At 40.9% G+C, this 57,671-nt stretch carries 55 protein-coding genes and 2 rRNA genes (1 of these 57 running past the window's edge); 17 read left to right on the top strand and 40 right to left on the bottom strand.

Annotated elements, in window-relative coordinates:
- On the top strand, positions 1–444 hold the 3' portion of the coding sequence (gene coaD, locus ATS75_RS17915) for a pantetheine-phosphate adenylyltransferase (RefSeq protein WP_058561790.1). Its footprint begins 39 nt before the window's first position; 444 of the gene's 483 nt are visible here — the last part of the coding sequence; the start codon falls outside the window, past its left edge; it ends in the stop codon at positions 442–444.
- Positions 441–1,841: a capsule assembly Wzi family protein gene (locus ATS75_RS17910; protein WP_058561789.1), complete on the top strand. Its 1,401-nt coding sequence runs from the start codon at positions 441–443 to the stop codon at positions 1,839–1,841. Before coaD ends, ATS75_RS17910 begins: the two co-directional genes overlap by 4 nt.
- Before the next feature lie 33 nt (positions 1,842–1,874).
- On the opposite strand, the gene ATS75_RS17905 is transcribed toward ATS75_RS17910, so the two are convergent.
- The 9 genes from ATS75_RS17905 to argC all read right to left on the bottom strand — a co-directional run bounded on the left by ATS75_RS17905 (position 1,875) and on the right by argC (position 9,776).
- Entirely contained in the window at positions 1,875–2,276 is a 402-nt protein-coding gene (locus ATS75_RS17905) for a hypothetical protein (protein ID WP_152996246.1), read from the bottom strand.
- A 122-nt stretch (positions 2,277–2,398) separates the two neighbouring features.
- Positions 2,399–2,860 carry a hypothetical protein gene (locus ATS75_RS17900; protein ID WP_152996245.1) on the bottom strand — a complete coding sequence of 154 codons (462 nt, stop codon included), beginning with the start codon at positions 2,858–2,860 and terminating at the stop codon, positions 2,399–2,401.
- A 66-nt stretch (positions 2,861–2,926) separates the two neighbouring features.
- On the bottom strand, positions 2,927–3,460 hold the full coding sequence (locus tag ATS75_RS17895) for a hypothetical protein (protein WP_058561786.1): 534 nt from the start codon (positions 3,458–3,460) through the stop codon (positions 2,927–2,929).
- A 14-nt stretch (positions 3,461–3,474) separates the two neighbouring features.
- On the bottom strand, positions 3,475–3,681 hold the full coding sequence (locus tag ATS75_RS17890) for a hypothetical protein (protein WP_058561785.1): 207 nt from the start codon (positions 3,679–3,681) through the stop codon (positions 3,475–3,477).
- A gap of 264 nt (positions 3,682–3,945) precedes the next feature.
- Positions 3,946–5,811, bottom strand: coding sequence for an argininosuccinate lyase (gene argH, locus ATS75_RS17885; RefSeq protein WP_058561784.1), 1,866 nt, complete (start codon positions 5,809–5,811; stop codon positions 3,946–3,948).
- Between the two features lie 50 nt (positions 5,812–5,861).
- On the bottom strand, positions 5,862–7,064 hold the full coding sequence (locus ATS75_RS17880; RefSeq protein ID WP_058561783.1) for an argininosuccinate synthase: 1,203 nt from the start codon (positions 7,062–7,064) through the stop codon (positions 5,862–5,864).
- Between the two features lie 10 nt (positions 7,065–7,074).
- Entirely contained in the window at positions 7,075–7,995 is a 921-nt protein-coding gene (locus ATS75_RS17875) for an ornithine carbamoyltransferase (RefSeq protein WP_058561782.1), read from the bottom strand.
- Between the two features lie 7 nt (positions 7,996–8,002).
- On the bottom strand, positions 8,003–8,764 hold the full coding sequence (gene argB, locus ATS75_RS17870; protein WP_058561781.1) for an acetylglutamate kinase: 762 nt from the start codon (positions 8,762–8,764) through the stop codon (positions 8,003–8,005).
- Positions 8,765–8,771: 7 nt separating this feature from the next.
- The gene (gene argC, locus ATS75_RS17865) at positions 8,772–9,776 is read right to left on the bottom strand and encodes an N-acetyl-gamma-glutamyl-phosphate reductase (RefSeq protein ID WP_058561780.1); all 1,005 of its coding nucleotides are present in this window, start codon (positions 9,774–9,776) and stop codon (positions 8,772–8,774) included.
- A gap of 207 nt (positions 9,777–9,983) precedes the next feature.
- On the opposite strand from argC, the gene argE reads away from it, so the two are divergent.
- Complete coding sequence (gene argE, locus ATS75_RS17860; RefSeq protein WP_058561779.1) at positions 9,984–11,132, top strand: acetylornithine deacetylase; 1,149 nt, start codon at positions 9,984–9,986, stop codon at positions 11,130–11,132.
- Between the two features lie 42 nt (positions 11,133–11,174).
- Here the strand turns inward: argE and panP are convergent, their stop codons facing one another.
- Positions 11,175–12,803: a pyridoxal-dependent aspartate 1-decarboxylase PanP gene (panP, locus tag ATS75_RS17855; RefSeq protein ID WP_058561778.1), complete on the bottom strand. Its 1,629-nt coding sequence runs from the start codon at positions 12,801–12,803 to the stop codon at positions 11,175–11,177.
- Positions 12,804–13,064: 261 nt separating this feature from the next.
- On the opposite strand from panP, the gene ATS75_RS17850 reads away from it, so the two are divergent.
- The gene (locus ATS75_RS17850; protein ID WP_058561777.1) at positions 13,065–15,002 is read left to right on the top strand and encodes an EAL domain-containing protein; all 1,938 of its coding nucleotides are present in this window, start codon (positions 13,065–13,067) and stop codon (positions 15,000–15,002) included.
- Here the strand turns inward: ATS75_RS17850 and trmB are convergent.
- Genes trmB through mpl form a run of 5 tightly spaced genes read right to left on the bottom strand, consistent with a single transcriptional unit; the run spans position 14,932 to position 19,286 of the window.
- Positions 14,932–15,600 carry a tRNA (guanine(46)-N(7))-methyltransferase TrmB gene (trmB, locus tag ATS75_RS17845; RefSeq protein WP_058561776.1) on the bottom strand — a complete coding sequence of 223 codons (669 nt, stop codon included), beginning with the start codon at positions 15,598–15,600 and terminating at the stop codon, positions 14,932–14,934. The genes ATS75_RS17850 and trmB overlap by 71 nt on opposite strands.
- Positions 15,600–16,367, bottom strand: a complete 768-nt coding sequence (locus ATS75_RS17840) for an ABC transporter permease (RefSeq protein WP_058561775.1) — start codon at positions 16,365–16,367, stop codon at positions 15,600–15,602. The genes trmB and ATS75_RS17840 overlap by 1 nt, the downstream gene beginning before the upstream one ends.
- Positions 16,368–17,297, bottom strand: a complete 930-nt coding sequence (locus ATS75_RS17835) for an ABC transporter ATP-binding protein (protein ID WP_058561774.1) — start codon at positions 17,295–17,297, stop codon at positions 16,368–16,370.
- Complete coding sequence (locus tag ATS75_RS17830) at positions 17,294–17,917, bottom strand: flavin prenyltransferase UbiX (protein ID WP_058561773.1); 624 nt, start codon at positions 17,915–17,917, stop codon at positions 17,294–17,296. The genes ATS75_RS17835 and ATS75_RS17830 overlap by 4 nt, the downstream gene beginning before the upstream one ends.
- Positions 17,918–17,936: 19 nt before the next feature.
- Complete coding sequence (gene mpl, locus ATS75_RS17825; protein WP_058561772.1) at positions 17,937–19,286, bottom strand: UDP-N-acetylmuramate:L-alanyl-gamma-D-glutamyl-meso-diaminopimelate ligase; 1,350 nt, start codon at positions 19,284–19,286, stop codon at positions 17,937–17,939.
- Positions 19,287–19,869: 583 nt separating this feature from the next.
- Here mpl and ATS75_RS17820 point away from each other — a divergent pair.
- Positions 19,870–22,773 (top strand): TonB-dependent receptor domain-containing protein, encoded by a 2,904-nt coding sequence (locus tag ATS75_RS17820; RefSeq protein ID WP_058561771.1) that lies wholly within the window; start codon positions 19,870–19,872, stop codon positions 22,771–22,773.
- Between the two features lie 77 nt (positions 22,774–22,850).
- Here ATS75_RS17820 and ATS75_RS17815 read toward each other — a convergent pair whose 3' ends face one another.
- Genes ATS75_RS17815 through folB form a run of 3 tightly spaced genes read right to left on the bottom strand, consistent with a single transcriptional unit; the run spans position 22,851 to position 24,497 of the window.
- On the bottom strand, positions 22,851–23,651 hold the full coding sequence (locus ATS75_RS17815; protein ID WP_058561770.1) for an undecaprenyl-diphosphate phosphatase: 801 nt from the start codon (positions 23,649–23,651) through the stop codon (positions 22,851–22,853).
- Complete coding sequence (gene folK, locus ATS75_RS17810) at positions 23,648–24,136, bottom strand: 2-amino-4-hydroxy-6-hydroxymethyldihydropteridine diphosphokinase (RefSeq protein ID WP_058561769.1); 489 nt, start codon at positions 24,134–24,136, stop codon at positions 23,648–23,650. Before folK ends, ATS75_RS17815 begins: the two co-directional genes overlap by 4 nt.
- Before the next feature lies 1 nt (position 24,137).
- The gene (gene folB, locus ATS75_RS17805; protein WP_058561768.1) at positions 24,138–24,497 is read right to left on the bottom strand and encodes a dihydroneopterin aldolase; all 360 of its coding nucleotides are present in this window, start codon (positions 24,495–24,497) and stop codon (positions 24,138–24,140) included.
- Positions 24,498–24,722: 225 nt separating this feature from the next.
- On the opposite strand from folB, the gene plsY reads away from it, so the two are divergent.
- A complete protein-coding gene (plsY, locus tag ATS75_RS17800) occupies positions 24,723–25,340 on the top strand; it encodes a glycerol-3-phosphate 1-O-acyltransferase PlsY (RefSeq protein WP_058561767.1) in 618 nt (205 codons plus the stop codon).
- On the opposite strand, the gene tsaD is transcribed toward plsY, so the two are convergent.
- From tsaD to ATS75_RS17785, 3 genes are read right to left on the bottom strand one after another with little or no spacing between them, the layout of a single operon-like run.
- On the bottom strand, positions 25,337–26,350 hold the full coding sequence (tsaD, locus tag ATS75_RS17795) for a tRNA (adenosine(37)-N6)-threonylcarbamoyltransferase complex transferase subunit TsaD (protein WP_058561766.1): 1,014 nt from the start codon (positions 26,348–26,350) through the stop codon (positions 25,337–25,339). The genes plsY and tsaD overlap by 4 nt on opposite strands.
- Before the next feature lie 34 nt (positions 26,351–26,384).
- Entirely contained in the window at positions 26,385–26,981 is a 597-nt protein-coding gene (locus tag ATS75_RS17790; protein ID WP_058561765.1) for a YjaG family protein, read from the bottom strand.
- Positions 26,974–27,300, bottom strand: a complete 327-nt coding sequence (locus tag ATS75_RS17785) for a DUF2007 domain-containing protein (RefSeq protein WP_058561764.1) — start codon at positions 27,298–27,300, stop codon at positions 26,974–26,976. Before ATS75_RS17785 ends, ATS75_RS17790 begins: the two co-directional genes overlap by 8 nt.
- Before the next feature lie 97 nt (positions 27,301–27,397).
- On the opposite strand from ATS75_RS17785, the gene ATS75_RS17780 reads away from it, so the two are divergent.
- The 4 genes from ATS75_RS17780 (at position 27,398) to ATS75_RS17765 (ending at position 31,126) form a co-directional block, all read left to right on the top strand.
- Positions 27,398–27,805, top strand: a complete 408-nt coding sequence (locus ATS75_RS17780) for a DUF2721 domain-containing protein (protein ID WP_058561829.1) — start codon at positions 27,398–27,400, stop codon at positions 27,803–27,805.
- Between the two features lie 51 nt (positions 27,806–27,856).
- Positions 27,857–29,380, top strand: a complete 1,524-nt coding sequence (locus ATS75_RS17775) for a DUF3369 domain-containing protein (RefSeq protein ID WP_058561763.1) — start codon at positions 27,857–27,859, stop codon at positions 29,378–29,380.
- 120 nt (positions 29,381–29,500) lie between these two features.
- Positions 29,501–30,388, top strand: a complete 888-nt coding sequence (locus ATS75_RS17770) for a LysR family transcriptional regulator (protein WP_058561762.1) — start codon at positions 29,501–29,503, stop codon at positions 30,386–30,388.
- 117 nt (positions 30,389–30,505) lie between these two features.
- Positions 30,506–31,126 carry a 2OG-Fe(II) oxygenase gene (locus ATS75_RS17765; protein WP_058561761.1) on the top strand — a complete coding sequence of 207 codons (621 nt, stop codon included), beginning with the start codon at positions 30,506–30,508 and terminating at the stop codon, positions 31,124–31,126.
- Between the two features lie 10 nt (positions 31,127–31,136).
- Here the strand turns inward: ATS75_RS17765 and ubiA are convergent, their stop codons facing one another.
- Positions 31,137–32,015, bottom strand: a complete 879-nt coding sequence (ubiA, locus tag ATS75_RS17760; RefSeq protein WP_058561760.1) for a 4-hydroxybenzoate octaprenyltransferase — start codon at positions 32,013–32,015, stop codon at positions 31,137–31,139.
- Positions 32,012–32,557 carry a chorismate--pyruvate lyase family protein gene (locus tag ATS75_RS17755; protein WP_058561759.1) on the bottom strand — a complete coding sequence of 182 codons (546 nt, stop codon included), beginning with the start codon at positions 32,555–32,557 and terminating at the stop codon, positions 32,012–32,014. The genes ubiA and ATS75_RS17755 overlap by 4 nt, the downstream gene beginning before the upstream one ends.
- A gap of 154 nt (positions 32,558–32,711) precedes the next feature.
- Between ATS75_RS17755 and ATS75_RS17750 the strand changes: the two genes are divergently transcribed.
- Complete coding sequence (locus ATS75_RS17750) at positions 32,712–33,119, top strand: flagellar basal body-associated protein FliL (RefSeq protein ID WP_058561758.1); 408 nt, start codon at positions 32,712–32,714, stop codon at positions 33,117–33,119.
- Here ATS75_RS17750 and glpG read toward each other — a convergent pair.
- From glpG to ATS75_RS17720, 6 genes are all read right to left on the bottom strand, one after another.
- A complete protein-coding gene (glpG, locus tag ATS75_RS17745) occupies positions 33,100–33,936 on the bottom strand; it encodes a rhomboid family intramembrane serine protease GlpG (protein ID WP_058561757.1) in 837 nt (278 codons plus the stop codon). The genes ATS75_RS17750 and glpG overlap by 20 nt on opposite strands.
- Entirely contained in the window at positions 33,933–34,250 is a 318-nt protein-coding gene (glpE, locus tag ATS75_RS17740; RefSeq protein ID WP_058561756.1) for a thiosulfate sulfurtransferase GlpE, read from the bottom strand. The genes glpG and glpE overlap by 4 nt, the downstream gene beginning before the upstream one ends.
- 69 nt (positions 34,251–34,319) lie before the next feature.
- Complete coding sequence (tdh, locus tag ATS75_RS17735; protein ID WP_058561755.1) at positions 34,320–35,345, bottom strand: L-threonine 3-dehydrogenase; 1,026 nt, start codon at positions 35,343–35,345, stop codon at positions 34,320–34,322.
- A 53-nt stretch (positions 35,346–35,398) separates the two neighbouring features.
- A complete protein-coding gene (locus ATS75_RS17730) occupies positions 35,399–36,595 on the bottom strand; it encodes a glycine C-acetyltransferase (RefSeq protein WP_058561754.1) in 1,197 nt (398 codons plus the stop codon).
- 160 nt (positions 36,596–36,755) lie between these two features.
- Positions 36,756–37,304, bottom strand: coding sequence for a D-glycero-beta-D-manno-heptose 1,7-bisphosphate 7-phosphatase (gmhB, locus tag ATS75_RS17725; protein WP_058561753.1), 549 nt, complete (start codon positions 37,302–37,304; stop codon positions 36,756–36,758).
- Positions 37,304–38,380 carry a glycosyltransferase family 9 protein gene (locus ATS75_RS17720; RefSeq protein WP_058561828.1) on the bottom strand — a complete coding sequence of 359 codons (1,077 nt, stop codon included), beginning with the start codon at positions 38,378–38,380 and terminating at the stop codon, positions 37,304–37,306. Before ATS75_RS17720 ends, gmhB begins: the two co-directional genes overlap by 1 nt.
- 125 nt (positions 38,381–38,505) lie before the next feature.
- Between ATS75_RS17720 and ATS75_RS17715 the strand changes: the two genes are divergently transcribed.
- Positions 38,506–39,234, top strand: coding sequence for a 3-deoxy-D-manno-octulosonic acid kinase (locus ATS75_RS17715; protein ID WP_058561752.1), 729 nt, complete (start codon positions 38,506–38,508; stop codon positions 39,232–39,234).
- Here ATS75_RS17715 and hldE read toward each other — a convergent pair.
- From hldE to ATS75_RS17700, 3 genes are read right to left on the bottom strand one after another with little or no spacing between them, the layout of a single operon-like run.
- Complete coding sequence (gene hldE / locus ATS75_RS17710; RefSeq protein ID WP_058561751.1) at positions 39,224–40,663, bottom strand: bifunctional D-glycero-beta-D-manno-heptose-7-phosphate kinase/D-glycero-beta-D-manno-heptose 1-phosphate adenylyltransferase HldE; 1,440 nt, start codon at positions 40,661–40,663, stop codon at positions 39,224–39,226. The two genes, ATS75_RS17715 and hldE, sit on opposite strands and share 11 nt — an antisense overlap.
- Complete coding sequence (locus ATS75_RS17705) at positions 40,663–41,253, bottom strand: SIS domain-containing protein (protein WP_058561750.1); 591 nt, start codon at positions 41,251–41,253, stop codon at positions 40,663–40,665. Before ATS75_RS17705 ends, hldE begins: the two co-directional genes overlap by 1 nt.
- 33 nt (positions 41,254–41,286) lie before the next feature.
- Complete coding sequence (locus ATS75_RS17700; RefSeq protein WP_082665518.1) at positions 41,287–42,741, bottom strand: capsule assembly Wzi family protein; 1,455 nt, start codon at positions 42,739–42,741, stop codon at positions 41,287–41,289.
- Positions 42,742–42,894: 153 nt separating this feature from the next.
- On the opposite strand from ATS75_RS17700, the gene waaA reads away from it, so the two are divergent.
- The gene (gene waaA, locus ATS75_RS17695) at positions 42,895–44,157 is read left to right on the top strand and encodes a lipid IV(A) 3-deoxy-D-manno-octulosonic acid transferase (RefSeq protein WP_058561749.1); all 1,263 of its coding nucleotides are present in this window, start codon (positions 42,895–42,897) and stop codon (positions 44,155–44,157) included.
- Positions 44,154–44,714, top strand: a complete 561-nt coding sequence (locus ATS75_RS17690) for a DUF1415 domain-containing protein (protein ID WP_058561748.1) — start codon at positions 44,154–44,156, stop codon at positions 44,712–44,714. The genes waaA and ATS75_RS17690 overlap by 4 nt, the downstream gene beginning before the upstream one ends.
- A gap of 36 nt (positions 44,715–44,750) precedes the next feature.
- On the opposite strand, the gene ATS75_RS17685 is transcribed toward ATS75_RS17690, so the two are convergent.
- The 4 genes from ATS75_RS17685 to purL all read right to left on the bottom strand — a co-directional run bounded on the left by ATS75_RS17685 (position 44,751) and on the right by purL (position 51,700).
- Complete coding sequence (locus ATS75_RS17685; protein WP_058561747.1) at positions 44,751–45,086, bottom strand: YdbL family protein; 336 nt, start codon at positions 45,084–45,086, stop codon at positions 44,751–44,753.
- Positions 45,087–45,095: 9 nt separating this feature from the next.
- Entirely contained in the window at positions 45,096–45,278 is a 183-nt protein-coding gene (locus ATS75_RS17680) for a YnbE family lipoprotein (RefSeq protein ID WP_058561746.1), read from the bottom strand.
- Positions 45,271–47,712, bottom strand: coding sequence for a YdbH domain-containing protein (locus ATS75_RS17675; protein ID WP_058561745.1), 2,442 nt, complete (start codon positions 47,710–47,712; stop codon positions 45,271–45,273). The genes ATS75_RS17680 and ATS75_RS17675 overlap by 8 nt, the downstream gene beginning before the upstream one ends.
- Positions 47,713–47,815: 103 nt before the next feature.
- On the bottom strand, positions 47,816–51,700 hold the full coding sequence (gene purL, locus ATS75_RS17670) for a phosphoribosylformylglycinamidine synthase (protein ID WP_058561744.1): 3,885 nt from the start codon (positions 51,698–51,700) through the stop codon (positions 47,816–47,818).
- Between the two features lie 218 nt (positions 51,701–51,918).
- Between purL and mltF the strand changes: the two genes are divergently transcribed.
- A complete protein-coding gene (gene mltF, locus ATS75_RS17665; protein WP_058561743.1) occupies positions 51,919–53,355 on the top strand; it encodes a membrane-bound lytic murein transglycosylase MltF in 1,437 nt (478 codons plus the stop codon).
- A 104-nt stretch (positions 53,356–53,459) separates the two neighbouring features.
- Entirely contained in the window at positions 53,460–53,630 is a 171-nt protein-coding gene (locus ATS75_RS20525; protein WP_201020978.1) for a hypothetical protein, read from the top strand.
- Here ATS75_RS20525 and tadA read toward each other — a convergent pair.
- The gene (gene tadA / locus ATS75_RS17660) at positions 53,620–54,129 is read right to left on the bottom strand and encodes a tRNA adenosine(34) deaminase TadA (protein WP_058561826.1); all 510 of its coding nucleotides are present in this window, start codon (positions 54,127–54,129) and stop codon (positions 53,620–53,622) included. The two genes, ATS75_RS20525 and tadA, sit on opposite strands and share 11 nt — an antisense overlap.
- Positions 54,130–54,309: 180 nt before the next feature.
- Between tadA and ATS75_RS17655 the strand changes: the two genes are divergently transcribed.
- On the top strand, positions 54,310–55,614 hold the full coding sequence (locus tag ATS75_RS17655) for an inosine/guanosine kinase (RefSeq protein WP_058561742.1): 1,305 nt from the start codon (positions 54,310–54,312) through the stop codon (positions 55,612–55,614).
- 15 nt (positions 55,615–55,629) lie between these two features.
- Here ATS75_RS17655 and glsB read toward each other — a convergent pair whose 3' ends face one another.
- The 3 genes from glsB to ATS75_RS17640 all read right to left on the bottom strand — a co-directional run.
- A complete protein-coding gene (glsB, locus tag ATS75_RS17650) occupies positions 55,630–56,553 on the bottom strand; it encodes a glutaminase B (RefSeq protein ID WP_152996244.1) in 924 nt (307 codons plus the stop codon).
- A 561-nt stretch (positions 56,554–57,114) separates the two neighbouring features.
- Positions 57,115–57,229, bottom strand: a 5S ribosomal RNA gene (gene rrf / locus ATS75_RS17645).
- A gap of 133 nt (positions 57,230–57,362) precedes the next feature.
- Positions 57,363–57,671 (bottom strand): 23S ribosomal RNA (locus ATS75_RS17640); the annotation flags it as partial.

The raw sequence follows: 57,671 nt of genomic DNA, 5'->3' as shown, positions 1-57,671 counted from the left end.
CTCACTAATGGTCACACAGATTTAATTCAACGTGCAGCAAAAATGTTTGACACCGTCATTGTTGCTATTGCACACAACCCAAGTAAAAAGCCTTGCTTCAGTTTAGAAGAGCGCGTTGCCTTGGCTAATAGCCTATTAAATCATATCGACAATGTGAGTGTTATTGGCTTTTCAGGTTTACTTGCTGATCTTGCTCGCGATCACAAAGCGAATGTATTGATACGCGGTATTCGAGCTGTATCTGATTTTGATTATGAATTTCAATTAGCGAATATGAATAGGCGTCTAAATCCTGATTTAGAAAGTGTCTTTTTAACTCCCGCAGAAAAGAACTCCTTTATTTCTTCAACGCTCGTTAAAGAAGTTGCACGCCACAAAGGTGATGTAAGTGAATTCGTTAGCCCTTCGGTTGCGATTGCATTAAAGGAAAAGTTACACGGATGAGATTACTTACGCTTGCAGGTTTGACTGCATTGTTATCCTTTTCAGCCTCAAGCATCGCAAGCCCATGGATTGAAAGTGATGATCCTTTGTTACGAGCATCAATTGAGGCGCTATTTAACCAAGGTGTTATTAAACAACCCGTTAATAGTTACCCACTCATGTGGCAAGGAATTGCAAGAGACTTACATCAATTAGATATATCAACACTGCCTATCCAAAGCTTGTTTGCTTATCAACATGTAAAGCAAGCCCTAGCAAACGCACAACAGCAATCGAGTTCAGGTATAAGGGTTAATTACAACAATGCCCCCCTTTTACAGCAAAGCTTTGGCAGTCGTGACCAGCAAAAAAGTGGTATAAACAGCTATGGTTCTATTACGGGCAATAGAGTCAGCGCTAAAGTCAGCGTAAATTATGCAGATGAAGCGCTTGATGATAAATACACAAACAATCAGGGGAGCTATTTAGCTGTGCTCGTTGCTGACTGGTCAATTAGCGCCGAACAAATAAGCCACTGGTGGGGCCCAAGTAATGATAACGCCCTACTGCTTTCAAATAATGCAGCCCCGATGAAAGGCATAAGAGTCAATCGAGCAAATACCCACTATGATGGACCGCACTTTTTCTCATTTATTGGCAACTGGCAACTCACAGGGATATTAGCAAAACAAAAGCCGACCTTGTCTAATAACGATGAAGGTGACTTTTGGGCCATGCGTTTTGCGAGCACACCTTTACCAGGCTTGGAAATTGCTTTTAGCACTTCAGGCTCTGAGTTTTTAACCAGTACATATTCAGCGCCCAATACGTTAGAGCCCAAGACTAAAAAACAACAACTGACGAGCCTAGACGCTAAATATTCAACTCACTTATCGGGATTTCCTATTGGTTTTTACTTTGAGGTAATGGGTAAAAATGACAGTGGTTTTGCACCAAGTAACCCTTTTTATACTCTCGGCGTAGAAAGCTTTTTCGGTAATGATAAGCAACTTATCAAAACATATGTTGAATACACGAATACACAAAAAGAATGTTTACCGGCCACTGATTGTCACTACGGCAACGATACCCTAATAAACACAAGTGCGGGGTATAACCATAACGATCGTTTAATTGGTAGCTCCACACCATTGAACAGCCAATCAGCGGTATTGGGGGCTTATTACCACACTATGAACGGATACGCGGGTTTTACAAAATTAAGTTGGTTTGAGGGTAATGAGATCAGTCAAACATCTTACGCTGATAAAGTGAAGCGAATACAATTAGAGTTGGGTTACCAACAAGCCCTATTCGAAGGACTTTTTAAAGTCAGTGGGGCGGTTTACCAAGATACTTTTAACAATGATTCAAACACAGACACGGCATTAAAAACAAGCTGGGAATATCGTTTTTAATACCAGCCAAAGAATACACTGAGATCAAACACGCTATTTGGTCTCAAACATTGCCCTATACCCCTTCAATAAGCCTAAAAAATCTTTATTGGTTAGCAGCGCAATAATCATCATCACATCCATGATATTGACAGTGAACGAGTAAAATGTCCAAAACCACCAAGGCTCGTAGTTCATAAAAACGTTAATATCTATATGCATACTAAAAAACAACAGCATGTTCACCGTTAAGCCAACAATAACGTAGAGCTTAGCGGGAAGTTTGCTAAGGCTTGCACCACGGGTTAGACGTAGGATAACCAACAGGCAAACTAAATCAAAGGAACACCAAAATATATAAGTCGCATTGCTATGAAGTATATCGAAACCAAAAACTGTAATAATAAGCGGGTCTGAAAATAAATAGGACAAAAATATAGTTAATGATATAGACATTAAAGCTGTATCCCCATTGGGGGATGCTGATTTTTTAACCAAATTAAATAGAAATACCATCAGAAAGCTCCACATAATGAATGAAGCTACATAAAGCCCAAAGTAATACTCAATAGAGCCCATCAGTTATCCAAAGGGTACTTTTGGATATTATACGAATGCCTTGAGCCAAATCTATTTAAAACCTTTCTTAAAAGAAAAAAATCCTTTTCTGTTGCAAGTGCCGTTATCATTAATAAATCAATGATGTTTACGCCATAAGAATAGACTGTCCATAGGAACCAATGCTCATTATTATGGCGAACATAAATATCGTAATGCGTTGTAATCATGAGTAAAGCATTAAGGCTTAAGCCAATTAATATATAAACAAGCGTAATGAAGCGCCGCTTTTTCACATATAGAAACCATAGAGCAATAACACCGATGGTTATTAAATCGTAGATAAACCAATTTAGATAGGTTGAATATGAGAAGCTAAATGTGCCACTTAACAAGTAAGAAAAAGCCATGATAAAGCTTAACTGAACAGCCGACTTATCGGGGTTATTGAGGCGAGATACTAGCTTGAATAGAAAAGCCATTAGAAAACCCCACTCGATAAATACACCGATATAAGGGCCTATTACATCATTGATATACATTTAGCTTTAAAGTGAATGGCTAGTTTTACGCGCTGAAAATATAGCTTTAATTCCATTTTTAAGCTTAATAAGCCCAAGAATATCACGATCGACAATTAAGGCTACAATCATTGTGAAATCGACAATATTAACTCCAAAAGAGTAAATATCCCAGAGAATCCAAGGGGTGGTATTACCATAAATATACAAATCTAAATACATTACCAAAAAGAGCAATGTATTTATTAAGAGACCAGAAATTAGGTAAATAAATGAAGCAGAAGTTTTTTTAAGGAGGATATACGTGAAACCTAAGAGAAGAAGAGTGGCTATATCATATAGTGCCCAATCTAAATAAGTGGCAGGGGTAGGTGATAACCATGTAAAAAAGTAATCACCTACAAAATAAGATACTGCCATAATGAACGAACTGAGCAACAAAGTCGTGCCCTGCTTTATTCCTAAAGAATAAACAAACACATTGAAAAAAAATGCCATCAAAAACCCCCAAACTGCAAGGGCTGACAAGGAAAACACTCCAAATAACTCAGTCAAAAACATTCAAAGCCTATATATTAGCTGGGTTTTTTAGGGTTAGGGAATACTGCCCCACCACCGCGTTGAATTTCAGCACCACCGGCTGCCGCTAGTGCTTCTTGTGATATAGACACTGTATCAGATTGTAGGGTTTTATTGCTAGCGCTTTGTTCTAAAGCAGGCTTAGATTGTTGCATCGTGTTGTACGCTTGCATTTGTAGTTGGCTGTTACCAGTAACTTGCATGGGATTGTTCCTTTCGTTAAATATTGAAATTACTTAAGCAATTTAAGTTGTGATTACTATACGCTCTATTTATTTTGGCGTTTTTAGCAAAATGAACTCTCACTGAGCCATTCAATAAATACTAAGCAATTAACGATCCAACTTTTATTAACGGATCTCTTTTTGATCTTTTTAAACAATCAAGTTCAAAGTGGTCAAACCAGTCGATTTTAGATATAAAAAAACGCACAGGGGTAACCGTACGTTTTTTATATCCAGGGATTTTTAAGCCACGTTTTTACACGGGATCGCCGTATTAATACTCGACTTCAAAATAAATTCCATTGCGACTTCATCGCAATTATCTTTGCGTAAACACAGTTCACAATCTTTCATTACCTTTTCAGGCAGGCTATCTTTTGAGCAAAATGAAAAACCTTGTTTTTCAAAAAAATCTGGGACTCGCGTCAATACTATAATACGATTAAGTGCCAATTTTTTGGCTTTAGTAAGTAAATGCTCGACTAATTGACGACCTTGACCCGTTACACCTGTTTCAGGGTCGATGCCCAAAGAGCGTATCTCAGCAAGGCCGGTATCGTAGATATACAAAGAGGCACACCCTGCAACAGCTGAATTAACCTCAGTGACTGCAAACTCATTAATTGAGTGAACCATATCGCTTTTTGCACGAGGTAAATTCTCACCCACTGTAGCCCAATGTTGAATTAGTTTAGCAATAGACTCAACATCATCTAAGTTGGCATCACGTACCGTTATTTGCTGTTTTTTTTTGGCATCTCTAACAGCGATAGAGACTTGTTCTAACGACGTGCCGCCCAGAGCTTGGCGGGCTTTGATACACGCGTCGATTTCTAGCACAGGATAAACATCTTGCTCAAACACACTGTGCACTGATTTAAATTGCTCTAAACTTAAATCCTCTAAGTTTTTGCCATGGCCAATAGCCATTTGAACCAGCACACCTACAATGTGATGCCCTTCTCTAAATGGAATACCTTTAGCGACCAGATAGTCTGCAAGCTCTGTGGCATTTGAATGCCCTCCTTTTGCTGCTGCTAATGTACGCTCGCCATTTACTTTCACACCTTTGATACAAGCTTGCGCCATATGTATACATGCAAGCCATGTTGGCATTGCATCAAATAAACCTTCTTTGTCTTCTTGCATATCTTTATTATAAGCAAGTGGTAATGCTTTAAGTGTCATCATCATGGCGCTAAATGAGCCAAACACACGACCCGTTTTGCCGCGAATAAGTTCAAGTGCATCAGGGTTTTTCTTCTGTGGCATCAGTGAAGAACCAGAGGTCACATTATCGGCCAACTCAATAAAGCCAGCCTCACCAGAATTATAAAATATTAAATCCTCGGCCATACGCGATAAATGAATCATAGAAATAGAGGCACAACTTAAAAGCTCTAAAACAAAGTCACGATCGGAAACTGCATCTAAGCTATTTTTTGTGGCAGCGGTAAAGCCTAGCCCTGCGGCAAGTGTTTGCCTATCTATTGGGTACGCAGTACCCGCCAGTGCCCCACTTCCCAATGGACAATAATTCATCCGCGCTTTGGCGTCATTTAAACGGCTTTCATCACGTTCGAGCATTTCAACATATGCCATACACCAATGACTAAATAACAATGGTTGTGCGCGCTGCAAGTGAGTATAACCTGGTAAAATAGTACCCAGCTCACGCTCAGCCAGTGCAATAAACTCACCTTTTAACTGCCCTAACGCGTCAAGTAAGTGATCGGCAGTATCACGGCACCATAATCTAAAGTCGGTAGCAACTTGGTCATTACGACTACGCCCGGTGTGTAATTTTTTAGCTAAATCGCCTACTTTTTCGATTAACGCCGCTTCGACGTGTGAGTGAATATCCTCAGCGCCCGATGTTGCCACAGCCTGAGGATTGGCTTTAACCTCATCGAGCAACTCATATAATGCAGCGACTAACGATTGATGTTCGTTAACAGTGAGTACATCAACTTGCTTAAGAGCGCCCGCCCATGCTACAGAACCAATAATATCTTGCTCTGCGAGTTGATAATCGAAGGGAAGTGAATCGTTAAATTGTTTAAACGCTTCATCTGGACCCGTAGAAAAACGTCCGCCCCATAGTGCCATGAAATATCTCCAAACCCTGAAATTGCCCCACATCTGCGGGGCGTATTAAATTACTTCTTCGCGAGTGCTGAAATTCTGCTTGAAAGCGAGAATAAGCGAATAAACCCTTCGGCGTGTGACTGGTCGTACACGTCATCTTCACCAAAGGTCGCAAAGTCTTCACTGTATAAACTATTTGGCGACTTTTTCTGAACGGCTGTAACGTGACCTTTATAAAGCTTTAACACGACTTCACCTGTTGCCAATGTTGATAAAGCTTCTGCGCCCGCTAGAATTGAATCTTTTAATGGTGTAAACCAGCGACCGTCATACACTAGGTGAGAAAATTCGCCGCCTAAAACTTCTTTCCATTTACGACTAGATTTATCAAGCACGAGTTCATCAATTGCTTGCAGCGCTGCCATTATCACCGTGCCGCCAGGCGTTTCATAACACCCACGAGATTTCATCCCCACTAAGCGGTTTTCAACAATATCAACACGACCCACCCCATGTGGTGATGCGATATCATTCAACTTTACTAAGCAGTCATACGGCTTAAGTGGTTCACCATTAACCGCAACCACTTCACCTTCTACCACGTTTAATGTGACAAACTCAGGTTCATTTGGCGCTTGTTCAGGCGAGTTTGTCCAGGTCCAAACTTGCTCACTAGGTTGACACCACGGATCTTCAAGTTCACCACCTTCATGAGAAATATGCCATGCATTTGCATCACGGCTATATATCTTAGTAGCAGAGGCAGAACATGGAATATCACGCTCAGCTAAATAATCTAACAATGACTCGCGACTTGATAAGTCCCATTCACGCCATGGCGCAATGACTTTTAACTCAGGCGCAAGTGCTGCAAAGCATGCCTCAAAACGAACCTGATCATTTCCTTTACCAGTACAACCATGCGACAGTGCATCTGCGCCGACTTTACGCGCAATTTCAACTTGCGCCTTTGCGATAATAGGGCGCGCCATTGATGTACCTAGTAAATAAGTACCTTCATAAATTGAGCCTGTTTTTAGCGTTGGATAAATGTAATCACTGACCATTTCATCTTTTAAGTCAACCACATAACACTCAGATGCACCGGATGCAATGGCTTTAGCTTCAACACCCTCTAGTTCTTCAGCACCTTGGCCCACATCAGCCACAAATGCGATAACTTCGCAGCCATAATTCTCTTTTAACCATGGCACGATAGCCGACGTATCTAAACCACCAGAATAGGCTAATACGACTTTTTTAATTGAACTCATTGATAGTACCTTAAACAAAATTTGGGTTTAATAATGTAACAAGCAACGCGTTTTGCGCATGCATACGATTTTCTGCTTGTTGTATAATTTTTGACGCTGGGCCATCCATTACCTCTGAAGTAATTTCAAACTCACGGTGCGCTGGCTGGCAATGTAATACTGTGTCTGCCCCTGTTTTCTCTAGTAGTGCGGCATTTAACTGATACGGCATATACTTTTCTTTAACTTGCTCAAGGGGAGTATCATCACCCATCGATACCCACGTATCGGCATACACGACATTCGCACCTACAGCAGCCTCGACACGATCGCTCACCATAACTGATGCGCCATTCATCGCGGCTATTTGCTCAGCTTGTTTTAAAATTTGCGAATCAGGTGAGCTGCCTTTTGGACAAACTGCAACAAAGTCAGTACCCAGTGTAGCGGCTAATAGCATCAGAGAATGCGTTACATTATTCCCCTCACCTAAATAGGCTAGTTTTAACTGACTCACATCGCCATACACTTCTTGTAGTGTTAAAAAGTCAGCCAAGGCTTGGCATGGGTGATACAAGTCACACAAACTATTCACAACGGGTACACTGGAAAACTCAGCTAGCGTTGCTAAGGTTTGATGCTGATTAACACGAGCCACAATACCATCCGCCCAACTGGCTATATTTAAAGCAAAGTCTTTAACTGATTCACGTGCACCCATAGCGCCATTTTGCGAATCAAGGTATACCGCGTGCCCACCTAGTTTATTAATACCGATATCAAATGATAAACGTGTACGCAAACTGGGTTTTTCAAACAATGTGACAACTGACTTACCCGCCAGTGCTTGATTAAAGTCAGCCGGATTAGCCTTAATGTGTTGCGCAAGTTTAAGTAACTTTAATGCGCCTTTTTGATCTAATTCTAGACCCGATAAAAAATGATTAAACATGGTAAACCTATGGTGTAATTTTTGTTCCGACGTGCTCGCCGTTAAGCAAAGCAATTAAGTTATCTGGCTTTTTCCAGCTCGAAATATAGACACCTCGTCGTAAATGTTGGGCAGCGTGAAGACTGGTCTTAACTTTGACCTCCATCCCGCCCACAATTACTCCCTCTGCAATTAAAGTATTGATCTGATTTGTGTCAAGTTGATGTAGCGGCTGTTTATTTGCATCAAGTACCGCTTCAACATCGGTCATAAAAATAATTTCTGCGTCGAGCTCTTTCGCTATGGCTGCTGCAGCTTCATCTGCATTCACGTTATACCAAAAGCCGTCTTCACCGAAGCCAATCGAGCTCACTAATGGAAGGCGACCGAGTTTTAATAATGCTGGTAATACACTTTGTTCACCACTATGGCACTGACCCACCTGCCCCAAAGCTTTGAGTTTTTGCGTTGAAATAATGCCAGCTTCGTACAAGCTCAGCCCTACAGGCTTGTGACCAGCAATGATTGCTTGACTCATCAATTGTTTGTTAGCACACCCAGCCAATGCACCGACAATATAAGGCATTTGCTCTTTTGGGCTAATACGTAAACCTTCATGCTTCGCCGTTGCAAAACCTGCCTCTTTAAGCCAACTATCAACAAGTGCACCACCACCGTGGACAATCACATATTGCGCTTGAGTCTGTGATGCTAATGCAGCAAATAATTCTTTTGCTGCATTAGCAGTATTAAGTACTGCACCACCTAATTTAATAATCCATGTTTGCATGACTTAACTACCCTTTTAAACCGGTGCTATGGGGTAAATCCATAACTAAATTAATACATTGCAATGCTTGGCCAGCCGCCCCTTTTAATAAGTTATCAATCGCTGCCATCACGATTAGTTGGCTACCTTGCTGTTGCCATGCAATATCAACATATGGTTGTTTAGCCACACCTTTGATTGAAGGAATTTTATCTCCAAGCAATCTTATTAATGGTTCATCAGCAAGCACTTGATAAGCTCTATTGACCTGTTCTGGCGTCACATCGGGGTTTAATTGCACATAAATGGTTTCTAAAATACCCCGAGGAAAATTACCCAAATGCGGTGTGAATAAAACGTTATGGCCTAAGTACTGCTCAATTTCAGGGCTGTGTCTATGGTTAAATAGCCCATAAGGCGCAAGCGATACTTCACAAAAATGAGTGCCAACACTGGCTTTACGCCCAGCCCCCGTTACTCCTGATACTGCATTTATAATAATGGGCTGATCAGCTAATAAACCCGCCTGTTGTAATGGTTTTAAAGCATTGAGTGCAGCCGTTGGATAACACCCTGCCACAGCCACCAATGAGGCATTCTTAATGTTTTCGCTATTCCATTCAGCCAACCCGTATGCAGCTTGCGCTAATAAGTCGATGTGTTGGTGTTCAAATCCATAAAAAGTTTGATAATCTTCATTACTGCTTAAGCGGAAGCCACCTGATAAATCGAATACCTTTTTGCCCATAGCTAAAAAGCGAGGTGCCAAATCAACGCTAACCTTGTGATCTGTACATAAACACACAAAATCAGCATTGCTATCAATATCGTTATAAGCGCTTTGAGTAAGCGGCAATAAAGGGATATCCAGTAAACCTAAATGCTCAGGATATAAATCACTCAGTAACTTTCCTTTGTCTAAGCTTTGCTCAGATACATAACAGCCCGATAAAGTGAGCTTTGGGTGCTTAACGATTAAACTGGCGAGTTCTGCACCGCTATAACCACTTGCGCCAATAATTACTACGTTCATTCTTTGCTCTTTCTTGTGTTAATAATGTTAAACATATAGATTTAAAGTGCGTTGAAAGCACTATTTTAGGAATGAAACTAGGTTATCGTCGTTTAATAATCATGGCTCTACTTTGGTATAATTATGCTTAAAAAGTGAATTGATATTCATCATAAATACTTTTATATTGTTATGCAATTAGATTGAATAAATATTTTGGAATTTTTTATGTCACTCCCCTCTTTTATGTCTATGTATCAGCAATTAATTGCTGCACCTTCGATTAGCTCAATGGATGAATCTTTGTCTATGAGTAACAAGGGTGTCATCGATTTACTCACACACTGGTGCCAGGAATTGGGTTTTGAGTGTGAAGTAACAGAACTTTCAGGTGTAAAAGGGCGCTTTAACTTACTCGCAAAGCGCGGTGTGGGTGATGGCGGTTTAATGCTCGCAGGCCACACAGACACAGTGCCTTTTGATGATAGCCGTTGGAATTTTGATCCCTTTAAATTGAACGAATCTGACAATAAATTGTATGGCTTAGGTAGTATTGATATGAAAGGTTTTTTTGCTTTTGTATTGCAAGCAATTAGTGAGCTTGATAAAGCGAATCAGACCCAACCAATTTTGATTTTAGCCACTGCTGATGAAGAAACAACCATGGCGGGCGCTCAGCAAATTTGTCAGCATCCAAACTTAAAACCTGCACGCTGTATAATCGGTGAACCTACCGATATGACCCCTGTATTTACACATAAAGGGCATATGAGTACTGCTATTAGGGTGGTAGGGCGTTCTGGTCACAGCTCAGACCCAGAGCGCGGTCTAAATGCAATTGAAGTAATGCATCACGTTATATCAAAACTATTAACTTTAAAACACGAATTAAAGAATAAATATTCAGTTGAGCACTTTGTTATACCTTACCCAACGCTGAACTTAGGCCACATACATGGCGGAGACAATGCAAATCGTATTTGTGGTTGCTGCGAAATGCATATTGATATGCGCCCACTGCCAGGGCTAAGTGTCCAAGAACTGCAAGCAATGTTATTAAAGATAGCGGCAGATATTAATAATCAATACCCTAATACCGTCAGTGTTATTGATATGCATGAACCTATTCCCGCATTTACAGGAAGCACTGACTCAGCACTTGTAAAGTTAGCAGAAAAAATATCGGGAGAAAAAGCGGTCGCAGTCAATTACTGTACTGAGGCGCCTTTTATTCAACAGCTTGGTTGTGAAACCATTGTGATGGGACCCGGCTCAATAAATCAAGCCCACCAGCCGGATGAATTTTTAGCGATAGAAAAAATAAAACCGTCTCAGAAAATGATCACTGAAATGATTCAAGCCAGTTGTTTTAATTAGTGTGTATTTTAAATTAGGGGGCTGACAACATCCCCCCCTAATTTAATCCATATACTTGGATAAAAACTTTTTGAAGACTGGATCTGTTTTTGCGAGCTCTTTTTGTTCAGCTAAAATATCTTTTAAGATGACTTCTGAGGTCAGCGGGTTTGCCAGCACAACACGAAATACCACGGTTGGTTGATGGTCATACTTAGCAGGCGTTAAACGCGTACGTGATACAAAAGATCGTCCTGCTTCACGTTGGCGCTTTTGCATACTCGCTGTGAAGCGATTTAATGAAGCAAATATGTCTAATCGAGTTTGCTCATCAGCATTCGCTATCTTCTGCTGAATTTGTTTTGGCACATAACGGTAAGTCAGCAAACATAACTCAGGCTCAGAGATTAATTCAAAATCTTCATCTGCCTTCACCAAATCAGCAAAATAACGCGCTTTTTCTATGCCTTTATCAATTAGTATTTCATACCCTTTGCGGCCAATAACTCGCAAACACGCATGTACAAGCATGGCCATACCAGGGCGACTACCTTCAAGTGTATGACTGCCTAGATCTTTTGAGCCTTTACGTAAAATGTATTCAGCGTGATGCTCTATCGCATCAGTAGCGGCAGGGTCTTTAAATAAAACCAGCCCTGCGCCCATTGGCACATACATTTGTTTATGCGCGTCAATCGTTATTGAATCTGCGCGTTCAATGCCTTTGAGTAAAGGTCTGTATGTCTGTGAGAGCAGTGTCGCGCCGCCCCAAGCGGCATCTACATGAAAATGACAGCCTAATTCATGGCTCAAATCAGCCATATCATCAAGAGGATCAATATTACCTGTTTCAGTTGTGCCTGCTACGCCCACAATCGCCATAACCTTAATGCCTTGGGATTGAAGCGCGTGCGCTTTGTCACGCATAGCTGCAATGTCTACTTTATTATCGTTTGCTGTTTTTATCGCAATAAAGTTATCACGACCAATTCCCAGCAAATCAGCGGACTTACCCAGTGAATAGTGTCCTCGCTCAGACACTAATACAGCTAGACCTTTGTAGCCATAATGCAGCATTGCACTAATTAAACCTTGTGAGCCAATTCCTTTAAACTCACCATCGGCTTTTAACAAACGATTTCGTGCAATCCACAATGCAGTGATGTTAGCGACAGTACCGCCTGAACAAAACGCGCCCAGCGATGTTTTTGCACTGTGCATCCACTTGCTATAAAAGGCATCATTTTGCCCATATGCAAGATGATGAATCATACCAAGCACTTGACGCTCCAGAGGAGTAAATGCTTTCGATGTTTCAATTTTGACTAAGTTTTGATTTAGTCCCACCATGAGCTTTGATAATGGCAATACAAAATGCGGCAATGCTGACGTCATGTGACCAATAAAGCTAGGTGCTGCGGTATGCACTGAATGTGCAACCAATTGCTCCATAATATCTTGCGCATAAGCAGAAACAAATGTCGGATCTTCTGGTATCACCGCCGACTGAAAATCTTTTTCAATTTCATGCAGTGGCTTTTCTATGGCCGCAATGTTCTCATTTAAGAAACCAGCCAAATTGCTAGAAATCTCAAGTTCGATTTTACTCAATGTTGAGTCCGGTGCTTCAGGCACGGTAAATATACGCATCAGAGTTTCTTTAGAGGCGACGGCACAACGCTTTTGATCCATCTTAATACCCAGTAAGTGCAGTTTTTCATAATCAAAGTACCTACGATATATGGCTTTTTGAATAATAAACTAAACCGCATTGTTTCTACGAAATGCGCTAACTTTACTGCAATAGCGTATAAATGTCTCGTTTAAAGCCATAAAAGCCGACAATTGCATGACAAATTAATGATAAATTAGTTAATAATCCAAGAAAGATTTAATTATAGGCAGCAGTTTCTTTTTTTGTATAATGTCCCAGCAATCAAAAAAGGGACAAGCATGGTTAATACGAGTTTAAGGACAAACTGGATCGTCGCAGGTTTTTTAATCTTTTTAGTGAGTTTATTCAGCTACGTTTACTATACATATCACACTGCCCGTGAAGAGATTATGCAGCAAATCGATACGCGATTATTAAATGCTGCGGTGAGCGTAAAACATATATTAGGCAATGATTACCACACAACTATAAACTCAGGAAAAACGATACCACACTTTTTATACCAACAAAGAAGCCGTCAACTGTCAGAGTTCGCTCGCGCACTTGATGTTGAGTATGTTTATGCCATGGTATTAAAGAATAACAACGTTCACTTCACCGCCTCTAGCTATACTCAAGAGGATCAAAACTCCGGCAAAGTAACCCAATTTTTTGATCTTTACCCTGAAGCCACTAAAGCCAATATGAGTGCGTTTTACTCTACTGAACCTGTTTTTGAAATATCAAAAGATCAATGGGGGCATTTTAAAAGTATCTTTGTGCCTTATATCGATAGCAAGGGAAATACCTATCTCACGGGTGCAGACATTAAAATGTATGATCTTAATGAGCACCTTAATAAAAGCGTGTCAAAAGCGGCTGCGCTTGCGAGCTTTTTCTTCTTTATCGCTTTATTAGTGGCAAGTATTTACATTTACCTTTTAAAGCGTGCTCTTTCGACGGATAGCAGCAGCGGTTTTGCAAATCATATTGCGCTTGAATATTACATGAGTAAGTCGCCCAATCTTCATTTGCAGGTTGCTGTTGTATGGGTCAATGAAATTGAAGATATTAATAGTTTTTATGGCACCAAAGTCGGCGACAAAGTAATGAAAAGCTTACTCGAATACTTTGCTAAACGACGCCCAACAGGAAGCGACGTTTTTCGTTTAGCGACGAATAAGGTTGTCTTAATCGCCCCTTTTAATGAACAACACACTGGGTTCAGTGACTTAATTCAAGGGTATAATTTCAGTTCACCTCTACTGAAAGAGCCCTTCATCTATATAACATTGTGTGCAGGTGTTGCCTATGGAAACAAAGCAATGCTACTTGAAAATGCGCACATTGCGGCCCTGCAAGCAAAACAAGGTCGATTTAGCGTGATTAATTATTCTAACGCATTACATGACGTCAAAAATCAATATCAATACAATGTAGAAATGGCTAAAGAAGTCCGCGAGGCGTTTGATAACAACCGAATCGTTGCCTACTTCCAACCTGTTTATGATTATAGCTGCGATATGATCATACAATACGAGTGTTTAGCACGTATGATCACCGCTCATGGCGATATATTACTCCCCGACTCATTTTTAGATGTGGTGAATCGTTCGCGTATGGATGGAACGCTGACTCGCACAATGCTCACTCAATGTTTTGAGCGCTTTAGGCGAACAAGCCTTTGCTGGAGCATTAATATTACTGCGCATGATATGCTAGACCCTAGCCTCACTGAATACCTTGAGCAAGAGCTCAATCGTTATCCCCAGCCGAGTAATATTACGTTAGAGCTTTTAGAAACCGAAGCGATAGCAAACTTTGCTGAAGTGAAAGCATTTATCGCATTGGTAAAGCAGCGTGGTGTAAAAGTAATAATCGATGACTTTGGCACAGGTTACTCAAACATCTCTAACGTGTTAAAGCTGGATGTAGATGGCATCAAGCTTGATGGTTCACTGATAAAACAAATTATCCATGACACTGACATTTATCTTTATATTGAGCACATTGCGAGCTTTGCAAAGCAGTTAAACCTAAAACTTATTGCAGAGTGTGTTGAAAATAAACCGACCGTCAACACACTCTTAAAAGCAAATATACACTTAATGCAAGGCAATTACTTTGCACCACCTGCGCCACAAATAAACCCGCATATGAAAACGTTTAACTTAACTCAATCACTAAACGGTGACTCTGTTGACCACTCGCCCAATATTTTCGCTCAAATGGAGTGATCGCAGTGTCACTTTTATAATGTTCAACATCGCAATTATGCCCTGTTAAATGAAGTGCTCGGGCAAATTCTTTCACATAAATATCCCAGTTACTTCGTACTTCTAATCGCCCACCTAACTTAACAATAAAAGGAAAAATAGCAGCTCCGTGCCAACGTCGCTGAATATGCTTCGCTTTAGGCCATGGGTTTGGATAGAGCAAATAATGATGCGTAGGCTGCCAACCTGCTAATACAGCCAAACGCCAAAAGTCATTTAAATCTGCTTGCACCAAAATATATTGGCCTGAGTCTGTTTGTTTATATTCCACATCATGCTTTTCTAAGCGATGTGATGACTTGTCTATACCAATCACTAACGCATCAGGATGGCGCTTCGCTAAATTAGCCGTGCTCTCACCGACACCACAACATGAATCAAGGATCAATGGCCCATTAAACGCTTGTACTTTTTCGTTCACCTCATCAAACGCTGACTGCGTATGCGCAGCAATAGGCTTTTTAAACTCTGCTTTTAAATGTTTAGTGACAATCTCATCAAGCTTTTCATTTAAACCCTCTTGGTTTGATACAATACTTCGTGAATTTGCATCGCTCATCAGTGTCTAAGCCCCACGCCTTTCTTAATTAGCGTTAACGCTAAAGTAAATAAAGCTGTAATAAATAATAACAACACACCAAATGCGACCGATAAATCAACATCTGATACACCTAAAAATCCAAACCTAAATGCATTAACCATGTAAATGATCGGGTTGATCTGTGACACACCCTGCCAAAAATCAGGTAACAGGGTTATCGAATAAAACACACCGCCCAAATAGGTTAATGGCGTTAAGATAAACGTAGGAATAATACTGATGTCGTCAAAACTATTTGCATAAATCGCATTAATTAAACCACCTAATGCAAACACAGCTGACGTTAAAACAACTGTGGCAAAAATAACAAACACATTATGAATTTGAATATCCACAAACAGTAAAGATACACAGGTAACGATTAAGCCAACCAACATACCGCGGGTCATCCCTCCTCCCATATAACCCAGTACAATAATGTAGTTAGGCACAGGCGCAACTAACAGCTCTTCTATACTTTTTTGGAACTTAGTGGAGTAAAAACTCGATGCAACATTAGAATAGGAATTAGTAATAACCGACATCATAATTAAGCCTGGAACAATAAACTCCATGTAGCTAAAACCGCCCATTTCACCAATTCGAGAGCCAATTAAGTTACCAAAAATAACAAAGTATAAACTCATCGTAATTGCTGGCGGTACTAATGTTTGCACCCAAATACGTAGAAAACGAATGCACTCTTTCATCCATAAACTTTTTAAGGCTACGCCATATTTAAACATTTACTTATCCCGCCCTTGCTCTAATAAACCGACAAACAATTCTTCTAGCCTATTTGCCTTGTTACGCATGCTTAGCACCGTATTCCCCTGCTCTGTTAACGCACTAAACACAGCATTGAGTCCTTGCGACTTAGCCACTTCAACTTCAATTGTATGGTCATCAACCATCGAGAACTGATAGCCATTGAGTAACACAGGCTGCACTGGTTGCTTTAAGTCCAAAATAAAGGTTTCTTTATCAAGCTTTGCCAGAAGTGCTTTTATTGTGGTGTTTTCGACGATAATACCCGAATCGATAATGGCAATGTTTTTACAAAGCAGCTCAGCTTCTTCAAGATAGTGCGTGGTAAGAATAATTGTCACACCTTGTTCGTTAATCTGCCTTAAGAAATCCCACATAGAACGACGTAGCTCAATATCAACACCCGCTGTAGGCTCATCAAGAATGAGTAATTTTGGTTCATGCATGAGCGCACGAGCAATCATCAAGCGACGCTTCATTCCGCCTGATAAGGTACGTGCCTGTTTATCTTTTTTCTCAAGTAAGCCAAGTTGCGCAAGGTATTTATCTGCTCGCTGATGGGCTACTTTACGCGGTACACCATAATAACCAGCTTGGTTCACTAATATTTGGGTCAATGTTTCAAACTGACTAAAGTTAAACTCCTGCGGTACTAAACCCAACTCCGATTTAGCGGCCTCCAAATGAGTATCAATATTATGACCAAATACCTCAACCTGACCGGCCGTTTTATTCACAAGCGACGATATAACGCCTATCGTCGTAGATTTACCTGCTCCATTTGGACCCAGTAGTGCAAAAAAATCACCTTTTTGCACCTGTAGGTCAATATTCTTAACTGCTTCAACGCCATTTTTATAAACTTTTCTGAGGCCCTGAATTTTTAAGGCTGTTGTTTGTTCGCTCACTTTTTACCTTCCCCATATCCCCATCGCTTAGTTAGGGTATGTTCAATGTTTAAATGATCTAAAATTCGTGCCACCATAAAATCAACCAAATCACTGATTGATTCAGGTTGATGATAAAAGCCCGGTGCAGCCGGCATAATGGTGACGCCCAATCGAGCAAGTTTTAGCATGTTTTCTAAGTGAATCTCGCTAAATGGCGTCTCCCTTGGCACTAAAATAAGCTGCCCACGCTCTTTGATGACGACATCTGCTGCTCGCTCAAGTAAATTATCAGATGCCCCAATAGCAATAGCAGATACAGATCCAGCACTGCATGGGCATACGATCATCTTTTTAGGAGCTGCAGAGCCTGAAGCGACAGGGCTAAACCAATTATCTTTACCAAATACTTGTAGTTGCTGTGGTGCGGCATTAAAAAGCGCGCATAACTGCTGTGTGGCTTTATCTTCATTTGCTGAAAGCTTGATATTTGATTCTGTATCCAATACAACGCGTGCTGCACTGGAGATCAACACATACACTTTAAACTGTTGTGCGAGTAACACTTCGAGTAATCGTAAGCCATAGGGAGCACCCGATGCCCCGCTAAATGCTAATGTGATCGTTTCTTTATATTGCACTTAAGCTCTCACTTTTGAGTTAATTAAACTTCGTTTCTATCGCGCTAATTAATTGGTCATGCAGACCATTAAAGCCGCCATTACTCATGATTAAAATATGTTGGTGTGGCTGTAAATTACTCGTAACGTGGTTAATTATTTCGTGAGTATGAGTAAAGCAATTCATACCAGCTTGCTCAGCTTGCTCACTCAAAGACCAATTAAGGTTATCTGGTTCAAATAAATAAACATCATCCGCATCAATCAGTGAAGCTAAAAGTGTATGTTGATGAACGCCCATTTTCATGGTGTTTGAACGCGGCTCTAAAATCGCAATTATTTTTTCATTGCCAACCTTAGCCCTGAGCCCTGACAATGTCGTTTTAATGGCTGTTGGGTGATGGGCAAAATCATCATACACTTTGATATTTGCGATATCGGCCTTAAGCTCCATACGCCTTTTTGGGCTAATAAACTCGGCTAACGCATTAATACTGTGCTCAATCGCAATACCAACATGGCGAGCCGCTGCAATGGCCATTATGGCGTTTTTAACATTGTGCTCACCGATTGCTTGCCATTTAACTGTGCCAACCACTTCATTGTGAAGTGAGACAGTAAACTCACTACCATCATTTTTCAGTAGGTTATAACCCCAATCATCGCCTAATGTTTCGCTCTCACTCCAGCAGCCTTGATGGATAACCTCAGCCAATGCATGTTCATCATTTGGCCAAATTACTTTGCCACTACCGGGTAATGTACGCATCAAATGGTGAAATTGTTTTTTGATTGCATTTAAATCATCAAAAATATCCGCATGATCAAACTCTAAATTATTTAAGATAAGCGTTCGAGGTAAGTAATGTACAAACTTACTGCGTTTATCAAAAAATGCGGTGTCATATTCATCCGCTTCAATTACAAAGAAGGGACTTTGCCCCACACGTGCTGAAACGCCAAAGTTTTGTACGATGCCACCTATTAAAAATCCCGGTTTTAAGCCTGCATATTCAAGTATCCACGCCAACATACTTGCGGTCGTGGTTTTACCATGTGTACCTGCAACCGCTAATACCCATGAGTTTTGCAATAAATTGTGCTTCAACCATTCAGGTCCTGAAGTATAGGGCAGGCCTTTATCTAAAACGTATTCAACGCACGCATTACCACGGCTCATTGCATTACCAATAACCACCATATCTGGTGCTGGGTCAAGTTGCGCAATATCATAACCTTGAGTGAGCTTTATACCGAGCGATTCAAGTTGAGTGCTCATTGGTGGATAGACGTTTTGATCTGACCCCGTTACAGTGTGGCCAAGAGATTTAGCGATTGCGGCAATACCACCCATAAATGTACCGCAAATACCCAAAATATGAATATGCATCTGTGTTCCTTTGCTGCATTTCTAGGTGCGCAGCGCAATTAATAATAGCGATTGTAGGCCCAATATAATGCCAAATTTAGTGCCTAGTTACCATTGTCATCTCGCATAACACTTTTGCAAAAAGTCACTTAATCGCAGCAATTTCACAAAAGTTCATTGCAAGCAGTTTAAATGCGCAAAATTCAAACGTCATTTTTTATACAAAACTGATATTAAAGCTCATTTTATAAACTAAAACATTTATAAATAATTTAATTTTAGTTAATAAACAAAATTTTATCGCCTCCAAAAAACAACGCAAAAATAAAACGTAAACTCATGATTACATAATAAAAACTTAAATATCATCGCCATACCAAGAAATACCCATTATAAAAACAAAGTACACATTTACGAAACAATTGATACATTCCCTTATTTCAAGACTCAATTTGGGTACTGTGATAAAACATCTGCAAATTACATTTACTTACATTTTCTGATGTTTATTTGGTGTCAGCCAAAACTAGCTCAGTAGTGAAAGTAAATAAGTTCCATCAAGTTTTAAATCGGTCTTTAAAACTTGTCGAAATTAAAAGGTGTTATGTTGAAAAAATTAAATCTTATCGCTGCCGCGGTTAATACTGTACTTGTAACAGGTGCTTTTGGCGTATCAAGTGTATTTGCACAATCAACAACGGATGCTAAGCCTGTTGAACGCATTCAAGTGACGGGTTCAAAAATCAAACGCTTTAACCTAACGTCACCAACGCCTGTTACTGTGATCAGCGGTGTTGAGATGGAAAACCAAGGTATAAGTAACGTTAATGATTTGCTTGCACAGATGCCACAAGCCACTGTTGGGCTGTCACCAGAAACGACAACCAATACAATTTACGCGTCTGGCCTTAATACGACCGACCTTCGTGGTTTAGGATCGGAGCGCACATTAGTGCTTGTCAATGGCCGCCGCTTCGTACCTGGCTCTATCGGAGACACGGCGGTTGATTTAAATAATATTCCAACCACTATGATTGAACGCATTGAGATTGCAACCGGGGGGGCTGCTGCAGTATACGGTGCCGACGCTGTTGCAGGTGTGGTCAATATCATCACTAAAAAGTCAATGGACGGTATTGAACTTGATGTCTCTACCATTCGACCAGAGCAAAGTGGCGGCGAGCAAAACAACTTCTCAATTACCGGTGGTATGGAAGGTGATAAACTTTCTTTCATTGCCTCATTTAATTACACAGAAAACAAAAGCTATGGCAAGCTAAGCCGTGACTTCTACCGCAATCCTGTGAACTCATTCGCAAACCCTGCAAACACAAGTGGTGATGATGGTATCCCTGCACGTGTTGTTTTAGGTCAACCCACTGGCCTTGCTTATTATTCACAAGGCGGTGACTTTTTTACTAAAGATGCCTTTGTTGATAACGGCTATGCTAACCACCATTACACTTTTGATGCTAACGGTAACGTACGTGCTTTCGATTATGGCTTAGGTCGTATTCCGAATCCTGGTGTTGGCCGTGATGCAACAAGTTATTTTCAAGATAGTCAAAACCAAGGTGACGGTGTATTTGGCCACGGTTATAAAAGTTATTTTCAAACGCCACTAGAGCGCGTCATTGCCTCAGCGTATGGTACTTATGAACTAAACGAGGACCACACGCTCACGTTTGACTTTACCTACTCAAATACAGAGGCAACCACAGAAAGTTCACCCGCTTTCTTTAGGCATACAATTCGTCGTGATAACGCGTTCATCAAGAACGATATGGCTACGCTTATGGATGACAACGAACTTACATCAGTCACGCTTCGCCAAGCCAATGAACATCTATGGGGCGATCGTGCATACAATCAAGAGCGTGAAGTATTTCGCACCTCGATTGGCGCTGAAGGTGTTTTAAGTGATGAATGGGGCTACTCGACATACGCACAATTTGGCCGCATTGAACAAGACACATTATGGACTGGTGAAGTACTCACGCAAAACTTAGCAAACGCTATTGATGCGGTTGAATACCAAGGAAACGTTGTATGTGCCAAGCGCAATGCTAACGCAGATGTAATTGGTGCAATCGAAGGGTGTACGCCTTTTAATACGATGGGAGCAACATCAGCGACTCAGGCTCAATTGGATTATATTGGCACGACGGCAACACGTTTTGCTAAGCACGACCAAGTTGTATTTGCATTGACTGTTGACGGTTCTTTGTTTGAGTTACCTGCCGGTTATGTTGCTGCCGCATTTACTGCAGAACACCGCCGTGAATCAGCCGTCATAACACCTTCTGAAAATATGCAAAAGGGCTTAATCTTTGGTAATTCAAGCTTGCCTATGGATGGAGAAATTGATGTCAATGAGCTGTCTGCTGAAGTTTCAATTCCATTATTAGAAGATGCCTTTTTCGCAACTGACTTAACACTTGAAACAGCATTTCGCTACATGGATTACTCAGTAACAGGTGAAGATAATGCTTGGAAACTAGCGCTTAACTGGGGCGTAACTGACGAACTGCGTGTACGTTTGAACCGCTCAAAATCAGTACGTGCACCAAACTTAGGTGACTTATTTACGCCAAACTCAAAGACATTTAGTTCAGGCCGTGCTGACGTATGTAGAGCGGATTCAATTACAGAATCAGGCAGTAAATATAAAGATAATGTGATTAAAAACTGTCAAGCAGCAGGGCTTACTGAGGGTTGGATGCCTTCAAAAGAATGGTTAGCCGGTGGTAGCTTACCAGGCTATATTCAAGGCAACCAAAACCTTGAAAATGAAACATCAAACGATTATACAGTTGGTTTAATTTACACGCCTGAGCTTGTGGAAGGATTAGACTTAACACTTGATTACTGGTCTTTTGAAGTTGAAGGTGCGATTGAATACTTTGGCCGAAACAGTGTTGAGCTCTGTTATGAGTCATCATCTCTAGATAATCCTTTTTGCAGTAACGTTGTCCGTAACGAACAAACCGGCGAGATTGAGAACTTCTTCACTCGTCCAATAAACGCCGCTGTGATCAATAAAAAAGGGGTGGATGTAGAATCGGCATACCGTACTGAGTTGTTCTCTGGCGACTTAGCACTAAAATTAACGGCAACGTACCTGATTGATGATAATAGTAATTCAACAGGCCGCGCCGAAGATTTCCGTAATGATGTTGGTGAAACAGCCTCTCCTCGCTGGAAAGGTCGTTTTAACGTTGTTTACTCACACGATGATTCTGCTTATGTACTCACCATGAACTACCGCCATGCAACAGTGAATGATAATGATTGGACCATCGAAGCAAACAACTATAACAACATCCCGTCTTATACTACGTTTGACTTTATGTACAAAACGTACCTAATGGATGAATTGCAATTACGTGTTGGTGTTAATAACATTTTAGACCGTGAGCCACCGCGCAATCCGTTTACGTATGATGATGGTGAGTTCTTTGATGTAAAAGGCCGCCGCTTATCATTAGGCGCTAAATACACATTCTAATTAAAGATTGTATTTAATTGCTAAAAAACGCCTTAGTTCAGTGAACTAAGGCGTTTTTATTTGTATTGCATAATTGCCTAAATCATTAAAAATGCAATTAAACCAATACCGAGTAATAAACGATAAATAACAAAAGGCATCATGCCCATGCGTTCAATGATTTTTAAGAACAAGAAAATACATGCGTACGCTGAAATGAAAGATAAACCCGCTCCTAAAATCAACGTAGTCCAATCAACAACCTCATCACCCAAAGCTAACTCAGCTGTATAATACAGCCCCATCATCGAAATAACAGGTATAGCCAATAAGAACGAAAAACGTGCTGCGCTTTGTTTGTTCATCCCCAACATTAAGCCCGCCGTCATGGTAATACCTGAACGAGATGTGCCTGGGATCATAGCCATAGCTTGTGCCATGCCTATCATCAGGGCTGATTTCCAGTTTAATTGGTAAATTGTTTTTGTTTGTTTGCCTTTCACATCGGCATACCAAAGTAATAAGCCAAACACAATTGTTGTCACTGCAATGACCCATGCACTGCGCAAATATAATTCAATCAAATCTTTAAATACTAAGCCCAAAACAGCCGCAGGAATTGTTCCAATGATTATCCACCAGCCAAGCTTACTGTCATCCGAAGCCCCTTGCTGACCAAATGATTTAAACCAAGCGCCGAGTATATCCACGACTTCTTTACGAAAGTAAATAACAACGGCCACTAACGTCCCCACATGCACAGCAACATCAAAGGCTAGACCTTGGTCTTCCCACCCTAATATTTGCGAAGGGAGAATTAAGTGTGCAGAACTTGAAATAGGTAAAAATTCTGTCAACCCTTGGATCAGGGCTAAAACGATAATTTCAATAATACTCATGGGTTAGTAAACTCCACCTTCCATAGTTTTTGATTGGGATTGTTGTAATCACGCCATAGTTTAGCGATCGTTTGCTTAACAACAGGGTGGTAAAAATGTGGGGCAATTTCAGCCAGCGGCTGCAGCACAAATGCATTCTTGGTTATTTCATCTCGAGGCAATTGCGCCGGTGCATTACAAATAACATCATCATAAAATAATAAATCGAGATCTAACGTCCGTGGGCTAAACTTTTTGTCGTTGGCTGTTCGACCATTATCTCGCTCAATTTTTTTTAATAATTGGCATACTTGGTCGAGCGGCATGTCAGTATTTGCGCCCACTACAGAGTTATAAAAGTTTCTGCCTGTAAAGCCTACGGCTTCACTTTCAAATACATTTGAGTGTTCAAGATCTGGGAAAAAAAACTTTAACGTTATTAGAGCCTGGCGAATATAGTGCTCTTTATTTACATTTGAGCCAAGGCTAATATAAATCTGAGCCATATTAACTGGTTGCCTTTTGGCGGGTAATTTCAACACCGACCGTTTGTGCTTGTGCAACCGCAGCGGGTTTACTCACTTTAATCATCACCTGTGAAGTATTAAATTCAGCTAGAATAATAGCGGCAAGTTGCTCTACCAATGTCTCTAAAAGTTCAACTGGCTTGGCCCTTGTGTGTTCAATGACACGTTCACTCACTGTTGCATAATCTAATGCTAAATTTATATCATCAGTTGTTGCAGCTGGCTTTATGTCGCACAACATTTCTATATCAAAATATAAACTCTGTTCAGTTTCTTTTTCAAAATCATAAACACCTATGATAGTGTCAACATGTAGTTGTGATATAAAAACCTTATCCATAACAGCTCCAACTGGAAAATTTAAACTCTCTAAACGAGTTTTCACACGCTATAATTTATATTTATATCATTTATATACTTTTAGTGTGTTTAACTATAAGAAATTTAACAATACAATACGTCATAGGTACAAAGGAATAACCTAAATATTGAACGCAAGTGTATGTGATGTTAATTTTGTCGCCAATGATAGCCGAAAAAGCATGATTAAAAAATAAGGAACCGCGTGATAGCTGTATTAATGTTAGTTTTAGCCTATTTACTGGGGTCGATTTCATCGGCTATTCTAGTGTCTCGGCTTTTTAAACTACCTGATCCACGCTTACATGGCTCAAATAACCCTGGTGCAACTAATGTATTTCGTTTAGGAGGTGCCCTGCCTGCCTGCCTTGTTTTGGTGTTTGATATTCTCAAAGGAACAATCCCTGTTTGGGGAGCTTACTTTTTAAAGCTCGATCCTTTGATACTTGGCCTTATCGGTGTGGCAGCCTGTCTTGGCCATATGTTTCCTATTTTCTTCAACTTCAAAGGAGGAAAAGCGGTTGCTACCGCCTTTGGTACACTACTACCTATCGGTTTGACGCTAGGCGGGTTATTAATTTCAACATGGGTTGCGGTGGTTGCGCTTACTCGTTACTCATCTCTAGGTGCGCTTGTTGCTGTTGCATTAGCACCTTTGTATACCTGGTGGATAAAACCCTTGTATACATTGCCCGTTACATTTTTAACGGTGCTGATTATTATCCGCCATCACGGTAATATTAAACGTTTATTCAGCGGTGAAGAACCCAAAGTTGGCGACAAAAAAAAGCCGCCAACACAGGATAGTAATAGCGCTAATTAAATCGCCTCTAAACTATCTATTGGCCAACGTGGTTTTGTTTTCATATCAAGACTAGCAAATTGTCCAGCCTTCAAACGTTGCATTCCCGCATACGCTATCATTGCACCATTATCAGTACAAAACTCAGTTCTTGGGTAATACACCTGCCCTTTCATGCCTTGCATAACCCGTTCAAGCTGCTCACGAAGTTGCACATTTGCACTCACACCGCCAGCAATCACTAATCGCTTAATACTCGTTTGCTTTAGAGCGCGTTTACATTTTATAACCAATGTATCAATGACTGCCGTTTGAAACGCGTGGGCAATATCTGCCTTGGTTTGCTCATCATCACTATTTTCACGAATGGTAATTGCGGCTGCTGTTTTTAAACCACTAAAACTAAAATCAAGCCCAGGCTTATCTGTCATTGGTCGTGGAAAGATAAAGCGCTTAGGCTCTCCCTGCTCTGCAAGTTTTGCCAAACGAGGACCTCCTGGATAATCTAAGCCAAGCAGTTTAGCGGTTTTATCAAACGCCTCTCCTGCAGCATCGTCGACAGACTCACCCAGCACTTCATATTGACCAATTCCCTCAACTTTAACCATCATGGTGTGGCCACCCGATACAAGTAAGGCAATAAAAGGGAACTCAGGTACATTTTCTTCAAGCATAGGCGCAAGTAAGTGACCTTCCATATGGTGAACCGCAACAGCCGGGATATTCCAACCATACGCCAAAGAGCGACCAATAGAAGTTCCAACTAATAAGGCACCAACTAGACCCGGCCCCGCAGTATAAGCGATACCATCAAGATCTTCTGGACCACACCCTGCCTGTGCAAATGCAGCATCAATAAGCGGTAACGTTTTACGTACGTGATCACGAGACGCAAGTTCAGGCACAACGCCACCATAATCAGCATGCACTTTTACTTGACTATAAAGTTGATGCGCAAGCAACCCTTGTTCATCATCATAAATAGCAATACCGGTTTCATCACACGATGATTCAATGCCTAAAATTCGCACTGCACTTTTCTCCCAACGAATAAATTTACTTAAATTAGTTTTGTAACGTTAAACCAATATTTGTCTGTCCATCAGCAATAGCATGCTGTTTTAGTGATTTAACACTTTGCGCGTTGACTCGCCCCATTTGCTCTACAAAATCAATCATTTCACCAAGCACCTCAATTTCATATTGCATAAGTGGATGCTCTCGTACTGTTTTGTTATCAGCGATTTCACCTTCCACTGTTAATTGGTACTCAATAAAACGTGCGACTGTTGCTTGTGATATTTTACTTATGCTAACGAACTCGCTTTCATCTTGTGCAATTAAGCCATGCATTAACCCAAGCAACGCTGTTGCGGCATCAATTGCTGGGTAGGTACCAAACATGTCAAAATCAGCCAATTCAGGTACGTTTGGCTCAATTTTTTCAATTTGCTTTTCTAAATCAATTTTACTTTTGGGTAACAGAATTTTTTCCCAACATACATTAAGTGCACTGCGTAGCGTTGTTTCATCACCAAACCCTGTTGCTTCACTAAATAAACCATAATTTGGTAGCATACGCTCAATAAGTGCTGCGGCTAGCACCGCTTGTTGTAAATAGTTAAGCTCTCGAATTCGCTGAAAGTTATTCGCTTTAGTCATTCTTTAACGTCCTACAGGACCAACACATTTCAAATGTTGACCCATTATGCTCATTACAGTTGGGACATACCCAATCAGGAGCGGATTGTTGATCTTGTGTATAGTTTATCAATATTTCTCGTGCCTGGCGCTCTTTAATCGCATAAACCTGAACACGGACCTCTGTTTGTGCAATTGGTATTTCCCCAACCGCACTTTGTAATGACTCGCCTAACAATTGACAATTAACATCATTTGCTAAAAGTAAGCCTTTAATAATATTAGCTTCCACAGCATCTGCTGCGCTATAAATAGTGAGCCAGTGAAATGGACTGTTCATTGCTTACTTTCCTATTGTTAGATAAACGAACTCTTTTACTTTCATTAACATGATTGCTAGGCTACCTAAAGAAAACCGTTTATTAACTGGACCAATCATGACCCTCACAACCCCTGGCTTGCTTTTTCCTGCAATATCACTGTTACTGCTTGCTTACACAAATCGCTTTTTGGTATTGGCCCAATTGATTAGAGAGTTAAATGCCCGTGAAGGTGAAACGATTCGCCCCCTTGTAGTTGAGCAAATAGCAAACTTAAGAAAGCGTATTAAACTTATAAGAACCATGCAAGTTTATGGTGTAGCATCATTTTTAATGTGTACTATTTCAATGTTTGCATTATTTATTGAGTTTAAAACAGTGGGCGTTATCCTCTTTGGTATTAGCTTAGGGTGTTTAGCTTTATCGCTGCTAACATCTTTATATGAAATTCATATTTCCTGTGACGCTATCGAAATCGAATTAAAGAATATTGAAAAAAAACCACGTAGCAAACAGGCAGACTAAAAATCAGACACTATACTCTATAAGTTAATAATAAAACTTAAAGGTATCCATTTGAGTGACTTTTTATTTTCAAATGAGGTAATTCAAGAGTCAGTAACTCATAGCGAGCCTGATTTCTGGGATGTATTAGTTGTTGATGATGAAGATGATATCCATCAAGTAACAAAATTGGTTTTATCCGGCTTTAAGTTTGAGGACAAAGCCCTCCGATTCCATCACGCCTATTCCGCACAAGAAGCTAAACAAATGCTTAAGCAGCACCCCGATTTTTCTGTCGGTTTAATTGATGTTGTAATGGAGACCAACCATGCGGGCCTTGAGCTGATAAAATTCATTCGCGAGGACATTAATAACCATGATATTCGTTTAATACTCAGAACAGGTCAACCCGGTGAAGCGCCAGAAGAGGCCGTGATCCGCGATTATGATATTAACGACTATAAAAACAAAACAGAACTTACCGCCATTAAAATGAAGACGTTGCTTTACTCTGCACTTCGCGCTCACAGAGATATTCAAATAATTGAACGTCACAAAAAAGGCTTAGAAAGAATTATTAATGCATCCAGCTCATTTTTAATGTGTGACAGTGTTAATGAATTTGCATCAACAATCCTAACCCATGTAAAAAATGTATTGGGCTTAGATGGAACAGAGATATATTGCGCCGCCGCAGTCAACGAGCAAGCCTCTCCTGCAACAGATTTTAAATTGCTTGCTGCTTCAGGTGTACAATCACAACCACTAAACAGTGACATTCCTGATAATGTAAAAACATTATTTATTGATGCGCATAACCGTAAGTCATCATATAAAACAAAACATGATTATGTTGGCTATTTCACTACTCAAGCAGGTCTTGAGGCCATGCTATATATACACAAAGGCTCTCAACTTGAAGTTACCGAGCATCAACTTTTAGAATACTTTGCTAATAACATTGCCCTTGCTTACGATAACTTAAAGCTACGTGAAATGGTCAAGGACTCACAAAAGGAATTATCGTATATTTTAGGCGAAGCCGTTGAAAAACGTTCGAAAGAAACCGGCTCTCATGTGAAGCGTGTTGCCTTATACAGTGAGCTTTTAGGCAAACTTTACGGGTTAAACACCTTTGAATGTGAAGTGATAAAACTGGCCTCACCACTTCATGATATAGGTAAAATTAGTATTCCTGATAGAATATTGAATAAGCCCGGAAAACTGGATGCTGAGGAATGGAAAATCATGCAGACCCATGCTCAAATTGGGTATGAGATTCTTAATAAATCCAGTAACGAGATTCTGAAATGCGGCTCACTTATCGCCTACCTCCATCATGAAAAGTGGGATGGTACAGGTTACCCAAACCAATTAAAGGGCGAAGAAATTAATATTGCAGGGCGAATAACTGCACTCGCCGACGTATTTGATGCACTTGGGAGCGAGCGATGCTACAAAAAAGCCTGGCAAATAGATGATGTTGTTGCACTAATTAAAGAGCAAAGAGGCAAGCAGTTTGAGCCTAAGCTAGTTGATTTATTCATTGAAAACTTAGCACTTTTTCTTCAGATAAATAAACAATATCCAGACTAAAGGTTGTAACATTTGTGTAAAATAGCCTTTTCAAATTAGGTACAATGCATTAGTATCTATTAGGTTTATTTCAACTATGTTCGCCTTCGTGTGGCTTACTTATTACAAAGGACTATAAAAGTGAGATTTGAACAATTAGAACAATTTGTAGCATTGGGTCAGCTTAGACACTTTCGTCAAGCCGCTGAATCAACAAGAATTAGTACATCAGCTTTAACGCGAAGTATCCAAACGCTTGAAGATGAAATGGGTTACGAGCTGGTTAAGCGCTCAACTCGCTCTGTTAAACTAACCACTGAAGGTGAGTTGTTTTTAACCTATGCGCAGGCAACGCTGGATGAGCTTGAAACAACGAAAAAACGCCTTTATCAATCTGTAAACGGTTGTTCTGATGAAAAACTTGTTATTGGATACACCACTAAGGCGAGTGCAATTGTGCCAGTTTCTTGCGGACAGTTTTTAGCACAATACCCCCATGTAAAAATCGAAATGCAACTTCAAGAGCCAAGTGAATTAACCCGCAAATTGCAACTGGGTGAGATTGATATTAGTGTATGCTCCCAAGCAATCAACAGTATTGGTACCGATATTCACTTGCCTGATCAGCTTATTTTATTTGTTTCCAAAAATCACCCTCTGGCGAATAAAAGTGACATTAGTAAACAAGACCTAACCGACTTCGCTATGTATGGCTGTTTTTCACAATCGAAACAGGTTCAAGCTATGCTAAATGAGGCCATTGAGGGGTTGAATAAAACATCTTCAATTAAAGTTGGCAGCATAGAACAAGTTATGGACGGTTTATGTAAGTCTCATCACTTTGCGATTGCAAGCATTGAACATGCAAACACTGTGGCAGAGCATCCAGATTTAGTCCAATTAAAGACAAACAAAGATTTATTACAAGAACAACTGATTGTTAAGACAAGTCACCATGTTCCTCAAGGTGACCACATCAATCAGCTGCTTTCCCTGATAAAAAAGACAGCGTTGTCGATTAGCGAGTAATTAAATAACCCAAAGCCTGACCCAATTCAGGCTTTTTACTTTCTCCACTCCAATAAAAGTTCGCTTGAAACTATTTATAGGATAGACTGACCCACCCTCTTATCATTAGTATGTAAAATGATTCCCCATTTCATTTCTGAAATATATTTAGATGATATCGAAAACCATGGTTATACAATCATTCACAATGCGATACCAAGTAAACTGATTGCGCAACTGATGCTTGATTGCTACAGAATAAATCCTAATTTTAGCAACGCAGGAATTGGCCGGAAAAATGATTTACATGTTGATCAAACAATACGCAAAGATAAGACATTTTGGTTTGATGGCAGCAGTGATGCCCAAATACATTATTTGGCATTAATGGAAGAAATGCGAGTAGTGTTAAACCGCTGTTTCTTTTTAGGCTTATTCGATTATGAATGCCATTATGCAAAATACCTTCATGGTGACTTTTATAAAAAGCATTTCGATGCATTTAAAGGTCGATCTAACCGCATTTTTACTACCGTACTGTATTTAAATAGCCCGGATTCCGGCGGCGAGTTAGTCATCTACAAACCTAAAAGTAAACAAGTTGAAGTCAGTATCAAACCTAAAGCTGGTACACTCATTATGTTTGAAAGTGAACGCTTTATGCATGAGGTTCTCCCTGCTGTTGATGACCGCTATTCAATCGCAGGTTGGTTCAGAATGAACACGTCTATTAGTGGTATTATTGACCCTCCTCGTTAGTACTAAACCGTTAGTTATTCAGTAGCAAGGATGCTGCTAATCCCAAAAACACCATTAAACCAACATAATGGTTATTCAAAAACGCTTTAAAGCACTGCTCCCTTTGACGCTTATGAATGAGCCATTGTTGGTAAATTAAAAAACAGCACGCCACACTTAATCCAAGCCAATAAAAGTGGTTTAGCTGATATATAATACCCACACCAACAAGCAATCCAACAAAGCAGAAGTTGAGTAAAAATATAATCACCCGTTCAGCAGAGCCAAACAAAATAGCTGTTGATTTTACCCCAATTTTTAAGTCGTCATCTCTATCTACCATTGCATACATAGTGTCATAAGCAACCGTCCAAATAACATTAGCAGCAAACAATAACCATGCAGCAATAGGTACATGTCCGCTACTTGCCATGTAGGCCATGGGTATCGCCCAACTAAAGGCTGCGCCAAGCAACACTTGTGGTAAATGGGTAAAGCGCTTCATAAACGGGTAACTGAACGCCAATATCAGCGCACCAATTGACAGTAAAACAGTGTGCCAACTAAGTAACAATACAAGCCCAAAGGCAATAACAATTAACATTAAAAATAAACTTAATGCCTCCCCACTACTCACAAGCCCAGATGCCAGAGGCCGCTGAGCTGTCCGCTTCACTGAGCCATCTATTTTGCGATCAGCAAAATCATTGATCACGCACCCTGCACTGCGCATCACAAACACACCTAAAGTAAACACAACGAAATTAACTAAGCTGGGGGTACCTTGACTTGCAAGCCAAAGAGCCCAATACGTTGGCCAAAGTAACAACAAAGTGCCAATGGGTTTATCCGTACGCATTAGTTGCTTGTAATAGGGAATATGTGCCATTTTTAGTGAAGCTAGTTTCATTGGTAAATAAAGGCCTCTGGTAAAAATATTTCTGCAACTAAAAAACGATTTTGTGCTAAAGAGAATACGCTTCGACGCCCCCAAAGTGATTGCAGGTGTAGCGCCGGCTGCTCAATAACCTGCTGAACGGGGTGGTTTTCATCAAAACGCGCTATTTCAATTTCAGTACGTCTTAAATTAGGATCATGAAAAATCACATCACCTAACGGCTTATTACCAAGGGCTAATAACGCTTGCTGTTGCATGCCTTTAGTGACTGGCAACCAACTTTGTGCATAGACCATTGGCTGATCATTGCACCAAAGCAAAACTTCACGGTTTATACACTTTTTAAACTGGCCATCTAATAAGTATTGTTGCTCAACATCCAACGTGAACTCTTGTTCGCTGAGAACTTGCACTTTAAAATCACGACCATAGTGTTTTAGTTTAGCCGTTAATGAATTTGGCTCCAGCAACCAGTCTTTCTCATGTTGAGTCAGCTCAGTAACAGTGGCACCACGCTGCCAATTAGCGTTCAATGGAAGGGGGAATGTAATCACGATAGCTCTATTTAATAACAATCGAACAAATGATACCACTCACGGCTGTTATGAAAAAGTGATGATTAATGAATATAATAGCTTCATCAGCCTGTATATTAATTGGTATTACGTATAAACTGTAAATCATCGAATATGAATTATTTTACTCAATATGAAAAAAACGCTCTATACAAGCATTTTACTCTCTACATTGATGTTTAGTTTTCTAACCAGCTTTACTAGCCGCGCAGAGTCAAACGTCGGTTATTTTGGTTTTGAGCCTGATATCATTGCAAATTACATTGCTCAGAATAATAAAAAGTTAGGCTACGTACGTGTGACTGTAGATCTGATGCTCAGTGATATGTCGAATATTGCTGTTGTGGAGCATCACACCCCATTATTACGTGATGCGATTGTCGAGATATTATCAAAAGAGCCTGAGGAAAATATAAAGTCACTTACTGGTCGTGAAGAAATTCGTAAGCGCTGTGTTGAAAGATTAAAAACCCTGCTCAAACAAGAAACAGGGCAAGAAATCATTCGCGAAGTGTTATTTACTAAATATCTTTATCACTAGGTTTCTCGGTTTTAAATAATTGGGCGGTGAATGCGTAAGCCATGCCGCTAAGCAAGCCTCCTAAATGTGCCCAATTAGCCATACCCACAGGCAACATTTCAGCGAAACCTAATATAAGCCAAATAAGCATGAAGCCAATAATTGCATTGCTCACCAATGGCGGTTGTTTAGGATTCAGTGCACGGTAAATCCAGCTATAGCCTAATAAACCATAAACTACACCACTCAAACCACCAAAGTTAGGGCCAACCGTTAAGAACTCCCCCCAATGACTAAATAGCGCAGTTACCAAAAAAAGCCCAACTAATGTACTTTTGCCAGTAAGCTTTTCAATGCCATTGCCCAATGAAATCCACCATATAATGTTAAAAATTAAATGAACAGCACTGAAATGAACAATTGCAGGTGTAAGCCAAGTTAATGGTTGGTTTGGGTTAAACTGTAACACGCCATAAATCGCCTCAAACCCACCAAGCAAAAAAGCGATATATACCCCAACACAGACGAGTGTCACTGTTTGATTAAGCCAACTGAGCGCTTTAAAACGCTCTTTAAGCTTAAGTGACTGGCCTTGGTAGGTTAAAGGTGACTCTGTACTTCCCACTTGCCATGATGCATCTTGGTAACGTGGATGATTTGGATTTACGACAAATTCTTGCCACAAAGGGTGAGCTTGATGAAAATGCTCAGAGGTAATACAAATAATCACGGTGTGCCCATCACTGGAGCGCAACTCACCATGTAGGCCTTGGCTTTTTATGTAATCGATAAAGCCTTGTGCTGCACGCGGGTTATTTATACTGCCCAGCTCTATCATTTCTCAACCGACTCAGGTAGTTGCAATTCCCATTGAGTGAAACCACCGTCCATACTGTAAACATCTTCAAAGCCTTGCTCCGATAAATAGTTTGCAGCACCTTGTGAACTCATCCCGTGATAACACACTATGATGATTGGCTGATCAAATTCTTTGTTCATCATAAACTCGCCAATATTTGCGTTAGATAAATGCTCTGAACCAGGGATATGTCCTGCTTGATAAGAATTTGGATCGCGTATATCTGCGATCACCACCTCTTCATTATTTAATAGCTCATGAGTTTGGGCGATCGAAATATGTTTAAATGCCATTGCTGCCTCTTAATATATGCAATAAAACAAAAAGGCGGCATTTAGGCCGCCTTTTATCTCTTTAGGGTATTAATCCCAATTCAAAATCACTTTTCCTGATTGGCCTGAAATCATCATATCAAAGCCAGCTTGGAAATCATCTATCGGATATTGGTGAGTGATGATTGGACTTAAGTCCAATCCAGACTGAATCAAGCTGGCCATTTTATACCAGGTTTCAAACATTTCACGGCCATAAATGCCTTTAATCACAAAGCCTTTAAAAATAACTTGGTTCCAATCAACCGCCATATCAGATGGTGGAATACCTAACATCGCCACTTTTCCGCCGTGGTTCATGTTGTTTAACATACTATTAAATGCTGATGGCACACCCGACATTTCAAGGCCAATATCAAAGCCTTCTGTCATACCTAGCTCTGTCATCACATCTTCAAGCTTTTCATTTGCAACATTGACCGCTCGGGTTGCGCCCATTTTACGTGCTAAATCTAAGCGATACTCATTGACATCGGTAATAACAACATAACGAGCACCCACATGTTTAGCAACGGCCGCAGCCATAATTCCAATCGGCCCTGCGCCTGTAATGAGCACATCTTCTCCGACTAAATCAAATGACAAAGCCGTGTGCACTGCGTTACCAAATGGGTCAAAAATTGATGCCAGCTCATCACTGATATTATCAGGGATTTTAAATGCATTAAAAGCAGGGATCACTAAATACTCTGCGAACGAACCTTCGCGGTTAACACCCACACCCGTTGTATTTCGACATAAGTGTACACGCCCAGCACGACAGTTACGACAATGCCCACATGTTATATGACCTTCACCAGAAACTCGGTCACCCACATTGAAGCCACGTACCTCTTGGCCCATATCGACAACTTCACCGACGTACTCATGACCCACAACCATTGGAGTTGGAATGGTGTTTTGCGCCCACTCATCCCATTTATAGATGTGAACATCAGTACCACAAATGGCGGTTTTACGTATTTTGATTAATAGATCGTTATGGCCAACTTCAGGTTTTGGCGCATCTGTCATCCAAATACCTGGTTCTGCTTTTAATTTAGATAATGCTTTCATGAATCACACGCTCAATAAAAAGCCACGAACATTGCGCGGCTTAAAATAATAAATTAGATAACGCCCATTTCTTTACCGATACGGGTAAAGGCATCAATTGCGATATCAAGTTGTTCAGTACTATGCGCAGCTGATATTTGCGTTCGGATACGTGCTTGCCCTTTTGGTACGACTGGAAACGAGAACCCAGTAACATAAATACCTTCAGCAAGCAGTTTGTCAGCCATAGCAGATGCCACTTTAGCATCCCCTAACATAACAGGAATAATCGCGTGATCTTTACCTGCGCAGGTAAAGCCTACCGCTTCCATTTGCTCACGGAAGTACTTAGCATTTGACCACAACTTAGCACGCAGCTCGCTGCCATCAGCTAGCATTTCAAGCACTTTAATTGAGGCAGTTACAATTGATGGAGCAAGTGAGTTCGAGAATAAGTAAGGGCGTGAACGTTGACGTAGCCATTCAACGATTTCTTTTTTACCTGAGGTATAACCACCTGATGCGCCACCCAATGCTTTACCTAACGTACCTGTAATAATATCAACGCGATCTAATACACCACAATACTCTGGTGTACCCTTGCCATTTTCTCCGACAAAACCCACAGCGTGAGAATCATCAACCATAACGAGTGCGTCATATTTATCAGCTAAATCACACACAGCTTCTAGATTACAAATAACGCCATCCATAGAGAAAACACCATCTGTTGCAATAAGCTTAGTCTTAGCACCTGCTTCATCTGCTGCAATCAGCTGCTTTTCTAGATCTGCCATGTCGTTATTTGCATAGCGGAAACGTTTTGCTTTACACAAACGCACACCATCAATAATCGAAGCGTGATTCAAAGAGTCTGAAATGATGGCATCATCAGGGCCTAGGATTGTTTCAAACAAACCCGCGTTTGCATCAAAGCATGATGAATATAGAATAGTATCTTCCGTCTCTAAAAACTCGCTAACTTTTTGCTCTAGCGTTTTATGGATATCTTGAGTACCACAAATAAAGCGCACTGAAGCGACACCAAAGCCATGCGCATCAAGACCCTGTTGAGCTGCAGCAATTAACTCAGGGCTGTTTGCTAACCCGAGGTAATTATTTGCACAAAAGTTAATAACTTTATCACCTGAAGCGACTTGAATTTGCGCTTGTTGTTGCGAGGTGATCACTCGCTCACTCTTATATAGACCTTCGGCTTTTACTTCATCAATTTGCTGCTGAAGCTGGCTAAAAAACGCAGATGCTCTCATCTGTAATCTCCAAATAATTGAACGGGCAATCAAGCGTAAATTTAAGCGCTGATCACGAATTATGTCTATTGTAAAAGTTTAGCCAACTAAATGCACTGTTTGTAGTTCATCGCATAAATAGATACTGACAACATATGCTGCCACTTTACATTCAGCGATTTTATAAAAGTAAGGCTGGTACATCGGCTAATGAGTCACACACATAGTCAGCTGCATCTAAAGCACTTGCATCAAACGCTTGTCCTGAACGAACTAATACGCGGGTAGCAATATTGGCTTTACTAGCAGCTTGCATATCACTGAGTTTATCGCCCACCATTATACTCTGTGAAGGGTCAATGTGGTGTTCTGTTATGCCTTGTAATAGCATCCCCGGTGCAGGTTTGCGGCACATACACTCTTTTAAGTACTCAGGTAATGCATTTTTAGGGTGGTGTGGGCAAAAGTAAACCCCCTCAATGTCCACGTTATGCGTTTTAAATTGCGCTATAATCCAATCAGTTAATACATGAAAATCGGATTCTGTGTAATAACCTCGCCCTATTCCTGATTGGTTGGTAACAATAATGAGTTTATAGCCTGCATTAACAAACGCTTGGCATGCTTCAAATACACCTGCTACAAATTCAAATTTTTCAGGTTGATATACATACCCATGGTCAACATTAACAACACCATCACGGTCTAAAAAAAGTGCTTTATATTGCATTAAAGCCCCCGTTCTAAGAGTAATGATTCTTTTCTGACGACCCGATCAAACATCGCTATCACAGCCTCCACAGCAATTTCATCCATTAAATCACTGCCTTTTACTCGCGTACCCCATGGTAGCTGTTCTGCAGTTTTACCTGTCTGTTGAAATAACGTTTGGTGGTACACCTCCACCACATAATCCTGATATGAATACGGCCCTGTTCGCTTTGGGTTTGAATGCGCATAAAGACCAATGACAGGAGTGCCGACGGTGACAGCCATATGAGCAGGGCCGGTATCGGGCGCAAGTACCAGTGAGGCGCGCTTAAGCACACACAGTAATTCTTTTAATTTAGTTTTACCGACTAAATTTAAAATTGGTACTTGAGTAGCTGCTATAATTTGTTTGCTAAGTTCTTCTTCTAATGGTGTCGGGCCGCCTGTTAGGACAACATCAAAACCTAAGCCATGTGCATGTTCAGCAAGAGCTGCATAACGTTCTGGCAACCAGTTACGCTCTTTTTTACTTGCTGCAGGAGATATTACAAAAACACGACGTTGAGGGCTGTCCGTGCCTAAAAGCTCATCAGCAACAGTTTGATCGTGTGTAGTGACAGGCATATCCCAGCTGGGTTGATAATCTGGTACGCCTATCGCTTTAGTAAAGGATTTAAAGCCTTCAAGTACATGAGCCTGTGGCTCAGCCTCAATGCGTTTATTGATGAACAGACTGTGTAACTCTTTCGAACGTGCCCAATCAAAACCCACTTTAACTTTTGCAGGAATACAACGGGCAACAAGGTTAGCTCTCAGTGCAACTTGCATATGCAGTAAAACATCAAACTTTCGACCTTTAAACTGCTGTTTTAATTCTTTAAATGCTTGCTTACCTTGTTTTTTATCAAACACAACAAGCTCTACCCCAGGTAAATCAGCTAATAGCATAGCCTCAATTTTGCCCACAACCCAGGTAACCTTAGCATGTGGATAAGCTCTTTGAATTGCTTGAACAGCAGAGACCCCATGGCATACATCACCAATGGCGGAAAGTCTCAAAATACAGATGTCTGAATAACTTGGCGTCTTGCTCACACGCATTCTTCATATAATAGAATAGTTAACATGATCTTAAATTAACCACTCACTATTGCAAGTACTTATACTGGGCTTTAAAACACGTTAAGATATATCTATGCCTGTTATTAAGTAAATCTGCCATGTTTAACCAACAAACAATCAATCAACACACTCTTTTGAGTCACCCAGAGTACAGTACTCAAATTAGCTTAAACTGGTTTGATGCTGAGTATTGGCAACAACAAGGAAAAATTGTTGGCAGTAAAAAAGGACGCGCGACCGCATGGTTTTTTTGCCATAACAATTTAACCGCTGTGCTCAGACACTATTGGCGCGGCGGTTTAGTGGGGAAAGTTTTAAGCGATCAATACGTGTACCCTGGCCTTGAAAAGACTCGCGTTTATCAAGAGTTTGTTTTGATGATGACACTTTGTGAAATGGGTTTAAACGTGCCCAAACCAATTGCCGCAAAAATAACTAAGCAAGGGTTAATTTACCGTGGAGATATCATCACCCAAGCCATTGACGGAGCGCAAAGCTTACTTGATGTATTAAAAGAGCGCGCTTTAACGAGTAGTGAATTAACAAAAATTGGCAATGCAATTGCGTTATTTCATAACCGTGGCGTTTATCATGCTGATTTGAATATTAATAATATTTTATTTAATGATAGTGGAAGTGTTTATATTATCGACTTTGACAGAGGGGAGATAAAAGCAGTTCATGCCCAGTGGCAACACGCTAATATGACACGTTTACTTCGCTCATTCTATAAAGAGCAGGGTCGCAACAATGTTATGCACTGGCAACAGAGTGACTGGCAGCAGTTAAACTCTGCATACCAGTCAGCGCTAAAGTCTACGCTTTAATTTTACTGATCACTTTTGAGGTTGAACAGCCATCCAGAAACGCTAATACCTCAACTTTACCACCGTGGCGAAGTACATGCTCAGCCCCCGCGATTTGCTCAACAGTATAGTCACCGCCTTTAACTAAAATATCAGGACTAATTTTCTCGATTAATTTAGCTGGCGTGTCATTTTCTGCAACACTGCCAAATGGAATGACCCAGTCAACGGAAGCTAATGCGCTTAACACCATGGCACGTTCATCTAAAGGGTTGATCGGTCTTTCGGGGCCTTTTAAGCGAGCAATTGATTCATCATTATTTAAACCAACCACTAAACGATCACCCCGTGCTTTTGCTTGTGCTAAATAACGAACGTGGCCCGCATGTAAAATGTCAAAACACCCATTAGTAAAGACAATTGTCTCACCATTTTGTTTTGCAAATTCAATATGCTGCAGTACATCATCAAACGGTGTTTGGTAATGCTCACCATTTTTTTGCAAGTACTGCCCAAGCTTACGACTTAATTCTTCTGGCGATACAGTAGCAGCACCGAGTTTACTCACCACAATACCCGCTGCAAGATTGGCTATTTCAACGGCATCTTTTGGTTGCATACCAGCACCAAGCATCACCGCTAGCGTTGCGATAACAGTATCACCGGCACCGGTTACATCACTGACCTCAAGCTGTTGTGCTGAAAAATCGTATTTTTCATCAGCACTGATCAATGACATGCCTTGCTCAGAGCGTGTAAGTAACATAGCTGCGACGCCTGCATTTTTGATTAACTCTCTGGCGCTATCCGTCAAGTTTTGCTCGGAGTCAGTTAAGCCACCCGCTAGTGTGAACTCATTAAGGTTAGGTGTTATATAATCAGCACCACGATATTGATTTAAGTCAGATGATTTAGGGTCGATTAATACTGTTTTACCCGCCGCTTTTGCCACCTGGATCATTGCTTGGATTAAACTCAGCGACCCTTTGTCATAATCAGAGAACAATACAAAATCATACTGCTCTAATACAAGCTCAAGGCGGTTAAGTAATAACTGACTGTGTTGCGTGCTAAACCTTTCTTCTAAATCCAAACGGACTACCTGTTGATGGCGGCTAATAACACGCATTTTTGAGATGGTTGGCAAATCACACACACTAACAAGCTGAGAGTCAATACATTCTTCGTTTAGAATATTTTCAAGAATTTGCCCGCTTTCATCCTCACCAATCAATCCAAGTAGGCCGACTTTGCCATCTAATCGTGCAATGTTTTTTGCGACATTGGCAGCCCCACCCGCTTTATCTTCGAATTTACTAACTTTAACAATAGGAACCGGTGCTTCAGGAGAAATGCGTCCAGAATCGCCATGCCAATAGCGGTCTAGCATCACATCACCGACCACTAAAATTTTGGCATTTGAAAGGTTCTTTAGAAGTGCTAAATCCATTACTTTTGCCCCGCAACAACCATATCAATCGCTTCACATAGCCAATGACCAATAAACATATGCGCTTCTTGGATACGTGCTGTTTCATCATCTTTTATAATGATAGGTAGTTTGGCAATATCTTTTACCTTGCCACCATCTCGGCCAGTGAGCGCCACAGTATAAGCACCAATTTCATTGGCTGCAGCCAATGCAAGGTTGATATTTGCACTGGTGCCAGAGGTCGTTAAACCAATGACAAGATCTTCAGGTTTGCACAAAGCTTGCACTTGACGTTCAAATACCGTGTCAAAGTGATAATCGTTACTGTGTGCTGTCAAAATAGATGTGTCTGTCGTTAACGCAATGGAAGCCAATGGTCCACGCTCTAATTTATAGCGTACAACAAATTCGGCAGCTAAATGTTGCGCATCTGCTGCACTGCCACCATTACCAAACCAAACAACTTTGCCACCCGCTTGTAACGCGCTATGACACACTTCAAGTAACTGCATCACTTGAGGATGATACGTTTCCATTGTCTCAAACAAGGCTTGATGACGTGTTAGGCTTTCGAGGTAGCTCGCTGCTACTGAGTCAGTTTTAGACATAATCATTTCTCTTAAATTTGTTTAGGCTTTTAATTACCAAAAAAGTGCCACTGATAACCAAGTATAATCATCACCAAAGACATCTTCGCCGTACGTCAATGTGGTTTCAATATTGTACTCTTGCCATTGTCGGTTATTGCTTATTTGCAGCTCGATGGCTTGTTCATATTGGTCGCTTACGGCTCCCTGATTGTCTACATAACCACTTTCGTTATCTATGAGGGTCAATTTTGTTCGCCAGAATGATGCTGAACTTTGCGCATAACTAACCTCTAAACTATGGATATCCGAAGGCACACCATCATTAAAGTTACGCTGATCCGCTGCGTAATGCCCAATTACGAAACCCTCTCTCGTATTGCCAACTTTAGGGTATATATAATTTTTGTACCACAAGCTATGCATGCTGGTATATTCGTAACGAACAGCGAGATCATCGGTCACAATGGGTAAAAAGAGCCCTAAGTTATAGACAATGTTACCAAGCTCGTAATTTTTATGCTCTTTGGTATCTTCACCACCATACTCGAAGTATAACTCAGCAGGCATACCCCAATTAAAATTAATAACACTGGTAACTGATGCAAACTGATCACCTAACTCGTTATCAGGTCCACCAGCCAGCTTACTGTTATCTTGCCCTGCAGGGTCAAAAAACGCTTTAAATACATCCCCGACATTAACTTCACGTGGACCACCGCCGAACTGCATCATCCTATTTACGCCAATTTTCCATCCATCAACAGGTTCGATACTAATATGTGTACCAGCGAGTTTTGGCGTTCCATCATGAAGTTCATCTTGATATAAAATGCCTTTTTCTACATGTTCAAGCTCTGAATAGTAAAGCTCAAAATCAAAGTTCCACCAGTTATGTGCTGGTGCTACCATACCCAACGAAATTGATGGCGACGTTCGAGCATTAGTTGAAATAATCTGTGCTGATTGCTTAAACGGCGAAAACCAGTGTTCCTTGTAACCAATATTGAGCTGCAAGTCGTCGCCCGCAAAGCTAATAAAACTATTATAGTTAGTAAATTTATTTTGTTTAGCACGATAATCTGCGCCAATTTGCATCAGCATGTAATCATTCGGGCGCCAAATTCCCTCAAAAAAAGCCTGCCCCCACTCATCAGAACTCACACCTCGTTGATTGGCAAGTTTTACACTTTTATCACCATCCACTCTAAGCTTAACACCAACACGAGTGATATTATCAGTGCCTTGGTAAGGCTTTATTTTAGCTCGAATTGCACTAACTAGAGTCGGCTCAGTAGCCTGTAATTTTCTAAGGGCAGCTTCCACCTCAGTAAGGCGATACGGCTTAGCCATCGGCGTGCCCGATGTAAGTGCAAATAATGTGTCTAGCTGGTGATCAAGCTGAGCATCCATGCCTATTGGTAAATATGCTGTGGGACTAGCAAGCACTGGAAATGTGCCTCCTAAAAAGCAGGCGACTACCGCAGCTTTAATAAATTTGAATTCCATAACATCACATGTTTTCTAATAAGTAGCGAAATATTACCAAATTAGGGCAAACTAAACACTCAAAACTCTCTCAAATAACGCTTTTTAACAATTTCATATTTAGCTTCTTAAGTATCCACGTTATTATTACACTTTATTATTCGAGGCTTAAAAATGGCACGCTTTTTCTATTCGCTTATCCTGTATTTGTTAAGCCCGTTAATTGTTTTTTACCTTTATGTATTAAGGGGTAAAAAGAACCCTGCGTATCGTCATCATTTTGCTGAACGCTTTGGATTTGTAAAAGCGAACAAGACCTCTTCTTTACTCATACATTGTGCCTCAGTGGGTGAGGTGCTTGCTGCAACCCCTTTAATAAAGCAACTGCAATTACAGCACCCTAAGTTAGCAATCATCATCACCTGCAATACTCCTACCGGTCGTGAGCAAATAAAAAGTAACTTTAAAGACTCAGTACAGGTACTTTACTTGCCCCTTGATTTACCATCTGCAACAGCTCGTTTTTTAAAAAATATACAGCCAAAAGCACTGTGTATATTAGAAACCGAACTTTGGCCAAATTTAATGGCGCAGTGCTGCAATAAACACATTCCGGTGCTGGTATTAAACGCGCGTTTATCGGCAAAATCACAGCAAGGCTATAATAAAGTTAAGCCACTAACCCATGTAATAATGAACTCAATAACACGTCTGGCAAGTCATAACCAACAAGATGCACAACGCTTTATTGAATTGGGTTTAGCACCTGATAAAGTAGCTGTAACTGGCTCAATTAAATTTGATATTCAACCGAACGTTGAGCAGCTTGAAACAGTGTCTGAATTAAAGTTACTTTATAATCAGCAACGCTTTATTTGGGTTGCAGGCTCGACCCACCCGATTGAACATGAGCTTATTTTACAAGTTCACTCACATTTACTGACGCAGTACCCTGATGCACTGCTTGTTATCGCCCCACGCCACCCAGAACAATTTAATAAAGTTGCCGATCTACTAAAAAATTCAGACCTTACATTTAGTCGCAGAAGCGAAAGTAATTATGCTAATGAGCACGTATTATTGGCGGATACACTAGGTGAATTACAGTGCCTTTATGGCATGGCTAATGTGAGCTATATCGGGGGGAGTTTAATTGAGCGTGGCGGTCATAACCCTCTTGAAGCAGCCGCATTTTCTGTAGGGGCACTAACCGGCCCGCACACCTATAACTTTAACCATGTTTACCCGGAGCTAATAGCGCTCGGCGGCTGTAAACAAGTTAAAAGTAGCGACGAACTTCACAAGCTGCTTTGCTTTTATGCAAACGAACCAGAATCGTGTAAAGCACTCGGTATACAGGCAAATAAATGCCTAGTGATTAACCAAGGCGCTATTGCAAAAACACTCACCACAATTAATCAGTATATTAAACCATGAACAATCAAACCATCACGTTAGCAGAAGTACAAACTCGCCAGTGGGTCTCGAATGTTATTGTAAAATATAATTTTTGTCCGTTCGCAAGACAAGAAGTCGAGAATAACTGTATTCATTATTATACCAGCCAGAGTGTCAGCATCGATGATGCGGTGATGGAAATGCTTGAGCAGTGTAATCAACTTAATTCCTTAGCTGAGCGAGAAACAACACTTATCATGTTTGAGCAAGGCTTTGTTGATTTTGAGGCATTTTTAGATTTAGTTGATTTAGCTAATGCACTGCTCGTTGCACAAGGATTTGAAGGAAAGTACCAAATAGCGAACTTTCATCCTGATTATGTATTTGCTGATAGCGATGAAAACGATGCTGCTAATTATACTAATCGGGCCCCATTCCCGACTTTACACCTAATACGTGAAGCAAGCATGAGCGCTGCGTTAGATAAATACAATGAGCCAGAATCAATCCCTGAGCACAATATTAAGCTGGCACGCCGTAAAGGTATCGATTTTTGGCAAGCTTTATTAGAGAACTGTAAAAAACCGAGCATGTAGGCTCGGTTTTTAATGTCCTTAAGTAATGCGCTGAGTTTATTTTTTAACCCACTCTCCATTTACTTCAACGAAGTTACCTGCTCGAGTTTTTTCAATCGTTTTCGCTGCAGCCAATGCTTCTACTTGAGCCAGTGACAAGTTATTCTTTTTCGCAAGTTTTAAATACTGTGCTTTACGCTTTGCGTTAATTTCATCAACAACCGCTTTCGCCTCTGCATTTTGTACAACCAATCCCAAATAACCAGAGCTATCTTCACCAACAAGCCCTTGGTTTTTAGCGTTGTCTAACGTGATTGCCCAGACAGAAAATGACATGAAAACGGCACTTAAAAGTGATATCATATTTAACTTTTTATTTTTTAATAAACTCATCATTGCTCCTTAGAATAACTCACTATCGTCGCCAAAGAGATCATCTAGCTCTTTATCAACTTTTACACGAATTTCATGATCAACCTTCACATTTAAATTAATAGTGATAGGCTCTTTCGCCGCGACTTCAACGCGGTGCGTACATGCACTAAGCAACCCCAGTGCTGTAAGTATTAACAGCCATTTAGTCATTTTTAGTTCCTTTTGTTGAATACTCTTGTTCAACTTTTTGAGTAATTTCATCACTTAAGCGCAATGCCCTCAAGAGCGTAAATACATTTTCTTCGTGGTTGTAATTAAAGTTAACTTGCTGTGCTTGTTCTTCATTGTACCCCTTTAAATTTACACCTAAATAAAGCCAACCATTCGGCTTTAAATCGACACTACTATTTAAGCTCTGAATATCTAAGTCTTCCAATAAGCTTAAAATTGGATCCAGTTCTTGCTGCTGAGCTTTGACCGCATTAAAAGCAGCATTATCAGCAATAATTAACTTACCAGTCCCATCGCTTGATAACTCACCGGACTTTACCGAAATACCTTGTTGATCAAGGTAAACAGGCAAACGTCCATTCACCCTCCCCGTTAAAGTGATACCTGATTTATCATCTAGCGTTATAAGCTTACTAGCATCAATATTTTTAAATGTGACCAGACACTGCTGAGCCTCTTTAGTCACTTTATAGCTATCCAAAGCGAAGCGACCACCAAGCACACCACCTGCTAATTGATAAACGCGTGCAACAGAGTTATCAACGCTTAAGTTACCTGTGATATCACTAACAACAGCACCCGCACGTAACTCATTTAATTCAAATGTAGTGGGAGCCACATTAAGCTGACCTGAATAATAAGCGCCCGTTAGTTGACTACTAAAGTGCTTTGCTAAAAAATCATTGAATAATCCACTTACCCGATCTACGTTGAATGTGAAGTCTGCCTGCTGTAAATTTACATCTCCGCGAACAACGCCATTAAAGCTGCCATCTGTTAGTGTTGCTAATGGCGAAAACTGCTGTAAAACAGAGTTAAGTTTAGTCACAGCTTGCTCTGCTATCGTTATCTCAAATGGGTGTTCAACAGCAGAAATATGGTGACTAGCCACTAACTCAATACCATCAATAAAGATATGATGCGAGGCTTGCAACGCCCTACTTTGCATACCCTTAGAGCTTATACGAATGTTATTTAAATCTAAAAAATCACTGTTAAATTGAGCAAGTTTAGTTTCACTGTTTAAATCCACAAATAATTCGCCAACAGCTAACCTAGATGATGTCGATAATTGATTTTTCACACCAAGCACTTGGTATTGCTCATAAGTCACTGAGCGTAATTGGCTATTTAAGCTTGCGTTTATATTTTGTTTATCATCAATTTCAGCCTCAAACTGCGCCTTGTAACCCTTTGCAGTTAATTTATCAACATTAAGCTCAGCAAAAGTAATCTCGCTGGTTATTTTAGCATCTTGTTGAAGTTGTAAAACATTCGCTATTTTAAATTGACCTGTGCTTGTTAACTTTTTAGCTGATGCGGGTAAAAAACCCGGGAGTTCATTGGCGCCTAATTGGTAATCGCCGTTCATAGCCAAGTTATTCAAAGCTGCATTTACTGCTATATGTTCAATACCTTCACTATTAAACAATAACTTGATATCGCCTTTGGCTTGCTCAAGTGGCTGCTGGACATTGATCGCTAGGTTTCTCAGGCTGAGCTTCGCTTCGCTGTTTTTAGCGTTAAATACTATTGATGGTATACCAAGTTGATCATTTTCAAATGCCACCGTGTCTTTCATCATGAGCTGCCACTTTAAAGGCAGTTGCTTTGCTATAAAGTCACGCTGTGGTTGATTATTTATAATCGCTAAACAGCCACTATCAAACGTTACCCAGCTCGTTAATTGCTGCGCATTTAACGATGCTTTTTTATCGTTAAAATGATAGTAAACATTCACATCACCTAAAACATCAACCGTCAAAGGGCATTGACTAAACGCTTGAGTAAACTCAGCATCTATATTTGATTTTATATCAACTAATGCTCCGTCAAAGGTGAACTCATGCTCACTGCTTAATGTAAGCGCGGGTATCGGCTTTATCTTTGCAAGTAATCTATCTGCTAGATTAAAACGGCCAACAACTTTATGATTGCTAACTGCAATCTCGGCGGTGACATCACCTGAAATGACAAATGTATTCAGCGTTTCTTCACGAACGCTAACCGATAGTGCATCATGAAGTTGTGGGTGGGTAATTAACAGTCTTTTGATATCAATTGTCGGCCGCCCACTGGGTAAATTAAGAGCCAGCTTTTTGAAGGCGCGATTACCTGATGTGTCATTCTCACTATCATTTAATTGAAGACTTGCACGGCCTACAATTATGTTTTTTGTGTTCGCCACAATACTGCCAAGCTCAATTTGATGGCCTTGATAAGTCAGGCATACTCGCGATATGTTTAAGCTAACATTAGAGTTTAGTGACCAATCTAAACAATTTAATTCAATACCTGATTGACTCAATGTCGGCGCTACAACCCACTGAGTAATAGGCATACGAAATGCATAACCAAGTGTTAAAACACTCAGCAATAAAAACACAATTCCCCATATGATGCGTGTGATCATACTATCCTTAATTTGAACCTTGACCAGTGAAGACAAAAAAGGCTGCACAATGCAGCCTTTAATTTTACAACTAGATTCTGAATCTAGTGTGTATAAATGTAGCTTAACCTACATTTTTACGCGCATTTCTAAACATACGCATCCATGGGCTATCCTCTTTCCACTCATCTGGGTGCCAAGAGTTAGCAACTGCACGGAATACACGTTCAGGGTGTGGCATCATCACTGTTGCACGACCGTCCGCTGATGTAATACCGGTAATACCTTCAGGCGAACCATTCGGGTTATTAGGGTATTGCGTTGTTGGGTTACCGTGGTTATCAACAAACTTAACTGCGACAGTGCCTGAATCAAGTGCTGCTTTAACAGCTGCGTCGTTGGCAAACTCTGCATGACCTTCACCATGAGAAACCGCGATTGGCATACGAGAACCCGCCATGCCTTTGAAGAATACAGATGGACTCTCTTGTACTTCTACTAAGCTAAAGCGTGCTTCAAAGCGCTCTGATTTATTGGTCACAAAACGTGGCCAATGCTCGGTACCAGGGATCAACTCTTTTAATGTTGATAACATCTGACAACCGTTACAGACACCTAAACTAAAGGAATCTTGACGCTCAAAGAAACTTTGGAATTGGTCACGAGCCATATCATTAAATAAGATTGACTTAGCCCAACCTTCACCCGCACCTAATACGTCACCGTAAGAGAAACCACCACACGCCACTAAACCTTTAAATTCCTCAAGGCTTAAGCGTCCTTCAAGAATATCGCTCATGTGAACATCAACCGCAGCAAAACCTGCACGGTTAAACGCCGCAGCCATTTCTAGGTGCGAGTTAACACCTTGCTCACGCAAGATAGCCATTTTAGGCTTAGCGCCTGTAGCAATGTAAGGTGCAGCGACATCTTCATTTAAGTCAAAGTTGAGTTTAACGTTAAGACCGGGGTCTTTCGCATCAAACTTTGCATCAAACTCTTGCTTAGCACAGTCAGGATTATCACGACGTGCTTGCATTTGATACGTTGTTTCGGCCCAAATAGTACGAAGTTCAGTGCGTGTATTATTCAGTACAGCATTACCTGCACGGTTAAATACCACAGCATCATCGTTATTTAGTGTACCAATTTCATGGCTAATAGCAGCAATACCGTGCTCAGCAAATACCGCATTCACTGTTGCTAAGTCGCTATTAGCAACTTGGATAACAGCACCGAGCTCTTCGTTGTAAAGTGCTTCGATGTCTGAACCTGATAAACCATCAAGGTCAATAGTTACACCCGTGTGACCAGCAAACGCCATTTCAGCTACTGTAGTAAATAAACCACCGTCTGAACGGTCATGATAAGCAAGTAGCTTATTATCAGCGACAAGCGCCTGCATTGCATTATAGAAGCCTTTTAATAACTCAGGGCTATCAACATCTGGGGTTACATCACCAAGCTGCTTATAAACTTGCGCTAAGCTTGATGCACCCATACGGTTTTTGCCAGCACCTAAGTCAACTAAAATAAGTGATGTTTCACCTTTGTCTGTACGTAGCTGTGGAGTGACAGTTTTACGTACATCATCAACACGACCAAATGCAGTGATAATTAATGATAACGGCGCAGTAACTGATTTTTGCTCGCCATTTTCATCCCACTGAGTTTTCATCGACATTGAATCTTTACCCACTGGAATAGTTAAGCCCAGCGCTGGGCAAAGCTCTTCGCCTACTGCTTTAACTGCTTCATAAAGGCCCGCATCTTCACCAGGGTGACCCGCTGCGGCCATCCAGTTTGCCGATAACTTAATGTTTTCGAGACCACCAATATTGGCACACGCAATATTCGTTAATGACTCAGCCACAGCTAAGCGTGCTGATGCGCCATAGTTAAGAAGTGCTGCAGGTGTACGCTCACCAAGCGACATTGCTTCACCGTGGTAAGTATCATAAGTTGCTGCTGTAACGGCACAGTTAGCAACTGGCACCTGCCAAGGGCCAACCATTTGGTCGCGGGCAACAAGACCTGTTACCGAGCGGTCACCTATGGTGATTAAGAAGGTTTTTTCTGCAATGGTTGGCAAACGTAATAAACGAGTTGCCGCTTCAGCTACGTCAATATTACTAGTATCAAGCGCTTCGCTCACAGCTTTTTGTGTATTTGCTTCACGGTGCATTTTAGGCGCTTTACCTAGTAATACATCAAGTGGTAAATCAACTGGGCTGTTATCAAAATGACTATCAGCAACCGTTAAGTGACGCTCTTCTGTCGCTTCACCGATTACAGCGTACTGCGCACGTTCCCGCTTACAAATCGCTTCAAAACGGTCAAAATCTTCAACTGCTACAGCAAGTACATAACGCTCTTGTGATTCATTACACCAAATTTCGTGTGGTGCCATGCCTGGCTCATCATTTGGAATATCACGTAGTTGGAACTTACCACCACGTCCACCATCATTGACAAGCTCAGGGAATGCATTTGATAAACCGCCAGCACCCACATCGTGAATAAACGCAATTGGGTTAGCATCACCTAGTTGCCAGCACTTATCGATAACTTCTTGGCAACGACGTTCCATTTCAGGGTTTTCACGTTGTACTGAAGCAAAGTCTAAGTCTTCGTTAGATTGACCTGAGGCCATTGATGAAGCGGCGCCGCCACCTAAACCAATGTTCATTGCAGGGCCACCTAAAGCGATTAACTTAGCGCCAACTGGAATATCCCCTTTTTGCACATGGTCGGTACGAATATTACCTAAACCACCGGCAAGCATAATTGGCTTATGGTAACCACGTACTTCAAAACCATTGTGGCTGGTGACTTGTTCTTCATAAGTACGGAAATAACCAACTAAGTTTGGACGACCAAACTCATTATTAAATGCTGCACCACCTAACGGGCCTTCAGTCATAATATCAAGGGCATTAACAATGCGAGCTGGTTTACCAAAATCACTTTCCCAAGGTTGCTCATAACCTGGAATACGCAAGTTAGACACAGTAAAGCCGACTAAACCTGCTTTAGGCTTAGAGCCTCGTCCTGTGGCACCTTCATCACGAATTTCACCACCAGAACCGGTTGCTGCTCCAGAAAACGGCGCAATGGCTGTTGGGTGGTTATGCGTTTCAACCTTCATCAAGATTTCAATATTTTCTTGATGGTAAGCGTATTCGCCTTCAGCATTAGGGAAGAAACGGCCTGCTTTAGAGCCCGTCATTACTGCTGCGTTATCTTTATACGCAGACAATACATTCTCAGGGTTTTTCTCGTAGGTATTTTTGATCATTTTGAACAATGATTTAGGCTGTTCTATACCATCAATTGTCCAATCAGCATTAAATATTTTATGACGACAATGCTCTGAGTTTGCTTGTGCAAACATAAATAATTCGATGTCGTTCGGGTTACGCCCTAACTTTTGGAAGTTTTCTACCAAGTAGTCAATTTCGTCATCTGCTAATGCAAAACCTTGCTCCACGTTCGCATTTGCAAGTGCTTCACGACCACCGCCTAAAATGTCAACTGATGACATTTCACTTGGAGCATCAGTGCGAAATAACTGTGCAGCATCATCAAGCGAGCTGTGCGTCGCTTCTGTCATACGGTCGTGCAGCAGTGCTGCAACCTGACTAACTTGCTCAGCGTTCAAATCACCTTCAACGTAATAAGCAATACCACGCTCTACACGGTGAACTTGCGTTAAACCACAGTTGTGCGCAATATCCGTTGCTTTTGAAGCCCATGGCGAGATAGTGCCAGGGCGCGGCGTTACTAACACCAAAGTGCCTGCTGGTGCATGTTCTGCGATCGTTGGGCCGTAGGTAAGTAGCTTCTCAAGCTTAGTTTGCTCATCACTTGAAAGCGCTGCAGTTAAATCAGCAAAGTGAGCATACTCGGCGTACACGTTGGTGACTGGAAGTTGCGCCTGTTGGCAACGGGCTAAAATTTTCTGAACTCTAAAATCGGAAAGTGCTGGTGCACCACGAAGGATCAACATAGGTATTTTCATCCGGGGTTAGGGATTGAACGATATTTTAGGCGCATATTATATACTCAAGTCAGTCGGAAATACAGGATTTGGGCGGAATTAAAATTGTTTAAATGAAGCAGCTAATTGTAATCCCGCATAAATAAAATCTTCCCTGAAACTAATCGACAAGTGACGCGATGTTAAAGTTTTGGTATAAGAGTTATAGGGTACTAAAGGGGCATACTATGATTAGACAAAAGCTAATAACAATTATTACGTTAGTTATGCTTTTGTGCGCCTGTGACATGCAGCAACAGCAATCTCAGCTTAGCCAAATAAAAACGCAAAACAAAATACGAGTCGGTACTTTAGCCGGTGCAAGTAATTACTATCAGGCTGTCCAGGGAGAGCAAGGCTTTGAATATGAGCTAGCACAAGCGTTTGCCGAACATCTTGGTGTTGAGTTAGAAATGGTGCCATTTTTTAACCTGACTGATATGTTCTCCCGATTAGACAGCGGTGATTTAGATATTATTGCGTCCGGTTTAACTTACGATTCAATGCGCTCTCAATATTATCGGTTTGGCCCAACGTATCGAACCATTAGTCAAAAATTAGTGTATAAACAAGGCAGGGTGCGCCCTCGCGATTTTGATGATCTAACAGGGAACCTGACAGTACTGGCTAAAAGTAGTCACTCGCTCGCGCTTCAGCAGGTTAAGCAAACTTACCCCGACTTAAACTGGAATGAAACCGAAGACCTTGATGAGGAAGAGCTATTACAAGCAGTAATAGATGGTGAAATTGATTACACTTTAGCCGACTCACATACCTTATCGTTGTTTCGTCGATATCACCCAAATTTAAGTATTGGCTTTTCAGTAACCCGAAATGATCCGATTGCTTGGCTAATGCGAAAAGACAATGATGACTCACTTTATGCGTTAGTTGTGCCTTTTTTCGGTGAGGTAAAACAAAACAACCAACTGTATGTACTAGAAGAAAAGTATTTTGGCCATGTTCGTCAATTTAACTATGTAAATACACTCGCATACATAGAAGCAATTAAAAAGACTTTACCCAAATATCAACCATGGTTTGAGCAATACGCGGGAAGCTTAGATTGGCGCTTGTTGGCTGCACTAAGTTATCAAGAATCTATGTGGAACCCCAGAGCAAAATCCCCAACAGGTGTGCGTGGAATCATGATGCTCACTCGAGCAACCGCAAAGCAAGTGGGTGTTACAAACCGCCTAGAACCAGAACAAAATATCAAAGGGGGGGCTGAATACTTAGCTAAATTAGTAAAGCGCATTCCGGCGCGTATCCCTCAACCTGATAGAACATGGCTTGCATTGGCTGCATACAATATTGGTTGGGGACATGTTAATGACGCCCGTATTATTACCCAGCAGCAAGGGGCGAGCCCAGATAAGTGGGCTGATGTAAAAAAGCGTTTACCACTATTAATTAAAAAGCGTTACTACCGTAAGACAAAATACGGCTACTCTAGAGGAGATGTGGCTGTTAAATATGTCGACAACATTCGCCGCTACTATGATGCATTGGTGTGGCTTGATGAAAATAATGCGATGAAAAAAATTGAGCCTATAAGTGAACCAAATACCGTTCCCACAACTATAAATGATACAAATAAGTCAAACACCAACGATCCCACATAGTCAGTAAATAAGTCACAGTTAAAAATAACTATTTACTTGTAATCAAATGATCACTAATGTGAGTTAAATTAATCACTTCTCACTCTCACATATTAGGAGAAACCATGCTAAAACGTCGGCGTACCCACGCATTTAAACGCAACGTTATATTTTCAACAGCTACTCGTCGTAGAATCATGATACGCAATATACATAAAAAAATCATTTGGCGGCGTCGCATGTTTGCCATGCAAGTCATGTCTGAATTAAATGATGCATCTACAACTAAAGATTAGATTCGCTATCTCGCTGAGCTTTTTTTGCTGCTTTAATTTCTTGTCGGCGACGTTTGAAAAAGTCAGAAATTATTTGACCACACGATTCTGCTAATACACCCGCAGTCACATCAACTTGATGATTTAGTCTTGGTTCTTGTAACAGGTTCATAATTGAACCGGCTGATCCCGTTTTCATATCTGCGGCACCAAAAACTAAACGTTTAATACGGCTATGTACTAAGAGCCCTGCACACATAGAGCAAGGCTCTAAAGTGACATACAAGGTGCAATCGATTAGCCGATAATTTTGCAGTGTCTTTCCACCTTCACGTATAGCAATCATCTCCGCATGAGCTGATGGATCGTTATCTGTTATAGAGCGATTGTAGCCTGCTGCCACAAGTACATTATCTTTTACAAGTACAGCCCCAACTGGAATTTCATTTAGCTGTTCCGCTTTATAGGCGTACGCCAATGCCACTTCCATCCAATATTCATCACTGTGTAGTGGGTACATATTTTTCAAACTTTTACTAATTATTGTTTTATTATACTCACTTAGCATTTAAAAAAGCTAAATAAGCCGATTAATGACAAAAATAAAACAAATTAAAACCCCTTTGCCATGGCTCAAAGACTGCCAATTGCGCTATAATCTCCCGCTTTTTTTATTTAGCTCACAACACACGGGTAGCAAATGAAATTTCCTGGACGCCGCAGGCATAAACATTATTTTCCGGTGGAAGCCAAAGATCCACTAACGAATCAACTTAACGCCAGTGATAGATTACAGCGCAGCTATATCACAGGTATAGACCAAATTGTGGTTGATATCGAAGCCAAAGTTGATCAAGCTTTCCTCGATGAATTTCACCTGCGCCGAGGAATGTCGCAAGTTATTGATAGTGATATCACCAATGCGCTCTATGATCGCCTTAAGTTAAACGATATGGTCGATTACGAGTTTGCCGGTGGGACAATTGGCAATACAATGCATAACTACTCTGTACTTGCTGATGACCGCTCTGTACTATTAGGCGTAATGAGTGAAAACATAAAAATAGGCAGTTATGCATACCGTTTTTTATGTAATACCTCGAGCCGCGTTGATCTAGATTACTTGCAACCAGTTGATGGACCCATTGGCCGTTGCTTTACATTGATCGATGATACGGGTGAACGTACTTTTGCCATTAGTGCTGGGCTTATGAATCATTTGCGCCCTGAATCAATCGATAAATCCCTTATCGAGAACTCATCAGCACTTGTGATCAGTGCATATTTAATGCGCACTCAAGGCAGCGAAACAATGACAGAAGCGACAATGCAAGCTGTTAAGTACGCCAATGATGCGGGAATACCGGTTGTGCTGACACTCGGTACTAAATTTTTGATCGAACAAGATCCAATATGGTGGGCTAACTTTGTAAAGGAGCATGTTGATATCCTTGCAATGAACGAAGAAGAAGGCCTTGCTATTACTGGATTTGAAGATCCTCTTTTAGCCGCCGACAAAGCCCTTGATTGGGTTGATTTAGTCATTTGTACCGCAGGCGAAAGAGGTCTATTTATGGCTGGCCACGTCGATGAAAAATTCAAACGAGAAACAGAATATCCGCTTTTACCGGGTGCTATTGCTGACTTTAATCGTTATGAATTTTCACGTGCAATGCGCAAAGCTGATTGTGAAAACCCTGTTCGCGCTTACAGCCACACCGCACCGTTTATGGGTGGGCCAGACAGTATAAAGAATACCAATGGTGCTGGCGACTGCGCACTTGCTGCTGTACTTCATGACCTTTCAGCAAATGTTTATCATAAACTTAATGTAGGCAATTCTGCAAAACATGAACAACCTGCAATGACGTATTCTTCATTGGCGCAAATTAGTAAATACGCTAATCGCGCCAGTTATGAAGTACTTGTGCAACACTCACCTCGCCTATCTCGAGGGTTGCCAGAAAGAGAAGATTGCCTAGAGCAGGTGTATTGGGAACAATAATTCTGCCACGCAATTTTAAAAAATTGAAAAATCGAGTTTTTTGGATAGCAGCTCAAGTGCTGCTATCCCAGCAACCGAATTACCAAATGAATTTAAACCTGGTGAGCACACTGCAACTGTAAACTTATTCGGCAAAACGGCCAAAATAGTACCTGATACTCCGGATTTTCCTGGCATACCCACACGATAACCAAAATCACCAGCCGCATCATAAAGCCCACTTGTAAATAACAACGAATTAAGCTGTTTATTTTGTAAACTCGTTAAAACCTCTTTTCCTGAGGTGTGATCAATTCCTTTATTTGCCAAAAAGTTATAAGCTTTAGCAAGTTCAACACAGTTAAGTTCAATTGCACAAAAATTAAAATAAGCCCATAAAACATCATCAACTTCATTATCAAAGTTATTAAATGATTTCATCAAATGTGCCATAGCGGCATTTCGATGGCGGAATTCATATTCCGAACTTGCCACCCTTTTATCGATGACAATCGTTTTATTGCCTGCCAATTGCCGAAAGGTTTCTAACATTGAATGCATTGGTGCTGACAAGCGGCTATATAGCGCATCACAAGTTACAATAGCCCCCGCATTTATAAAGGGGTTACGAGGAATACCCTTTTCAAATTCAAGCTGCGTTAGCGAATTAAAGGCTGTGCCTGAAGGCTCTTTTCCAACCCTCTGCCACAGCTCATCACCATAGCGTTGTAACGCCAGTGTAAGTGTCATTACTTTAGAAACTGACTGTATAGTGAATCGCTTAGAACAATCACCTGCACAAAAAGTGCGGCCATCAACGGTATGAATTGCTATTGAGAACTGACTTGCATCCTCTTTGGCAAGAGCTGGAATATAATCAGCAACTTTACCCTGACCTAAAAGCGGCTGGATCTCTGCAGTGATTTCATCTAATACTTGTTGATAATCAGAAATAGCCAATGTTTACCCGCGTAAATGATTATAAAAAAAGAAAGTCTATCACGTAAACTCAACAGAGTTAATTTCTAGTCGCTTATAAATTAGCTCACGGTTACATCCTTCATAGTACATAAATTAACAATGCGGATATCGCTTAATTTTAAGTATAAAAAACCGATATTGTCGAATTGAAGATGGATAATAGAGTGCCTACAGCAGTAAAGAGTCACTAACAAATACAACACTATCATAGGTCGGGGCTCGCCTTCACGCTGTGTCGTTTCACTACTGAGTGCAACATAGGGTCGTGGCCTGATGTATTTACTTTATCCCAGACAACAAAAAACCCGCTACATTGCTGTAACGGGTTTCTCTTATTTGGAGCCATGGTGCGCTACGCAGTAGGATGACCTCGTGCCTACAGCAGTAAAGAGTCGCATAACAGATGCGACACCAACGTTGACCTTTACGCTGTGTCGTTTCACTCCTGAGTACAGCAAGAGGGCGTGGCCTGATGTATTTACTTTATCCCAGACAACAAAAAACCCGTCACATCGCTGTAACGGGTTTCTCTTATTTGGAGCCTGGCGATGACCTACTTTCACATAACAAATGCTACACTATCATCGGCGCTGTTTCGTTTCACTACTGAGTTCGGCATGGGGTCAGGTGGGTCCAAAACGCTATTGTCACCAAGCAAATTTGGTGTCAGTCCGTATCGCTACGCACTAACTAAAATTTGGAATATCTGATAATAAAGTTTTCTGTAATCTACTTTAGTCTATTAACTTCTGCGCTTAAACAGTCACATAAAACGCGTTTGGCGTTGTATGGTTAAGCCTCACGGGTAATTAGTACAAGTTAGCTTAACATGTCACCATGCTTCCACATCTTGCCTATCAACGTTGTAGTCTTCAACGGCCCTTCAGAGACTTTAAAAGTCTAGTGAGAACTCATCTCGAGGCCTGCTTCGCGCTTAGATGCTTTCAGCGCTTATCAGTTCCGAACGTAGCTACCGGGCAATGCCATTGGCATGACAACCCGAACACCAGCGGTTCGTTCACTCCGGTCCTCTCGTACTAGGAGCAACCCCTCTCAATTCTCAAACGCCCACGGCAGATAGGGACCGAACTGTCTCA

This window comes from Pseudoalteromonas sp. H105 (assembly GCF_001469215.1).
In the GTDB taxonomy this organism is placed as follows: domain Bacteria; phylum Pseudomonadota; class Gammaproteobacteria; order Enterobacterales; family Alteromonadaceae; genus Pseudoalteromonas.
The sequence above is the reverse complement of the archived record's forward strand: the minus strand, read 5'-3'. Positions and strand labels throughout refer to the sequence as shown.

Bases quoted from the DNA above. Each gene is read 5' to 3' on its own strand.
- mltF (WP_058561743.1), top strand. From the start codon at position 51,919: ATGATTAGACAAAAGCTAATAACAATTATTACGTTAGTTATGCTTTTG.
- argE (WP_058561779.1), top strand. From the start codon at position 9,984: ATGTCACTCCCCTCTTTTATGTCTATGTATCAGCAATTAATTGCTGCA.
- ATS75_RS20525 (WP_201020978.1), top strand. From the start codon at position 53,460: ATGCTAAAACGTCGGCGTACCCACGCATTTAAACGCAACGTTATATTT.
- argH (WP_058561784.1), bottom strand. From the start codon at position 5,811: ATGGCACTATGGGGCGGACGTTTTTCTACGGGTCCAGATGAAGCGTTT.
- ATS75_RS17790 (WP_058561765.1), bottom strand. From the start codon at position 26,981: ATGACTAAAGCGAATAACTTTCAGCGAATTCGAGAGCTTAACTATTTA.
- folB (WP_058561768.1), bottom strand. From the start codon at position 24,497: ATGGATAAGGTTTTTATATCACAACTACATGTTGACACTATCATAGGT.
- ATS75_RS17910 (WP_058561789.1), top strand. From the start codon at position 441: ATGAGATTACTTACGCTTGCAGGTTTGACTGCATTGTTATCCTTTTCA.
- ATS75_RS17880 (WP_058561783.1), bottom strand. From the start codon at position 7,064: ATGAGTTCAATTAAAAAAGTCGTATTAGCCTATTCTGGTGGTTTAGAT.
- ATS75_RS17655 (WP_058561742.1), top strand. From the start codon at position 54,310: ATGAAATTTCCTGGACGCCGCAGGCATAAACATTATTTTCCGGTGGAA.
- ATS75_RS17680 (WP_058561746.1), bottom strand. From the start codon at position 45,278: ATGACTAAATGGCTGTTAATACTTACAGCACTGGGGTTGCTTAGTGCA.
- glpG (WP_058561757.1), bottom strand. From the start codon at position 33,936: ATGATAGAGCTGGGCAGTATAAATAACCCGCGTGCAGCACAAGGCTTT.
- ATS75_RS17700 (WP_082665518.1), bottom strand. From the start codon at position 42,741: ATGGAATTCAAATTTATTAAAGCTGCGGTAGTCGCCTGCTTTTTAGGA.
- argB (WP_058561781.1), bottom strand. From the start codon at position 8,764: ATGCAAACATGGATTATTAAATTAGGTGGTGCAGTACTTAATACTGCT.
- ATS75_RS17890 (WP_058561785.1), bottom strand. From the start codon at position 3,681: ATGCAAGTTACTGGTAACAGCCAACTACAAATGCAAGCGTACAACACG.
- hldE (WP_058561751.1), bottom strand. From the start codon at position 40,663: ATGGATTTAGCACTTCTAAAGAACCTTTCAAATGCCAAAATTTTAGTG.
- ATS75_RS17690 (WP_058561748.1), top strand. From the start codon at position 44,154: ATGAACAATCAAACCATCACGTTAGCAGAAGTACAAACTCGCCAGTGG.
- ATS75_RS17785 (WP_058561764.1), bottom strand. From the start codon at position 27,300: ATGAACAGTCCATTTCACTGGCTCACTATTTATAGCGCAGCAGATGCT.
- panP (WP_058561778.1), bottom strand. From the start codon at position 12,803: ATGGATCAAAAGCGTTGTGCCGTCGCCTCTAAAGAAACTCTGATGCGT.
- ATS75_RS17850 (WP_058561777.1), top strand. From the start codon at position 13,065: ATGGTTAATACGAGTTTAAGGACAAACTGGATCGTCGCAGGTTTTTTA.
- ATS75_RS17730 (WP_058561754.1), bottom strand. From the start codon at position 36,595: ATGAGAGCATCTGCGTTTTTTAGCCAGCTTCAGCAGCAAATTGATGAA.
- ATS75_RS17820 (WP_058561771.1), top strand. From the start codon at position 19,870: ATGTTGAAAAAATTAAATCTTATCGCTGCCGCGGTTAATACTGTACTT.
- ATS75_RS17705 (WP_058561750.1), bottom strand. From the start codon at position 41,253: ATGTCTAAAACTGACTCAGTAGCAGCGAGCTACCTCGAAAGCCTAACA.
- mpl (WP_058561772.1), bottom strand. From the start codon at position 19,286: ATGCATATTCATATTTTGGGTATTTGCGGTACATTTATGGGTGGTATT.
- ATS75_RS17815 (WP_058561770.1), bottom strand. From the start codon at position 23,651: ATGAGTATTATTGAAATTATCGTTTTAGCCCTGATCCAAGGGTTGACA.
- ATS75_RS17750 (WP_058561758.1), top strand. From the start codon at position 32,712: ATGAAAAAAACGCTCTATACAAGCATTTTACTCTCTACATTGATGTTT.
- purL (WP_058561744.1), bottom strand. From the start codon at position 51,700: ATGTTGATCCTTCGTGGTGCACCAGCACTTTCCGATTTTAGAGTTCAG.
- ATS75_RS17895 (WP_058561786.1), bottom strand. From the start codon at position 3,460: ATGTTTTTGACTGAGTTATTTGGAGTGTTTTCCTTGTCAGCCCTTGCA.
- ATS75_RS17900 (WP_152996245.1), bottom strand. From the start codon at position 2,860: ATGGCTTTTCTATTCAAGCTAGTATCTCGCCTCAATAACCCCGATAAG.
- argC (WP_058561780.1), bottom strand. From the start codon at position 9,776: ATGAACGTAGTAATTATTGGCGCAAGTGGTTATAGCGGTGCAGAACTC.
- gmhB (WP_058561753.1), bottom strand. From the start codon at position 37,304: ATGCAATATAAAGCACTTTTTTTAGACCGTGATGGTGTTGTTAATGTT.
- folK (WP_058561769.1), bottom strand. From the start codon at position 24,136: ATGGCTCAGATTTATATTAGCCTTGGCTCAAATGTAAATAAAGAGCAC.
- glpE (WP_058561756.1), bottom strand. From the start codon at position 34,250: ATGGCATTTAAACATATTTCGATCGCCCAAACTCATGAGCTATTAAAT.
- ATS75_RS17905 (WP_152996246.1), bottom strand. From the start codon at position 2,276: ATGTCTATATCATTAACTATATTTTTGTCCTATTTATTTTCAGACCCG.
- ATS75_RS17675 (WP_058561745.1), bottom strand. From the start codon at position 47,712: ATGATCACACGCATCATATGGGGAATTGTGTTTTTATTGCTGAGTGTT.
- tadA (WP_058561826.1), bottom strand. From the start codon at position 54,129: ATGTACCCACTACACAGTGATGAATATTGGATGGAAGTGGCATTGGCG.
- ATS75_RS17715 (WP_058561752.1), top strand. From the start codon at position 38,506: ATGTTTAACCAACAAACAATCAATCAACACACTCTTTTGAGTCACCCA.
- ATS75_RS17875 (WP_058561782.1), bottom strand. From the start codon at position 7,995: ATGTTTAATCATTTTTTATCGGGTCTAGAATTAGATCAAAAAGGCGCA.
- tdh (WP_058561755.1), bottom strand. From the start codon at position 35,345: ATGAAAGCATTATCTAAATTAAAAGCAGAACCAGGTATTTGGATGACA.
- waaA (WP_058561749.1), top strand. From the start codon at position 42,895: ATGGCACGCTTTTTCTATTCGCTTATCCTGTATTTGTTAAGCCCGTTA.
- ubiA (WP_058561760.1), bottom strand. From the start codon at position 32,015: ATGAAACTAGCTTCACTAAAAATGGCACATATTCCCTATTACAAGCAA.
- ATS75_RS17780 (WP_058561829.1), top strand. From the start codon at position 27,398: ATGACCCTCACAACCCCTGGCTTGCTTTTTCCTGCAATATCACTGTTA.
- trmB (WP_058561776.1), bottom strand. From the start codon at position 15,600: ATGAGCGATGCAAATTCACGAAGTATTGTATCAAACCAAGAGGGTTTA.
- ATS75_RS17840 (WP_058561775.1), bottom strand. From the start codon at position 16,367: ATGTTTAAATATGGCGTAGCCTTAAAAAGTTTATGGATGAAAGAGTGC.
- ATS75_RS17685 (WP_058561747.1), bottom strand. From the start codon at position 45,086: ATGAGTTTATTAAAAAATAAAAAGTTAAATATGATATCACTTTTAAGT.
- ATS75_RS17765 (WP_058561761.1), top strand. From the start codon at position 30,506: ATGATTCCCCATTTCATTTCTGAAATATATTTAGATGATATCGAAAAC.